At 67.3% G+C, this 56,966-nt stretch carries 52 protein-coding genes, 3 tRNA genes and 1 pseudogene; 18 read left to right on the forward strand and 38 right to left on the reverse strand.

Going from position 1 to position 56,966, the window contains the following annotated elements; genetic code table 11:
• Window positions 1-451: 451 nt before the first annotated feature.
• The 25 genes and pseudogenes from rlmH to J2Z79_RS14435 all read right to left on the reverse strand — a co-directional run bounded on the left by rlmH (window position 452) and on the right by J2Z79_RS14435 (window position 20,702).
• Complete coding sequence (gene rlmH / locus J2Z79_RS14315; RefSeq protein WP_209467576.1) at window positions 452-937, reverse strand: 23S rRNA (pseudouridine(1915)-N(3))-methyltransferase RlmH; 486 nt, start codon at window positions 935-937, stop codon at window positions 452-454.
• 59 nt (window positions 938-996) lie between these two features.
• Window positions 997-2,271, reverse strand: coding sequence for a UDP-N-acetylglucosamine 1-carboxyvinyltransferase (murA, locus tag J2Z79_RS14320; RefSeq protein WP_245302793.1), 1,275 nt, complete (start codon window positions 2,269-2,271; stop codon window positions 997-999).
• A gap of 47 nt (window positions 2,272-2,318) precedes the next feature.
• On the reverse strand, window positions 2,319-3,179 hold the full coding sequence (yycI, locus tag J2Z79_RS19200; RefSeq protein ID WP_209467578.1) for a two-component system regulatory protein YycI: 861 nt from the start codon (window positions 3,177-3,179) through the stop codon (window positions 2,319-2,321).
• A 52-nt stretch (window positions 3,180-3,231) separates the two neighbouring features.
• A complete protein-coding gene (locus tag J2Z79_RS14330; protein WP_209467579.1) occupies window positions 3,232-4,596 on the reverse strand; it encodes a hypothetical protein in 1,365 nt (454 codons plus the stop codon).
• Entirely contained in the window at window positions 4,593-6,371 is a 1,779-nt protein-coding gene (pnpS, locus tag J2Z79_RS14335; protein ID WP_209467580.1) for a two-component system histidine kinase PnpS, read from the reverse strand. Before pnpS ends, J2Z79_RS14330 begins: the two co-directional genes overlap by 4 nt.
• A gap of 16 nt (window positions 6,372-6,387) precedes the next feature.
• On the reverse strand, window positions 6,388-7,095 hold the full coding sequence (locus J2Z79_RS14340) for a winged helix-turn-helix domain-containing protein (protein ID WP_209467581.1): 708 nt from the start codon (window positions 7,093-7,095) through the stop codon (window positions 6,388-6,390).
• Window positions 7,096-7,171: 76 nt separating this feature from the next.
• Window positions 7,172-8,026, reverse strand: coding sequence for a peptidase MA family metallohydrolase (locus J2Z79_RS14345; RefSeq protein WP_209467582.1), 855 nt, complete (start codon window positions 8,024-8,026; stop codon window positions 7,172-7,174).
• Window positions 8,027-8,233: 207 nt separating this feature from the next.
• The gene (locus J2Z79_RS14350; protein ID WP_209467583.1) at window positions 8,234-8,737 is read right to left on the reverse strand and encodes a YpiB family protein; all 504 of its coding nucleotides are present in this window, start codon (window positions 8,735-8,737) and stop codon (window positions 8,234-8,236) included.
• A gap of 207 nt (window positions 8,738-8,944) precedes the next feature.
• Window positions 8,945-10,255 carry a M23 family metallopeptidase gene (locus J2Z79_RS14355; protein ID WP_209467584.1) on the reverse strand — a complete coding sequence of 437 codons (1,311 nt, stop codon included), beginning with the start codon at window positions 10,253-10,255 and terminating at the stop codon, window positions 8,945-8,947.
• Between the two features lie 135 nt (window positions 10,256-10,390).
• Window positions 10,391-11,107 carry a lytic transglycosylase domain-containing protein gene (locus J2Z79_RS14360; RefSeq protein WP_209467585.1) on the reverse strand — a complete coding sequence of 239 codons (717 nt, stop codon included), beginning with the start codon at window positions 11,105-11,107 and terminating at the stop codon, window positions 10,391-10,393.
• A gap of 130 nt (window positions 11,108-11,237) precedes the next feature.
• Window positions 11,238-11,313, reverse strand: a tRNA-Thr gene (locus tag J2Z79_RS14365).
• Window positions 11,314-11,349: 36 nt separating this feature from the next.
• Window positions 11,350-11,423: transfer RNA gene (locus J2Z79_RS14370), tRNA-Gly, on the reverse strand.
• Window positions 11,424-11,525: 102 nt separating this feature from the next.
• Window positions 11,526-12,824 (reverse strand): adenylosuccinate synthase, encoded by a 1,299-nt coding sequence (locus J2Z79_RS14375; protein WP_209467586.1) that lies wholly within the window; start codon window positions 12,822-12,824, stop codon window positions 11,526-11,528.
• Between the two features lie 212 nt (window positions 12,825-13,036).
• Window positions 13,037-14,377, reverse strand: a complete 1,341-nt coding sequence (dnaB, locus tag J2Z79_RS14380) for a replicative DNA helicase (RefSeq protein ID WP_209467587.1) — start codon at window positions 14,375-14,377, stop codon at window positions 13,037-13,039.
• Between the two features lie 114 nt (window positions 14,378-14,491).
• Window positions 14,492-16,429 carry a Lon family ATP-dependent protease gene (gene lonC, locus J2Z79_RS14385; RefSeq protein WP_209467623.1) on the reverse strand — a complete coding sequence of 646 codons (1,938 nt, stop codon included), beginning with the start codon at window positions 16,427-16,429 and terminating at the stop codon, window positions 14,492-14,494.
• A 75-nt stretch (window positions 16,430-16,504) separates the two neighbouring features.
• Complete coding sequence (gene rplI, locus J2Z79_RS14390; RefSeq protein WP_209467588.1) at window positions 16,505-16,951, reverse strand: 50S ribosomal protein L9; 447 nt, start codon at window positions 16,949-16,951, stop codon at window positions 16,505-16,507.
• Window positions 16,952-16,965: 14 nt separating this feature from the next.
• The gene (locus J2Z79_RS18970; protein WP_342589502.1) at window positions 16,966-17,442 is read right to left on the reverse strand and encodes a DUF2232 domain-containing protein; all 477 of its coding nucleotides are present in this window, start codon (window positions 17,440-17,442) and stop codon (window positions 16,966-16,968) included.
• Between the two features lie 64 nt (window positions 17,443-17,506).
• Window positions 17,507-17,812, reverse strand: a pseudogene (locus J2Z79_RS19305) (hypothetical protein); the annotation flags it as partial.
• A gap of 26 nt (window positions 17,813-17,838) precedes the next feature.
• Window positions 17,839-17,994, reverse strand: a complete 156-nt coding sequence (locus J2Z79_RS14405) for a hypothetical protein (RefSeq protein ID WP_209467590.1) — start codon at window positions 17,992-17,994, stop codon at window positions 17,839-17,841.
• Window positions 17,995-18,076: 82 nt separating this feature from the next.
• On the reverse strand, window positions 18,077-18,307 hold the full coding sequence (rpsR, locus tag J2Z79_RS14410; RefSeq protein ID WP_209467591.1) for a 30S ribosomal protein S18: 231 nt from the start codon (window positions 18,305-18,307) through the stop codon (window positions 18,077-18,079).
• 21 nt (window positions 18,308-18,328) lie between these two features.
• The gene (locus tag J2Z79_RS14415; protein ID WP_209467592.1) at window positions 18,329-18,754 is read right to left on the reverse strand and encodes a single-stranded DNA-binding protein; all 426 of its coding nucleotides are present in this window, start codon (window positions 18,752-18,754) and stop codon (window positions 18,329-18,331) included.
• A gap of 21 nt (window positions 18,755-18,775) precedes the next feature.
• On the reverse strand, window positions 18,776-19,063 hold the full coding sequence (gene rpsF / locus J2Z79_RS14420; protein WP_209467593.1) for a 30S ribosomal protein S6: 288 nt from the start codon (window positions 19,061-19,063) through the stop codon (window positions 18,776-18,778).
• A 152-nt stretch (window positions 19,064-19,215) separates the two neighbouring features.
• Complete coding sequence (locus tag J2Z79_RS14425; RefSeq protein ID WP_209467594.1) at window positions 19,216-19,416, reverse strand: DUF951 domain-containing protein; 201 nt, start codon at window positions 19,414-19,416, stop codon at window positions 19,216-19,218.
• A complete protein-coding gene (locus J2Z79_RS14430; RefSeq protein WP_209467595.1) occupies window positions 19,404-20,108 on the reverse strand; it encodes a CvpA family protein in 705 nt (234 codons plus the stop codon). Before J2Z79_RS14430 ends, J2Z79_RS14425 begins: the two co-directional genes overlap by 13 nt.
• Window positions 20,109-20,153: 45 nt before the next feature.
• Entirely contained in the window at window positions 20,154-20,702 is a 549-nt protein-coding gene (locus J2Z79_RS14435; RefSeq protein WP_209467596.1) for a tetratricopeptide repeat protein, read from the reverse strand.
• Window positions 20,703-20,868: 166 nt separating this feature from the next.
• On the opposite strand from J2Z79_RS14435, the gene yyaC reads away from it, so the two are divergent.
• On the forward strand, window positions 20,869-21,420 hold the full coding sequence (gene yyaC / locus J2Z79_RS14440; RefSeq protein WP_209467597.1) for a spore protease YyaC: 552 nt from the start codon (window positions 20,869-20,871) through the stop codon (window positions 21,418-21,420).
• A gap of 47 nt (window positions 21,421-21,467) precedes the next feature.
• Here yyaC and J2Z79_RS14445 read toward each other — a convergent pair whose 3' ends face one another.
• From J2Z79_RS14445 to rpmH, 13 genes are all read right to left on the reverse strand, one after another.
• The gene (locus J2Z79_RS14445; protein ID WP_209467598.1) at window positions 21,468-21,872 is read right to left on the reverse strand and encodes a bactofilin family protein; all 405 of its coding nucleotides are present in this window, start codon (window positions 21,870-21,872) and stop codon (window positions 21,468-21,470) included.
• A gap of 21 nt (window positions 21,873-21,893) precedes the next feature.
• Entirely contained in the window at window positions 21,894-22,949 is a 1,056-nt protein-coding gene (locus tag J2Z79_RS14450) for a M23 family metallopeptidase (RefSeq protein ID WP_245302796.1), read from the reverse strand.
• 120 nt (window positions 22,950-23,069) lie between these two features.
• Window positions 23,070-23,573, reverse strand: coding sequence for a DUF4446 family protein (locus J2Z79_RS14455; RefSeq protein WP_342589501.1), 504 nt, complete (start codon window positions 23,571-23,573; stop codon window positions 23,070-23,072).
• A 3,571-nt stretch (window positions 23,574-27,144) separates the two neighbouring features.
• Window positions 27,145-28,044 (reverse strand): ParB/RepB/Spo0J family partition protein, encoded by a 900-nt coding sequence (locus tag J2Z79_RS14460; RefSeq protein ID WP_209467599.1) that lies wholly within the window; start codon window positions 28,042-28,044, stop codon window positions 27,145-27,147.
• A complete protein-coding gene (locus J2Z79_RS14465) occupies window positions 28,022-28,798 on the reverse strand; it encodes a ParA family protein (protein ID WP_209467600.1) in 777 nt (258 codons plus the stop codon). Before J2Z79_RS14465 ends, J2Z79_RS14460 begins: the two co-directional genes overlap by 23 nt.
• Before the next feature lie 313 nt (window positions 28,799-29,111).
• Window positions 29,112-29,852: a 16S rRNA (guanine(527)-N(7))-methyltransferase RsmG gene (rsmG, locus tag J2Z79_RS14470; RefSeq protein WP_209467601.1), complete on the reverse strand. Its 741-nt coding sequence runs from the start codon at window positions 29,850-29,852 to the stop codon at window positions 29,112-29,114.
• 3 nt (window positions 29,853-29,855) lie between these two features.
• Window positions 29,856-31,760 carry a tRNA uridine-5-carboxymethylaminomethyl(34) synthesis enzyme MnmG gene (gene mnmG, locus J2Z79_RS14475; protein ID WP_209467602.1) on the reverse strand — a complete coding sequence of 635 codons (1,905 nt, stop codon included), beginning with the start codon at window positions 31,758-31,760 and terminating at the stop codon, window positions 29,856-29,858.
• Window positions 31,761-31,765: 5 nt separating this feature from the next.
• Window positions 31,766-33,139, reverse strand: a complete 1,374-nt coding sequence (gene mnmE / locus J2Z79_RS14480) for a tRNA uridine-5-carboxymethylaminomethyl(34) synthesis GTPase MnmE (RefSeq protein WP_209467603.1) — start codon at window positions 33,137-33,139, stop codon at window positions 31,766-31,768.
• Between the two features lie 61 nt (window positions 33,140-33,200).
• Window positions 33,201-33,818, reverse strand: a complete 618-nt coding sequence (jag, locus tag J2Z79_RS14485) for an RNA-binding cell elongation regulator Jag/EloR (protein ID WP_209467604.1) — start codon at window positions 33,816-33,818, stop codon at window positions 33,201-33,203.
• 5 nt (window positions 33,819-33,823) lie between these two features.
• Window positions 33,824-34,489 carry a YidC/Oxa1 family membrane protein insertase gene (locus J2Z79_RS14490; protein WP_209467605.1) on the reverse strand — a complete coding sequence of 222 codons (666 nt, stop codon included), beginning with the start codon at window positions 34,487-34,489 and terminating at the stop codon, window positions 33,824-33,826.
• 42 nt (window positions 34,490-34,531) lie between these two features.
• Window positions 34,532-34,744: a membrane protein insertion efficiency factor YidD gene (gene yidD / locus J2Z79_RS14495; protein ID WP_209467606.1), complete on the reverse strand. Its 213-nt coding sequence runs from the start codon at window positions 34,742-34,744 to the stop codon at window positions 34,532-34,534.
• A 6-nt stretch (window positions 34,745-34,750) separates the two neighbouring features.
• Window positions 34,751-35,104, reverse strand: coding sequence for a ribonuclease P protein component (rnpA, locus tag J2Z79_RS14500; RefSeq protein WP_245302797.1), 354 nt, complete (start codon window positions 35,102-35,104; stop codon window positions 34,751-34,753).
• 103 nt (window positions 35,105-35,207) lie between these two features.
• The gene (gene rpmH, locus J2Z79_RS14505) at window positions 35,208-35,342 is read right to left on the reverse strand and encodes a 50S ribosomal protein L34 (protein WP_209467607.1); all 135 of its coding nucleotides are present in this window, start codon (window positions 35,340-35,342) and stop codon (window positions 35,208-35,210) included.
• A gap of 516 nt (window positions 35,343-35,858) precedes the next feature.
• Here rpmH and dnaA point away from each other — a divergent pair.
• From dnaA to gltX, 17 genes are all read left to right on the forward strand, one after another.
• Window positions 35,859-37,235 carry a chromosomal replication initiator protein DnaA gene (gene dnaA, locus J2Z79_RS14510; protein WP_209467608.1) on the forward strand — a complete coding sequence of 459 codons (1,377 nt, stop codon included), beginning with the start codon at window positions 35,859-35,861 and terminating at the stop codon, window positions 37,233-37,235.
• A gap of 215 nt (window positions 37,236-37,450) precedes the next feature.
• On the forward strand, window positions 37,451-38,557 hold the full coding sequence (dnaN, locus tag J2Z79_RS14515) for a DNA polymerase III subunit beta (RefSeq protein WP_209467609.1): 1,107 nt from the start codon (window positions 37,451-37,453) through the stop codon (window positions 38,555-38,557).
• A gap of 10 nt (window positions 38,558-38,567) precedes the next feature.
• Window positions 38,568-38,795 (forward strand): S4 domain-containing protein YaaA, encoded by a 228-nt coding sequence (yaaA, locus tag J2Z79_RS14520; RefSeq protein WP_209467610.1) that lies wholly within the window; start codon window positions 38,568-38,570, stop codon window positions 38,793-38,795.
• The gene (recF, locus tag J2Z79_RS14525; protein WP_209467611.1) at window positions 38,792-39,925 is read left to right on the forward strand and encodes a DNA replication/repair protein RecF; all 1,134 of its coding nucleotides are present in this window, start codon (window positions 38,792-38,794) and stop codon (window positions 39,923-39,925) included. The genes yaaA and recF overlap by 4 nt, the downstream gene beginning before the upstream one ends.
• Window positions 39,925-40,182, forward strand: a complete 258-nt coding sequence (gene remB, locus J2Z79_RS14530) for an extracellular matrix regulator RemB (protein WP_209467612.1) — start codon at window positions 39,925-39,927, stop codon at window positions 40,180-40,182. Before recF ends, remB begins: the two co-directional genes overlap by 1 nt.
• A 109-nt stretch (window positions 40,183-40,291) precedes the next feature.
• Window positions 40,292-42,208, forward strand: coding sequence for a DNA topoisomerase (ATP-hydrolyzing) subunit B (gene gyrB, locus J2Z79_RS14535; RefSeq protein ID WP_209467627.1), 1,917 nt, complete (start codon window positions 40,292-40,294; stop codon window positions 42,206-42,208).
• Window positions 42,209-42,244: 36 nt separating this feature from the next.
• Window positions 42,245-44,692, forward strand: coding sequence for a DNA gyrase subunit A (gene gyrA / locus J2Z79_RS14540; RefSeq protein ID WP_209467613.1), 2,448 nt, complete (start codon window positions 42,245-42,247; stop codon window positions 44,690-44,692).
• Between the two features lie 480 nt (window positions 44,693-45,172).
• Window positions 45,173-46,333 carry a pyridoxal-phosphate-dependent aminotransferase family protein gene (locus tag J2Z79_RS14545; RefSeq protein WP_209467614.1) on the forward strand — a complete coding sequence of 387 codons (1,161 nt, stop codon included), beginning with the start codon at window positions 45,173-45,175 and terminating at the stop codon, window positions 46,331-46,333.
• A gap of 120 nt (window positions 46,334-46,453) precedes the next feature.
• Complete coding sequence (gene serA, locus J2Z79_RS14550) at window positions 46,454-48,106, forward strand: phosphoglycerate dehydrogenase (protein ID WP_209467615.1); 1,653 nt, start codon at window positions 46,454-46,456, stop codon at window positions 48,104-48,106.
• Window positions 48,107-48,239: 133 nt separating this feature from the next.
• Window positions 48,240-49,505 carry a serine--tRNA ligase gene (serS, locus tag J2Z79_RS14555; protein ID WP_209467616.1) on the forward strand — a complete coding sequence of 422 codons (1,266 nt, stop codon included), beginning with the start codon at window positions 48,240-48,242 and terminating at the stop codon, window positions 49,503-49,505.
• A gap of 95 nt (window positions 49,506-49,600) precedes the next feature.
• Window positions 49,601-49,690, forward strand: a tRNA-Ser gene (locus J2Z79_RS14560).
• Between the two features lie 75 nt (window positions 49,691-49,765).
• On the forward strand, window positions 49,766-50,236 hold the full coding sequence (gene tadA / locus J2Z79_RS14565; RefSeq protein WP_209467617.1) for a tRNA adenosine(34) deaminase TadA: 471 nt from the start codon (window positions 49,766-49,768) through the stop codon (window positions 50,234-50,236).
• 67 nt (window positions 50,237-50,303) lie between these two features.
• Complete coding sequence (locus J2Z79_RS14570; protein WP_209467618.1) at window positions 50,304-52,016, forward strand: peptide ABC transporter substrate-binding protein; 1,713 nt, start codon at window positions 50,304-50,306, stop codon at window positions 52,014-52,016.
• Between the two features lie 41 nt (window positions 52,017-52,057).
• The gene (dnaX, locus tag J2Z79_RS14575; RefSeq protein ID WP_209467619.1) at window positions 52,058-53,845 is read left to right on the forward strand and encodes a DNA polymerase III subunit gamma/tau; all 1,788 of its coding nucleotides are present in this window, start codon (window positions 52,058-52,060) and stop codon (window positions 53,843-53,845) included.
• A complete protein-coding gene (locus tag J2Z79_RS14580) occupies window positions 53,845-54,174 on the forward strand; it encodes a YbaB/EbfC family nucleoid-associated protein (RefSeq protein ID WP_209467620.1) in 330 nt (109 codons plus the stop codon). Before dnaX ends, J2Z79_RS14580 begins: the two co-directional genes overlap by 1 nt.
• Before the next feature lie 6 nt (window positions 54,175-54,180).
• Window positions 54,181-54,777 carry a recombination mediator RecR gene (gene recR, locus J2Z79_RS14585; RefSeq protein WP_209467621.1) on the forward strand — a complete coding sequence of 199 codons (597 nt, stop codon included), beginning with the start codon at window positions 54,181-54,183 and terminating at the stop codon, window positions 54,775-54,777.
• Between the two features lie 333 nt (window positions 54,778-55,110).
• Window positions 55,111-56,559: a glutamate--tRNA ligase gene (gltX, locus tag J2Z79_RS14590; RefSeq protein ID WP_209467622.1), complete on the forward strand. Its 1,449-nt coding sequence runs from the start codon at window positions 55,111-55,113 to the stop codon at window positions 56,557-56,559.
• Window positions 56,560-56,966: the final 407 nt, after the last annotated feature.

A 56,966-nucleotide genomic window follows, 5' to 3' on the forward strand; every position in this document is an offset into this window, starting at 1 on the left:
GACAGCGCATGAAGAAGTAGGCACGATCGTTGATATCCAATCATTGGGAGTCTGCCCCTATCTCACGTGCGGTTACCCGGACAGGCTCCTAGAGGATATACCAAACGTACGTTATCCATCTACGGAGTGTCGCAAGTTTTCAGCAAGGGCGCCGTATCCGCCAGAGCAGCACCACTTGCGTCAGGTTGCGTGCGCCGATCGCGCGGCGGTCCAGCCCATGGAAAAGTGGTGGGAGCTAAGTCAACACAGATCAGCCAAACGCCTCGCGGGGCCCTGGACCACACCCCTGTTGGTTGAACGTAGACTCGTTCTGCGACGAGAACTACGCCCGCTCATAACGTCAACGCCACCTCACAAGCTGCCAGCCTGCTCAAGTGAGCACCTGCCCAGCGCACACGAAAACCCGACCTTTCGCGGTCGGGCCGGGGGACGTGCGCGGGGCAGAGCAAGACTACTTATGGTACTTCTCCCCCCGGTTGATCTTGAACCCCCGATAGATCTGCTCCAGCAAGATTAGCGGTACCATCTGGTGCAGGAACGTCATCCGCCCGAGAGACAGCAGCGTGTCGGCCCGCTGCAGCACCGCCGGGGCGAGCCCCAGCGAGCCGCCCACGACGAAGGCCAGGTTCGGCTCACCGTGCAGGGCGCGCTCCGAAAGGAAGGCCGCCAGCTCCTCCGACGAGAGGTTCTTCCCCCGGCCGTCCAGCACCACGACGTGCTCCTGCCCACCCTGGCCCAGGGCGCGCAGGATCCGTTCGCCCTCCCGCTGCTTCACCTGCTCCTCCTGGGCAGGCGCAGCGCCCTCCGGGATCGGCTCGTCCGGCACCGAGACCACCTCGACCCGGGCATACGGGCCCAGCCGCTTCAGGTACTCCCGGATGCCCTCCTGCAGGTAGCGCTCTCTCACCCTGCCCACCGTAATCAGGCGAATACGCAAGGCCAGCCCCCCAAGAACCAGATGAGGCGGTGCCGCTTGGCACCGCCTATATTCTTCCGCTAACCCACCGCAACTCCCTGTCGCTCCATCTTCACCTGTGCGCCGAGGGCCTGCAGCTTCTGCTCCAACTTCTCGTAGCCACGCTGCACATGCTCCATGCCGTAGATCGTCGTCTCGCCCTCCGCCGCCAGGCCGGCCAGCACCAGGGCTGCGCCCGCCCGGATGTCGGTCGCCTCCACCGGCGCGCCGTAGAGCCGGTCGACGCCCTTCACGATGGCCGTCCGGCCCTCGACGCGGATCTGGGCGCCCATGCGCACCAGCTCCGGCACGAAGCGGAACCGGTCCTCGTACAGCGTTTCGGTGACATAGCTCGTCCCACTGGCGAGCGTGAGCAAAGCGGTCATCTGGCTCTGGGCGTCGGTGGGGAAGCCGGGGTAGGGCAGCGTCTTCAGGTTGATGGCCTGCGGCCGGTCCGGACCGATCACCCGCACCGCATCGCCCAGTTCGTGGATCTCCGCGCCGGCCTCGCGCAGCTTGGCCATGATGGGCGTGATGTGCGTGGGAATCACATTCTGCAGCGTCACGTCACCCCGGGTCATGACGGCGGCCATCATCCAGGTGCCGGCCTCAATGTCGTCGGGGATGACCGTATGCGCAGCGCCCGTCAGCCGCTGCACGCCCCGTACCCGGATCGTGTCGGTGCCCGCGCCCGAGACCTTCCCGCCGCAGGCGTTGATGAAGTTGGCCACCGCGACCACGTGGGGCTCCCGGGCACAGTTCTGGATGACCGTCGTGCCCTCCGCCAGGGCGGCGGCCAGCATCACCTGAATGGTCGCGCCCACGCTGACGATGTCCAGGTAGACGGTCCCGCCGCGCAGGCGACGGGCCCTGGCGCGCATGATGCCCCGGTCCATCCAGACCTCCGCACCCAAGGCCTGCAGCCCCTTGAAGTGCTGGTCCACCGGCCGGTGGCCGATCTTGTCCCCGCCGGGCAGGGGCACGCTGGCCTCGCCGTACCGGGCCAGCATGACGCCCAGCAGGTAGTAGGACGCGCGGATCGAGGTCGCCAGGTGGTAGTCCGGCTCCCCCGGACGCACGCCGTTGGTGTGTACGGTGAGGACGCCGCGCACCGGGTCCCAGTCCACGCGGGCGCCCAGTCCGATCAGCAGATCCCGGTATACCAGCACGTCGTGAATCTGCGGAACGTTCTCCAGCCGGCTGGTCCCGTCCGCAAGCAGTGTCGCGGCGATCAGTGGCAGGGTCGCATTCTTGCGCCCGCTGACCCGGATGGTTCCCGTCAGGGGGCGGCCGCCGCGAATCGTCAACGTGGTCAAGAGCCTTTCCTCCTTGCCGGTCTGGCAGTCATACTGGAATACCAGGGTCATGACTCGAGTTCACCATTGAATGCGTTCACGTAGTAGACCAGCCCGTTGTCCAGCGTGATGCGCCAGACCGGCACCGTCTCCCACGCGCTGATCTCGCCGGCCGCAGAGACCGTCACCGACGGCCCGGAGTAGTACCCGAGCCGCACGTCGACGATCGTCCGGACGTGCTTGCTCTCCTGCTCCAGGTGGCCGGCCAGCCGCAGCAGCGCCTCCGCTGCCGGACGCACCGCCTTCGGCGCGCCCTCCTTGAAACCGACAGGCTCCACCCAGTGCTGAACCACCCGCACGACGCCCCGCTCGCTGAAGTAGACGCGGACGTAGCCGGAGTAGACCGGCAGCCCGTCGTACACAGGGACGTACTCCACCATTGCCCCGCCGGACTCCCGCCGGAAGACGCCCGACAACTGGGCACCGGCCGGCAGGAGGCCATGCGACCGCAGGTACTGCTCGGCGGCGGCGCGGAGGGCCAGGCGGTCGGCCAGGTCCGGCGCGGGCGTGCTGCGCGGGTCCACCGGCTCGAACACCGTCTCCCGGGTACTGGGGTCATGCCGGTAGCGAACGTCGGAGGCAGACACGATCCCTTCAGAGGGTTCGCTGGCGTGCACCCGTTTTCCGGGGTGTGGGCGGAACTCGACGCGCAGGAAATACATGGGGCCCGGCGTCGCCGGCAGGGCGATGCCGCTGGGGAGCAGCAGCCCCCGCTCGTCCAGCCTGTCCTGCAGCTGCACCAGCTGCCACCGGGCCGTGGGTTCGGCGGTGGCCAGATCGCCTTTGGGACCCCACAGGGAGAAGGCCAGGAGCAGGTTGACCACGGTGAAGGCAACCAGGAGGATCGCCCGGGCCCTTGTCCAGTCCACTCCCCCACCTCCTAAACGAACGGAGTGCCCGAAAGGTTACGGTCTGTCCGCCCTAATGCACCACTTTCGGCGGACGCGGGTGCTCGTCCGCCACCGCGTGGATGTAGACCAGGGTGTCGCCCGCCTGGATGACCCAGGTAGGATCGGCCACCCACTGGCCCGACCCGTCCGCACCCGGTTTGAGCAGGTAGGTCAGGTACATCGACCGCACCGGCTCCGTTTTCAGGACCGGCGCCGCCGGCAGGGCATGGGCGAGGGCGGCCTCCGGCGTGATGATGGCCAGCGGCTCGCCGTCGAAGGTGACGTTCTGGACGGTCGGTGCCCGCTCGAAGTAGACCACCCGCTGTGCAGCCGATACGTGCACCTGCACGGCGCCGGGCAGGGACTCCACGGGGTACGTCCAGCCGGTGTTCACCCCGAACTCCAGCCGGCCGCGCTGCTCCTCCCGCACGTAGCGGCGCAGGACCAGGTCCTGCGGCCAGCCCCCCAGCGAGCCCACCCACTGCCGCGCGATCTCCAGCGCACGGGCCAGCCTCGGCACCTCCTCGTCGGCGGACGCATCCGCCGTGCGGAACTGCAGCAGTCCCGTTCCCGTGATGCGCAGCAGGCGCTGGCCGTCAGTCAGGCTGCGGGCGTCGCGCTCGTCGATCCGCCGCACGACCGTGAGGTCGGGGAAGTAGCGCAGCTCCTCTTCCCGCTCGTCCGGCAGTGAGACGGTGATCCGCGCCGCCGGCATCTGCTTCACCTCCGGCACGACCACGTCGGGCAGCGCCGTCAGCCCCAGGTCCTCCAGCTCCAGTGAGCGGTAGGGCCTGAACAGCGAAGGGTCGATTTGCTCGATGCGATCTGCCAGCGCCTTCCGCTGTTCGCCCGGCAGGTCCGCCAGGTGGAGGGCGAAGCCCGGTGGGCCGGAAAGGTAGACGGAGGCCGGTTCGCCCAACACGATGGTCAGGCGGTCCACCCAGATGGCGCCATTGCGCAATGCGGTCACATTCCACTGCCAGAGATCCGCCCACTCGCTGACCATCAGGGCGACGGGCAGGTGGAGCTGCAGCGACGGCCCCGCCTGCGAGAGGTCCGGCACGCGGCCGATGAGCGTCGGTCCGCCGCCGACGTCCAGCCCGGTGATGGCCTGCCGGATCGGCCGCCAGAGCGTTCTGTACGTGGGGGAGCCGGCGTGCACCTCGGCCCAGCCCCCCTCGCCGTCACGGATGCTGACGCGCGTCGGCCGGAAGACCTCGGGCATCTCGCGGACGATCGGCGGTGGCTGCAGCTTCACGTTGGGCTCCGTGGTCCCGGGATCGCCGAACAGGGGGGCGGGGGTCCAGATGCGCGCCGACAGCAGCAGGCTCGTCGCCACGAGCACCAGCAGCAGGAGGTTCAGCAGCGCCTCGCGGCGTCCGGAGGCCAGCCTCATACGGGGTTCACCTCCGCTGCAGCCACGGCGGGGAGGGTGAAGGTAACCGCCGTGCCGCGGCCGACCTCAGACTCGATGCCGATGCGCCCGCCCGACAGCTCGACGATCTGCTTCGCGATCGAGAGCCCGAGCCCGGTGCCGCCCATGGTGCGGGAGCGGGCCTTATCGACGCGGTAGAACCGCTCGAAGATCCGGGGCAGGTCCTCGGGGGGAATGCCGATGCCGGTGTCCCGAATCGTCACACGCACCTCACCGGGCGCCGGTTCCACTGTGATGCGGATCTGGCCGCCGTTGGGCGTGAACTCGATGGCGTTGGCCAGCAGGTTGACCACCACCTGCTGGATCTTGTCGTAGTCGCAGACCGCCTCCGGGGTTCCCGGTGCGACCTCGCACTCCACGGTCAACTGCTTCTGCTCCGCCTGCACCCGCAGCCGGGCAGTGACCTCGGCCACCAGGGCGCCCAGGTCATGCGGCCTGAGCGTCCAGCGGCTCGTGCCCTCGTCCATGTGCGTCAGCCGGAGCAGGTCGCGCACCAGCCGGGCCATGCGCTCGGTCTCGGCGTCGACGACCCGCAGGAACCGGGTGCGCACCTCGGGATCCTCGGCCGCACCGTCCAGCAGGGTCTCCACGTAGCTCTTCACCGTGGTCAGCGGCGTCTTCAGCTCGTGGGAGACGTTGGCGACGAACTCGCGGCGCATCGCCTCCACCTTCTCCAGCTCGGTGATGTCGTGGAACACGATCACCGTGCCGGCCGTCTGCTGGCTCTCCCCCTTCAGCGGGGTGATGTAGGCCTGAAGCACGCGGTCCGTCAGGCGGACCTGCCGGCTGAGGGCGCTGCTGTGGCCCCAGGCCTCCAGCAGCGCCTCCTCAAGGCCGGAGCCTTCCGCCAGCTCCTCCGGACGGCACCCGATGGCCTGCGCCTCCTGCACCTGGAACATCCGCTCCGCAGCCGGGTTCAACCGGATGATCCGCCCGCTGCCGTTCAGGGCCATCAGGCCGTCCGCCATGTGGGTCAGGATGGCCTCGGCCTGGCTCTTCTCGTCCTGAATCTCGCTCATGGTCTCCTTCAGGCGGCGGCTCATCCGGTTGAACATCTCGCCCAGCTTGCCGATCTCGTCGTCGGAGTGGACGGCGATCGTCTGGTCGAAGTTGCCGCCTGCGATCTCGGCCGCCGTGCGGGTCAGCTCCCGGATCGGCCCGGTGATCGTGCGCGCCAGGGCAAAGCTCAGCACCACCGTCGAGGCCATGGCGAGCAGCGTCGCCACCAGCAGGATGTCGCGCAGGTCGCTCAGCCGGGCGTACGCTTCCTCCAGGCTGTCCTTCAGGTAGATGACCCCGACCACGTTGCCCGCCACCGTAATCGGTACCGCCTCGTAGGCCATGCGCCGCGCGCCTTCCTGGCCGATCCGCCGGTTGGTGTTGCCGAAGAAGGCCGGGGAGACGTCGTCATGGCTGAACTTGAGGCCCAGCAGCTGGTCCCGGTTGGCCAGTCGGGCAGTGGCCCCGATGACCACGCCGTTGGCGTCCAGCACCAGCACCTCGCCCGGCCAGCGCTCCATGTACTGGTCGACAACGGCGGCATCCAGGCGGTCGTCCACGACGAAGTTGGAGAGCTGACCGGCCAGGAGCTGTGCGCTCTGATGCAGGTCGTCCTGTACCTTGCCGATATAGCTGCGCTCCAGCTCGCGCATGAGGTAGAGGCTCGCGAGCTCCATCGCGACCACGATCAGTAGGAGGTAGACCACCACCAACTTGCCCTGAATGCTGCGGAGCACGCGCTCCCCTCCTCCGCTAGGCGAAGCGCTGGAAGTAGTAGCCGACGCCGCGGCGGGTCTTGATGTACTCGGGCCGCGCCGAGTTCTCCTCCAGCTTCTCCCGCAGCCGCCGCACCGTCACGTCCACGGTGCGCACGTCGCCGTAGTAGTCGTAGCCCCATACTTCCTCCAGCAGGGCCTCGCGGGAGAAGACCTGCCCGGCGTGGCTGACGAGGAAGCGAAGCAGCTCGAACTCCCGGGGCGTCAGCTCCAGCGGCCGGTCGCCCTTGTGTACCTCGTAGCTGGTCAGGTTGATGGTGATGTCGCCCTCCCGCAGGATCTCGTCGGACGAGCCCCTGTGGATGCCCTGGGACTCGGCGCTCCGGGTGCGCCGCAGGATCGCCCGCACCCGGGCGATCAGCTCCCTGGGACTGAAGGGCTTGGTCACGTAGTCGTCCGCCCCCAGTTCCAGCCCCAGCACCTTGTCGATCTCGGCCTCCTTGGCCGTCAGCATCAGAATCGGCACCGACGAGAAGCTCCGGATCTCCCGGCAGACGGAGAACCCGTCCAGCTTGGGCAGCATGATGTCCAGGATCACCAGGTGAAACTGGGAGGCTCTGGCCTTGGCCACGGCCTCCTCGCCGTCGAAGGCCATCTCCACTTCGAAGCCCTCGCGCTCGAAGCTGAACTTCAGAATCTCCGCGATCGGCCGCTCGTCGTCGACCACCAGAATGCGATCTGCCATCGTGTCCTCTCCTCACATTCCTTACAGACCGCCTTTTCGCTGAGTTCGCCACCCGTTCCTTCCGGACGGGGCAACTTCAGCGCAGGACCGACGCCAGCCAGTCGCGGTAGACCTCCGTCATCGCCCTGTCCAGGCTCTGCTCCACCGCCCGGTCAAACGGCACGCCCTGCCCCAGGCGGGCGACCAGCCCGGCCAGCGCACCCTCTCCCCAGCGCTCGGCGATGTACGAGACGAGGAGGTAGCTCTGGCGGTAGGCCAGAGCCTGGTTGGGCAGGGCGTCGAAGCGTGCGGTGAGCTCCTCCAGCGTGTAGAGCGCCTGGTCGAGCGAGGCCCCGGGTTCCAGCCAGAGGTAGCCTGTGGCCTGCTCCTCGACGCGCTGGGCCAGCCCTTCGGTGAACCAGCGCGGGTAGTTGCCGTCGGTCAGCTCGTCCAGGACGTAGTGCGTCAGCTCGTGGGCGAGGGGGTTGCGCCGCAGGAAGGACTCCCTGAGCTCGGACTCGTCAGAAGCCGCGAGCCAGACCCGCGGCGAGAGCAGCCGCACCGTTCCCCGCCAGTAGACCCCCACCGCGCTCTGGTCGCTGCCCCAGCCGAAGGCGGCCCGCAGTTCCGCCCGGTCCGCGTACACAATCAGCGGCACACGCCCCTCGGGCCGGTGCCCCACCTGCGCCACCACGTGGCTGTACGCGGCCTCGGCCACCTCCAGGATCAGGGCAGCCAGGTCTGCGTCCTCCGGCCGGTAGTAGAGCACGAACCGCTCGGAGCCCTGGCTGTCGAAGCCGGGCAGCCCCGCCAGGGCGCGCGCCCTGCCGTGCTCACGATAGTAGCGGTAGACGGCCGCACGCGCCGGCGCCCAGCCGATCAGCACACAGAGGACCAGCGCGGCGGCCACCAGCGAGGCAAGGAGGCCTCGGTTCACCCTCTGCCCGCGCACACCGCCGCACCTCCCAGGCTAGTAAAGTAGCGTATGCATGGCTTGAGTATAGAATATCGGGGCATGAACAGCCATGTGCGGCGGCTGGGAGCAGTGCCAGATTGCGGTCGCTGCACGATGCGACCTGATTGCATGATGAGTGGTCCATGCAATAAGAAGGGGTCCATCGTCCCGATGAACCCTGCTGTGCAGCGCTATGGACTTCGCTCAGTCGAGCCGGCGCAGCTCGGCGGCCAGTTGCTGGAATGCACCCCGGTCGCCGCGCTCCAGGGCCTCGTCGATCTGCCGCAGCAGCTCCTGGCGGCGTGTCACGCGGTCCAGGTCCTCACGGAAGACTTCGTCGTGCCACCTGGCCAGCATCTCGAGGAACTCCTGCCTCTCCTCGCTCCACTCGGGAGGTTCGGTCGAGAGGCACAGGGCGATGCGCTCGGGCACCGACTTCATCAGTTCGACGACCGCCTGCGAGGTTTTCGTGTACACCTTGTCCCCCCGCCGGAAAAGGAACGGCCACGTTCCGGAACCCTTGGCCGAGACGAGGATGGCGCATTCGGCGCCGGTGAGGTCCGTCACGAGTTCGGTGCGGCGGAGGATCTCCTCCTTGGACAGCATGAACTGCAGAAATCCCCTCGCCTCCGACAGCTTCGGCTGGTACCTGGCGAGAAACGCCTTGATCTGATCAGCCTTGCTCTTGGTCCCCCTGGGCCTCTCCATTCCGTACCCTCCCTGGAGATCAACTCGAGACGGGCTGAAGCTAAGGTCGTTATTGAAGCAAGATTCGCCCAATATCTGCGCATCTCCTCCTGGGGAGATGCTCCTCGCTGTGTGGGATTTACCTGTCCCGGGATAGCCTGCGCATCCCCCTCCAGAGGCATGCAAAAAGGCCGCCGGGCGTTGGCCCGGCGGCCCTGGAGTCACTTGTCAGGGGTAGTAGTTGAGCGGGTTGACAGGCGTTCCATCGATGCGGATCTCGAAGTGCAGGTGCGGCCCCGTGGAGTACCCGGTGCTCCCGACGTATCCGATCACATCGCCCTTGTTGACCGTCTGGCCGACGCTCACGTTGAAGGCGGACAGGTGGGCGTACCAGGTGACCATCTTCCCGCCGCCGTGGTCGATCTGCACCAGGTTGCCGTAGCTGCCGCTCCAACCCCTGAAGATCACCATGCCGCTGTCTGCAGCCAGCACGGGCGTTCCCGACGGCGCCGCGATGTCAATGGCGTTGTGCCAGGATCCCCAGCGCGGCCCAAAATGGGAGGTAATCTCACCGACCACCGGCAGAACCAGCGACCCGGTGCCCATGTCCGGCACCTGCTTGATGCCCACCTTGCGCACCTGCACCTGCGGCTCGGCGATCACCTGGCTGTCCAGGACCTCGGCGGAGACCACCACGCCGTCCTCCCGGTGCTCGCGGAGCGTCTTCAGCCGGGTGCCCCACCGTCCCGCGGTGATGATCTCGGACTGCCACGGCCAGAGGCTGCTGTCCTGAATCGTCTGCTCGGCGAAGGGGATGCCCTCCTCCACGACCCGCTGTGCGACGGAGCGGAGGTGCACGTAGGGTTCCTTGTAGGTGATGGTCAGCTGCTGACCGGGATGGAGGAGCTCCAGGTCGACGCCGGGGTTGGCCTTGGCCAGCTGGTCGGTGGTCAGGTCGTAGTCCATGGCGATGCCCCAGGCCGTGTCGCCCGACTCCACCGTGTACGTGGCCACCGCGTCCGTGCCCAGCAGGAGGACGTTGACGGCCTCCTCGACAGTCTTGATCTCGTCCTCCGGAACCTCCGTCGCCCTCCAGGCCACCGACTCGGCAAAGGTCAGCTCCTCGACCACCGAGGCGTCGCCCAGGTAGGTCTCTTCGTAGGCGCCGAGGATGGCGTCCAGCACCGCCTGTGCAGCCGCCTCGTCGGCCACCGCCACCACTTCCGTGCCGTTGACGGTGATCGCGACGGCCTTCTTCAGCACCGGCACCTGGGAGATCTGCCCGGCGATGAGCGGCTCACGCGCGGCCCGGGGGCCGGTGGCCGTCCGCGAGGCCACCTCCTGCCGCAGGCGCGAGTCAGCGTCGCTCAGGGCTGCAAGCTGGGCGTCCTCCGGGTCCGCAGCTTCGGAACCCGCCTGCTCTCTCGCTGCCACCGCCGGATCCCTTTGATGCTGCAGATGCCGCCAGCCGAGGTCGGCGGCGATTCCCAGGCACATGACCGTCGCGAGGACCACGAGCAATAGGGGGCGGCGAGGCAAGCGGGTCCACCTCCTCCTGAACCATAACAAGGTATATTGTTTCGCTAAGTATCGAGCGTTTCCTCCCTGCGCGCTGGAGATTGAGACCCCGGGCCCTGACTATCGTTCTATGATTTGGATAGGCTCAGAATACCGTCAGAGTATCGGGTCTTGCACCACCGGCCCGCCGTAGACACGCATCACCCGCCCCACGTATGGGTGCGCCGCACCCAGGTGGGCGTGACGCGGACCGCCGTTGTACGCCGCCAACGCCTTCTCCCAGGAGCCGTACTCCCGGTGCAGCACCTTCAGGTACCAGATGCCCATGGTCAGGTTCGTCCACGGGTCGAAAAGGTCGTACTCCGACCAGCCCAGGCGCCCGGCGATCCAGGCCGCAGTGCTGGGCAGGATCTGCATGAGGCCCGTGTCGTTGTGGCTGCCCACCGTGTTCGGGTTCCACCGGCTCTCCACGGCGCCCACGGCCGCGACCAGGCGCGGGTCCACGCCGTGTTCGGCGGAGAGGTCCAGCACCATCTGCTGGAACTCCGGCGGAACCAGGTCAGCGATGCGGTCCAACTGATGCCGTCGCAGCGCCTCGCTCCGCCTGACCTGCTGCAGCTGCTCCCCGGCCAGGTCGTGCACCGCGGCCGAGGCGGTCCAGGCCGCGGCCTGCTGCGCTCTGGCCACGGCGATCTGCCGTCGGTTCGCCACGAGCAGCTCCTGCTCCGGGAGCTGCGGCTCCACCGCATATACAGGCAGGGGCTCCGGCACCGCCGCGGCCTCCAGCCTGCCGAAGAACCCGTGCCAGGAGAAGAGCACCAGAAAAGCCAGCAAGGCCACCAGGTCCCGCCTGGGGCGGCGTGTCTTCCGCATCGATCAACCCTCCGATTACACGCGTTGCCATCCGAGGTATATCTTACCATCCCGGCAACGCGATTTTTGTCGCGTGTTGTCGATGCAGACAATAGGAAAAGCCCCAAGGTCCACATGACCTCGGGGCGTCTGGAGCCGATGAGGGGGCTCGAACCCCTGACCTGCTGATTACGAATCAGCTGCTCTACCGGCTGAGCTACATCGGCAGAGAAAACGGAGACGCCGATCGTCTCCGTCGCTGTTGGAGCGGGTGATGGGAATCGAACCCACGTTCTCAGCTTGGGAAGCTGATGTTCTACCATTGAACTACACCCGCAAGCTCCTCGACACAGCCTATTATAGCTAGGCCCCGGAGCGAATGCAAGGCGGAATCCCAGTGAAAATAGCGGGGCGGCTGCCAGCCGCCCCGGTCTGCTGCTTAGAAGATGGACGAGCGGTAGATGGCCTGCGTCCGCTCGCTGCCCACACCGAGGATGGAGACCGGAACCCCGGTCTGTTCCTCGATCAGGCTGATGTACCGCTGCGCCCCCTCGGGCAGGTCCTCGACCCGGCGAGCCGAACTGAGGTCGTCGGACCACTCCCAGTTGGGCAGCTCCTCGTAGACAGGCGTCACCTGGCTGAGCGCCTTCAGGCCCACCGGGAACTCCCGGGTGACCGTGCCGTCGGGCAGGCGGTAGCCCACGCAGACTTTCAGCACCGGCAGGCCTGTCTTGGCCAGGGTGTCCAGGTGCGGAACGGCGAGGTCGGTGATGCCGCTGACCCGGCAGGCGTAGCGGACCATCACCAGGTCGAGCCAGCCGATGCGGCGGGGACGGCCGGTGGTGGTGCCGTACTCGTGCCCCACCTCACGGATCCGGTCGCCCTGCTCGTCGAGCAGCTCGGTGGGGAAGGGGCCCTCGCCGACCCGGGACGTATACGCCTTCACGACGCCGACGACGCGCGTGACCTTGGTCGGCCCGACGCCCGCGCCGATGATGGCGCCCGCGGCGATGGGGTGGGAGGCGGTCACGAACGGGTAGGTGCCGAAGTCGATGTCCAGCAGGTGGCCCTGCGCACCCTCGAAGAGCACGTTGCGGCCGGCGTCGATGGCGTCGTTGACCAGTTCGACCGTGTTGGCGACATACGGGCGCAGCCGCTCCGCGTACTCGAGGTAGGGCTCCGCAATCTCCTCGACGGTGAAGCCTGGCAGGCCGTAGACCCTCTCCAGGAGCTGGTTCTTGACCTCCACCTGCGCCCGGAGCTTCGGCAGGAACTCCTCCGGGTCCATCAGGTCCACAAGCCGGATGCCCGAACGGGCGAACTTGTCCATGTACGCCGGTCCGATGCCGCGGCGGGTGGTGCCGATCTTCTGGTCCCCCTTGCGGTCCTCCTCGGCGTTGTCCAGGCGAATATGGTACGGGAAGACGATGTGGGCTCCGCCGCTGATGCGCAGGGCCGAGAGGTCGACCCCCTGACCGGCCAGGCGGTCCATCTCCTCCAGCAGCTTCTGCGGGTCAAGCACCACCCCGTGGCCGATCACGCAGAGCGTTCCCGGGTAGAGGATGCCCGACGGCACCTGGTGGAGCTTATACTGCTGCCCGTTCACCCACACCGTGTGACCTGCGTTGGATCCGCCCGTGGCGCGCACCACCACGTCCGCCTTCTCGGCGAGCAGGTCCACGAACTTGCCCTTCCCCTCGTCGCCCCACTGTGCGCCCATCACGACTACTACCGGCATCCGGGCCACCTCCGTACGAAAGCCGCAGGGGCTCCGCATCGGAAGCCCCGGCGTCGCACTCAGCGAATTCCACGCACAGTGTACCATTCGGAAACTCGGAGTGTCAACGCGCACCGCGAACATTATCCACAGCTGTGGATATGAATGTTCGCATCTCGCGATTCACGCGACTTCGCGGCATCGTTCAGCGACGCGGAATTTCCTTAGCTGCGCTACGACCGCCGGTGCTCCCGCCCGTACATCCGCTGGATGTCCTTCATGAAGAGCAGCTCCACGGTGCCGACAGGCCCGTTGCGGTGCTTGGCGAGGATGACCTCCACGACGTCCTTCTTGTCGGTGTTCTGGTCGTAGTAGTCCTCCCGGTAGAGGAAGGCGACCAGGTCGGCGTCCTGCTCGATGGCGCCGGACTCGCGCAGGTCCGACAGCATCGGCTTCTTGTCCTGCCGCTGCTCCACGGAGCGGGAGAGCTGCGACAGGGCGATCACCGGCACCTTGAGCTCGCGCGCCAGCGCCTTCAGCGAGCGGGAGATCTCCGAGATCTCCTGCTGCCGGTTGACCTGTGCGCCGGGGCGTTGGGGCAGCGTCATGAGCTGCAGGTAGTCGACGATGATCAGGTCGAGCCCGCGCTCCTGAGACAGGCGGCGCGCCTTCGCACGCAGCTCCTGCAGCGGGATGTTGGGGGTGTCGTCGATGTAGATCTCGCTCTCGCCCAGAACGGAAAGGGCGGTGCCCAGCCGCTGCCAGTCCTCGTCCTGCAGCTGGCCGGTGCGCAGCTTGTGCCCGTCCACGATCGCCTCGGAGGCGAGCAGGCGCAGGGCCAGCTGCTCCGCCGACATCTCCAGCGAGAAGAACATGACCCGGGCCCTGGACTGGACCGCGGCGTTGCGGGCGATGTTCAGGGTGAAGGCCGTCTTGCCCACCGAGGGCCGGGCGGCGACGATGATCAGGTCCGAGGGCTGGAAGCCCGAGGTCATGGCATCCAGATCCCGGTAGCCGGAGGGCACGCCGGTGGTCTTGCCCTTCGACGTATAGAGGTGCTCCAGGTGGCCGTAGGCGGTCACCAGGGCGTCGCGGATGTGCAGGTAGCCCCTGCTCGACCGGCGCTGCGTCACCGCGAAGATCGATTTCTCCGCCTCCTGGAGCGTCGCTTCCACGTCCTCGGCGGTGTAGCACTCGTCCACGATGCGGCGGGCCGCGGTCTGCAGGCGGCGCAGCGTGGCCTTGGCCTCCACGATCTCCGCGTACTGGAGGACGTTGGCGGTCGTGGGCACGAGGTTGATCAAGCTGGTCAGGTAGGTGAGGCCTCCCACCTCCTCCAGCTTGCCGGTCTTGGTCAGCTCGTCCTGGACCGTGATGGGGTCCACCGGCTCGCCGCGGTTGTAGATGGAGACCATGGCGGCGAAGAGATGCTGGTGCCTGTCGGAGTAGAAGTCCTCGGGGACCAGCTTGTGCGAGACGGCGATGACCGCCTCGCGGTCGATGAGCATCGCGCCCAGGACCGACTGCTCTGCCTCTAGGTTCTGTGGCGGGACGCGTTCGCTGAAGGCATTCATCGCGTCAGACCCCCTCATGCAGAGGCGCGGGCCGGCGCCCAGCCGACCCGCGCCCGAGCGCGGTGCATGTTTGTTCGACAAGCTGCCGATCGAACCCTGCTAGCGCCGGGGGCATCACTCGGCCAGCACCAGCGCCATGGCCTCCTCGATGGTCGACGCGAAGCAGATCTCGATGCCGGACACACCCCGCGGCACGTCCTTGCGGTTCTCCTCCGGCAGCACCACGCGGGCCATGCCGGCCTGGCGGGCGCCGTAGATCTTCTCGTACACCCCGCCGATGGCGCGGACGGCACCGCGGATGGAGACCTCGCCGGTGATGGCGACGTCCTGCCGGATCGGCCGCCCCTGGATGGCGGAGATCATCGCCAGGTAGATGGCCGTCCCGGCGCTGGGCCCGTCGATCCGGCCGCCGCCGACCACGTTGACGTGCACGTCCCAGTTGGACAGCTCCTCGCCCGTCACCAACCGCACGACCGCCGCGGCGTTGAACAGCGAGTCCTTGGTCATGGAGCCGGCGGTGTCGTTGATGCGCAGCACGCCCTTGCCCTTCTCCCGGGCGGGGAAGGCCACCGCCTCGATCTCCAGCACCGAGCCGACGTAGCCCAGCACGCCGAGCCCGAAGATCCGGCCGACCTCCGCGGTCGGAGACGCCTTCTTGACGACGTTGGGCGAGAGGCGGCTGGCCTGGATGACCTCGTACACGTGCTCCTGCGAGATGGTGACCGGCCGGTCCGGCTCCCCGGCCTCCCCGGCCTGGTAGAGGGCCAGGCCGTACGCGTCGGCCAGGATCCCCACCGCCTTCCGGCCCTCGATCGTGTAGTCGGCCAGGATCTCGGCCACCCCGGGGGCCAGGCTGACGCCGATGCGCGCCGCGGCCTGCTCGACGATGAGGACGATGTCGGAGGGAGTCAGCGGCTCGAAGAAGACCTCGGCGCAGCGGGAGCGCAGGGCCGGGTTGATCTCGCTGGGATCGCGGGTGGTCGCGCCGATCAGGATGAAGTCCGCCGGGGCGCCCTCCTCGAACAGCTTCTTCACGTACTTGGGCACGTTCGGGTCGTGGGCGTCGTAGTAGCTGGACTCAAACGTGACCCGCCGGTCCTCCAGCACCTTGAGCAGCTTGGTCTGGAGCATGGGGTCCATCTCGCCGATCTCATCGATGAAGAGCACGCCTCCGTGGGCATCGGTCACCAGGCCGGTGCGCGGCTCCGGCACCCCGCTCTCCGCCAGATCCCTGCGCGCACCCTGGTAGATGGGGTCATGCACTGAGCCCAGGAGCGGGTTCGTCACCTCGCGGGGGTCCCAGCGGAGGGTAGTCCCGTCGACCTCGATGAACGGCGCGTCCGGGCCGAAGGGCGTGTGCGCCATCTGCTTGGCCTTCTCCAGCACGAGCCGGGCGACGGTGGTCTTGCCGACGCCGGGCGGGCCGTACATGATCACGTGCTGGGGGAAAGGTGAGGCGACCTTGGCCAGCAGCGCGGCGATCGCCCGCTCCTGGCCGACGACCTCGCTCAGGCTGCGCGGCCTGAGCAGTTCCGCCGCCGAGCGGTGCAGCGAGATCTTATCCAGGGCCTCCAGGCGCTCCAGCCGCTGCAGCGTCGAGGTGGTCTCGGGCCCCGCGTCCTCCTTCAGCACCTGCTGCTTGATCTCGCGGTAGTACTCGTCCTGCCGCTCCTGCATGCGGGCCTGGATCTTCTTCTCGATCTTGTCCTCGACCGTCCGGCGGGCCACCAGGTCGGCGATCTCGTTCTCCAGCTGGTCGATGGCCCGCAGCAGCTCCTCGCCCTGGGGCACCACGTCCAGCGTGGGATCCTCGTAGACCAGGCGCTGCAGCGCGAGGACCTGCTCCTCCACCCGGTCCGACTTCATCAGCCCGAGCGCGTCCAGCTTGCCCGCCTTCACGACCAGGCGCTCCGGCCCCCAGACGTTGGTGAGGAGTCCGAAGAGCGCCCCCACCTGCCGGCCCACCTGCTCCTCCGCAGAGAGCCGGCGATTCAGGCTTTCGGAATCGGACGGCCGGGCGCCGCGTATCAGCTTGTCCAGAATCTCCTTCATCACTCTGGGCGGAACCCCGCACCTCCTCCCCAAAGACGGCGGCCCCAACCGGAATCCGGCCGGGCCGCAGCCTGTCTACTCGGGTACGATTTCGACGTTGACCTTACCGTTGATGTTATGGCCGAACTTCAGCTCCACCGTGTGGACGCCCAGCGTCTTGATCGGCGCGCTGATCTCGATGACCTTGCGGTCGAACTCCTTGCCGATGTGGCGGGAGATGGCCTCCGCCACGTCCTTGTTGGTGACGGAGCCGAAGAGCCGGCCCCCCTCCCCGCACTTGGCCGGCAGGCGAATGGTCTGCCCGTCCAACTGGTCGCGGAGGGCCTTCAGCTCGGCGATGCGCCGCTGCTCCTTCTCGGCCTGCGCCCGGCGCTCGACCTCAATGGACTTCAGCGCCCCCGCCGAGGCCGCCACTGCCAGGCCCCGGGGCAGCAGGTAATTGCGGGCGTAGCCGTCAGACACCTCCACGGTCTCGCCCTTCTTGCCCGTGCCCTTTACGTCGGCCTTCAAAATCACCTTCACGACCATCCCTCCAATCAGCCTTGCTGACGTCGCCAGAGACCGTGCCCGAGCCCGCGCACGTCAAACACCGTATCCCACATGGCCAGCAGCACCAGGAGCTGCGGCCCCAGCGGGCCCAGGAGGAGCGTACCCAGGATCACGATCAGCGCGGCGGAGCCGCCGCTGAGCCCGCGCTTTCGGAGGTAGCCGTACGCCACCGCCACACCTGCCAGCATGAAGATCATCATGAGGGGGCTGAACACGTTCAGCAGCAGCTTCCCCCACCACGGCAGCGAGACCATGTCGCCGCTCAGGAAGAACGGGGCCAGGAGTGCCAGGGAGGCGTAGAGCCAGACGGACCAGGTCGGCAGGCGGAACTCCGCGAACGGCGTCCACGCGGGCACCTCGTGGCCGAAGCGCGGCAGGGTGAAGCGGCAGAGCATGTAGTTGACCGCGCTGCTGGCCACGCCCGAGAAGAAGATCGAGGCCGGCAGCAGCGAGCCCCACCGGATCCCGCTGCAGCATGTCCGCCATCATCCGGTACTGCTCCGCCATCTGCACCTGCGACGCCGAGGGGGCCCCGGACTGCGCCGCGGTCTGCTCGACCTGGGTGGCCACCGTCTGCATGCTGGCGATCATCGCGTCCAGCAGGGCCCGTACCTCGGGCTGCTCGAGCATGGCGATGAACGGGTCACGCCCGCCGAACATCGCCACGCGGGTGACGGCATAGGTGAGCGCGAAGCCGAAGAAGTACGCCAGCACCGCTGCGATGCCGATGGTCAGCGGCCGCCACTTGCGGCGGAACCCGAGCCCGAAGACGAGGCCGGGAAGGATGCCGTAGGGGATGGTCAGGATGCCGGAGACCACGCCGCTGAACGCCATGGTGAAGAGGGTGGCCGCCACGGCGGTCAGCACGGCGGTGCGCCCGAGTACCTGACAAACGCCAGGACCAGGGGGATCGGCATCAGGAACGAGAGCACCGGGACCAGGCTGAACACGACGATGAGCGCCGCCATCAGCCCGCCGAAGACCAGGCCGCGGGTCTGGGTGAATCGGCTTTGCATGCGGGTCGCTCCTTGGCTCGGGCAGGTGTTGCGTGAACAGGGGGACACCGCAGGCAGCGGTGCCCCCCTCATTCGGAACCGCCTATTCGACGGTAAACGGCAGCAGGGCCATGATGCGGGCCCGCTTGATGGCGACGGTCAACTGGCGCTGATGGCGGGCGCAGTTGCCGGAGATGCGGCGAGGCAGAATCTTGCCCCGCTCGGTGATGTACCGCTTCAGGCGAGCGGCATCCTTATAGTCAACGTGTTCAATCTTGTCGACGCAGAAGCTGCACACGCGGCGCTTCGGTCGACGGCCACGCTCACGACGCATGGGTCCCTGTCCTCCTTTCGCTCAGAAGGGGACATCTTCGTCGTCGCCCAGGGTCAGCTCACTGCCCATGCCCGGCTCCCGGCGCGGGACCGGCACACTGCCGCTCCGCTCGCCGCCGGCGTGGTCGCGGGCGCTGTCGAGGAACCGGACCGTGGTGGCGACCACTTCGGCCCGCTCCCGCTTCTGGCCCTCCTGGTTGGTGTACTGCCGGATCTGCAGGCGTCCCTGCACGGCGACCAGGCGGCCCTTCTGCAGGTAGTTCGCGACCGTCTCCGCCTGCTTCTCCCAAACGACGACGTCGATGAAGTCCGTCTCCCTCTCGCCCTGTTGGTTGATGGTACCACGGTCCACAGCCAGCCGCATGCTTGCGACGGCCTTCCCCGAAGGCGTGTACCGCAGCTCAGGATCCTTGGTAAGGCGGCCAATCAAGATAACGGAATTGAGCACATCCTTACCTCCTTCGGCGCATTACTCCTCCGGACGGACGATCAGGAACCGGACAACCTCGTCGGTGATCTTCAGAACGCGGCTCAGCTCGTCCGCGGTCCTGGGCTCACCCTTGAAGTTGATGACCGAGTAATAGCCCTCCCGGAGATCCTTGATCTCGTAAGCCAGACGCTGCTTCTTCCAGGCGTCCGTCGACTCGACCACACCGCCGTTGTCGGTGATGAGGCCGGTGATCTTCTCGGCCAGCGCCTGGAGGGCCGCGTCGTCCAGCTCAGGCCGGGCGATTACCATGATCTCGTAGGCCCTCACGTTAGCACCTCCTCCCCATGGACTGATGGCTCCTCGTTTGGAGCAGGGAGGCAGCAGCCTTTCCGGCTGCGCCCACGATCTGCACGTCTTGCGTGCACATCCAGTTTAATATAGCACGCACGGACAACCCGTGCAAGCTGTGAACGCGCAAATCACTCGGCTTCCTGCTTGGGGAATCGCTCCCGCACGCTCTTTTCGAACTTGGGGCGCGGGATCATCACGCGGTGGCCGCAGCCCAGGCACTTCAGCCCGAAGTCGATGCCGGTTCGGTAGATCTCCCACCGGTTCGCCCCGCACGGATGCGGCTTCTTGAGCCTCACCTGGTCGCCGATCTCATACTTCACTCGCTCCACAGACGCAACCCTCCACCGAGCACCAGCCCGCGGGTCCACTCGAATGCTTGTATGATGTAGGGCGGCGTGACCGAGCGGTTGACGACGGCTCCCAGTTCAGCCGCGCCGTACACGGAGAGCGTCGGGATCACCCAGATCAGGAACAGGCTCAACCCGAGTATTGCTGCGATGCCCATCGCGGCCGCGCCCAGCAGCCGGTCGGCCGTCCCCACCAGGGGGAGCGACTGGATCACGTCGGCGAACAGCCCGCCCACCCAGCGTATGGCGATCGACAGCACCAGGACCAGCACGATGAAGCAGACGCCGGTGCTCACCCCGGCTGCGAGCTGCTCCGCCGCGTGCTGCACCGCCAGGAGGTCGCCGGCCTCCGCCGACCGGGTGATCACGTCCTCGACGAGCGGACGCCTGTAGATGTCCGGGATGGCGAAGGAGGACAGCGCCTCCGCCGCCGACTCAGGGGAGATCGCCGAGCGCCGCAGCAAGCCCTCGGTGATCTTGTCCTGCACGCCGAAGGCCTCGTTCAGCCAGCGCATGACGGGGCCCGTGAGCCGGCCTGCGAGCATCACCGCAATGAAGAAGGAGACAAAGCCCAGGAGGGTGCGCACGATCCCGCGCAGCCACCCGCCGGCCAACGCCGTCAGGAGCAGGCCCGCGACCACCCAGTCGAAGCTGGTGAATGCGTTGAAATCCACGTTGATCCCTGCCTTTGCAGGATGAGGGGTCCGGGGGACCGGCCCTCAGCTGAGGGCCATTAGCAGCAGCGCGAGGAGCAGAGCCGTGAGCACGCCGGCAGGCAGGCACCCGGCCCGGCGCTTGACGCGGCTCCCCAGGTCGGCCATGTCCTGCCGGATCTCGTTGTTCACCTGCTGCCGCTTCAGGCGCTGCGCTCGCTTGATCGCGTCGACGGCCTCGGAGATCCGGCCGAGCTTCTTGTAAGCGGCGTGAAGGTTCTCGTGGAAGGTGGGGTTGTTGGGATCCAGCTTGACCGCCAGCTGGTACTTCTCCAGGGCTGCGGCGTAATCCCCCCGGGCGTAGTCGAGGTTGCCGAGGTTGCTGTGGGCCTGGGGCAAGTTCGGGTCCAGCTCGATCGCACGCCGCAGGTGCGCCTCGGCGCCCGCCAGGTCGTCCTTCTGCGCCAGGATGGCGCCCGTGCGGCTGTGCGCCCAGGCGACGGTCTCATCCTCAGCCAGCACCTGGCGGTACAGCTCCAGCGCCTCGTCCAGACTACCCCGGGCATAGGCGGCGTCTGCCCGGCTCAGAACCTCCGACAGCTCCTCCTTGTTCATAAACGCCTCCTGTGGGCCCATAAGTGCACATAGGTTTCCAGTGGTCGCCGTATACTTCCCTGTACCACGGTCGCCCAGACCGCTCTGGGAGGGAAGGCCATTGGGTGAAGGTGGGAACCTGCCTGCTCGACGCACAGCCTCCCACGGGGGGGAGACACGCATTCATATGGACGACGCCCGGGCGCCGGCCGTGATTGCAGCGGCGCTCGAAGGCTGTGCCGCCGGGCTGGCGGAGCGGTGTGACGGGCTCGTGGCGCTCTGTATCGGGACGGACCGCTCCATCGGGGACGCCCTGGGCCCGCTCGTCGGCAGCCGGCTCCAGGCGGCGTTCCGCGAGGGGATCACCGTGCTCGGCACGCTGGACAAGCCCGTTCACGCGGGCAACCTGGAGGAGGCGCTCGCCTGGGTGGGGCGCGCCTTCCGGCGGCCGCTGGTCGTGGCCGTGGACGCGTGCCTGGGGCGGGCCGAATCGGTTGGCATGCTCACCGTTGGCCCCGGCAGCCTGCGTCCGGGCGCCGGGGTGAGCAAGAGCCTCCCCGCGGCGGGCGATATCTACCTGACCGGAGTGGTGAACGTGGGCGGCTTCATGGAGTACTTCGTCCTGCAGAACACCCGGCTGAGCCTCGTCATGCGCATGGCGCAGGTGGCCGCCAGCGGGTTGGAACAGGGGCTTCGGGCCGTGCTGGCGCGGCGAGCGGCGGCACTGCACGGGGACTGATGCGCATCGCCCGTCCTGGCCTGCCAGGGCGGGCGATGATGTGCGGATCAGTCTCCGGCGGTTCGTGTGCTCGACTGGGAATCGGCCTGATCGGGCGACGACATCACGCTCCGGCCGTGGAAGCGGGCCCCCTCATGGATGACGAGGTGACCGCAGCGGACATCGCCCTGCAGGTGTGCCCCGGGGAGCAGTTCCAGCTTCCCCTCCACCTCCACGTCGCCGCGAATCTCACCGGCCATGGCGAGACCCTTGGCCTTGACCGTGGCCTGCAGCCGGCCCTTGGGGCCGATGATCAGATCCCCGTTGTGGTCAATGGACCCCTCGAGGAAGCCGTCTACCCGGACGACGCCGGTAGACTGAATGGAGCCCTTGATCTGCGTGCCTTCCCCGATGAGGGTCTCGACCTTCCCGTAGGCAAGGCCGTCTGCCGTAGGCTTTCTGCTGCGGAACACGTCCATTCCTCCGGTTGGGTTCTAGTTTAGGTACGGTGCAGGGTCGACCGCCACACCGTTCAACTGCACCTCGTAGTGCAGGTGCGGGCCTGTGCTGAGCCCCGTGCTCCCCACCCAGCCGATCAGGTCGCCGCGGACAACCTCCTGGCCGACGGTGACGTTCCAATCCTGCATGTGCCCGTAGAGCGTCCTGTATCCGTAACCGTGATCAATGATGACGCACTTGCCGTAGCCGCCCGCCAGCCAGTCGGCGTACACCACAGTTCCCGCCCCGGTCGCGTAGATGGGGGTTCCGTAGTCCTGACCGAGGTCCATTCCGTCGTGGAACTGGTACCCACCGCCGAACGGGCTCCACCGCGGGCCGTACTCGTCGGTGATCTCAGCGCCGTACACCGGCCAGCCCGTGGGCCGGTGCGCCAGATACTCCAACCGGGCGGCCAGTTGCTCGCGCCCGTCGATCAGCGACTGCGTCGAACGCTGCAGCGCCTCGAGCTGGAGCTGCATGGTCGTGCTGGTCTGGCGGGCCGTTGCCAGGGTGCGGTCTGCGGCCTGGGGAAGCCGTGCCAGCTTCAGGTCCAGCGCCAGCGTGTCGCGCCGGCCGATTATGTAAGGGGCGACATCTCCCGGAAGGACCGCTCCCAGCGTGAGACCCAGCCGGGACTGCGTCTCGCTGAAGTCTGGTCCGCCCCTGGCGGTTGACGGTGTTACGGCGGTTCTGCCCTGTGAGGAACGCGAGGGCGGAGTCGGGCCGCCCTCGGTCATGGCGTCGAGATCCCGCTCGAGCTGCCGGATCTGCATCAGCTCGAGCTCAACCCGCTCAGCGGCCTGCTTCATCTGTTCGATTTCGGCCTGCTGGAGCCGCGCCTGCTGGCGCAGCTGCTCCATCTCGCCAACCTCTGCCTGCAGCCGCTTCACCTCGCCTTGGAAGTACCAGACTCCCAGGGAAAGGGCCGCGATGACCAGTGCCACGAGCAGGGCTCCCGCCCCGAGCAGGGCGGGGTAGAGGTTAAGGCTGTAGCTCCGCCTGCCGGTCGGCGGGACGACGATGATGGTGAGCCTGCTGGCCCTCTGCGACAACGCGCCCTGTCCCCCCTCCCTGACTGGTCGTGCTTCTCAGGCATAAATGGACAAACAGGCAATGTGGGATTTCAACCCCACTTTGCCTGTTTCCTTCCTGCGCATGCAAAAGTATGCCTTTCAGGACTGCGCGGGTACGTTCTCCCTGGCCCGCGAGAGCGCCTGCTTCTCCTCCTCGGTGAGGGTGTAGGAGGACTGCCCGCCGCGGATCGGCTTGGCGTAGGTCCGGCACTCGCTCCGCCCATAGAGCGAGGTGAGGACGATCCCGTTGTCGCGGCCGTCCAGCAGCGCGATGGAGAAGCTGAGGTCAGCGCCCACGTCAGGGAAGGCGTTGAAGCGGACGATGCCGACGCGCTGCACGTGGTCGAGCGCCGCGCGCTCGAGGTCGGCCATCCGGCGGCGCAGGGCTTCCTGGCCGGCCTTCAGGTCGGCCAGCCCCTCCTGGTGCTGGATCAGGAGGTCGTCGATGCTCAGGTCAGGGTTGCGGTCTAGCAACACCCGGTATCTCCTCAGCAACCGGCTCTGGCGGATCAGGACAATCAGCATGATGAACAGCGCGAGCAGACATAATCCGAGCGCTGAGAACGCCAGTACAACGGGATCAATCTGCGTAAGGAACGGCACCAGAGGGCCTCCTTCGTCTGCTGGGAGTTGAACTGCGGCTGGCGGGATGAGCCTGGCATCCCCATGGGGCGGATGCCCGGGCCACGGCCGCAACTGCGCCACTTACTTAGATGTAGAAACGGGGTACAGTGTTCCGTGCTGTGTGCGGGCCGCGTGCACTGTTTTGCTGGCAGCCGCACATCCCTGTTGTTCCACGTGGAACACTGCTGGCTCCCCTGCGGAGGGGACTCTCAACTGTTCTACGGTGACATGCGACCTCCTGCAAGCCTGCCCCCTTCTTGTGCCATGCGCTCTTGTTGGGGCCGATCCCAGGGGTGGGTTTCCCGCTGGAAACTGAATGCCCGCTCACCGACCGTCAGGTCAAGAGTCGTCTTGCTGTAAGGATGTGCGCACGCCAGAGGCCGGTCGCCGCGCGCCTCAGGTATTTTGGCATTGCAAAACTGTTGATTGTGACGTTGCAGGGAGTGTGGGCACCGTCAAGGCCCGTTCTGCTGGTCGCCGACTGACGGCGCCGTGGTTGCCCGTCACAGGCGATGAGCCGCCCGGCGTCCTTGTTCCGCTCCCGGTTGCCCCGCGGGTCGCCGGCCGTGGTGTCGGGGGAATCGTGTCTGCTTGCGCGGGATCCCGTCCTTGGGGTGTTCCACGTGGAACATCGGTGCGATGGCCCAACCCGCGCCTGTCATCACAGCCCCGGAGGAGGCGCGCGCCGCCGATCCTTGCGACCGCTGCTGCGGTACGGATTCGCGAACTCGTGCCAGGGGCGCTGCCTTTCATGGCCCCGTCTTCGTCTTCCACGTGGAACACTTTGCCCGCCTCCCTCGCTCTGGTCGGGCGCTGGCTTGTCTCTGTTCCACGTGGAACAGCGCAACCCCACTGCTTCTTTTCCAAGCCACTCCGGTTCTGGCCATGGTCTTGCCCCTCTCAGGGTCCGTTGCGCGGAAGGCACCCCGGGGGGCGAAGGGACAGCGCTCCGGTCCCCGCCGATCCCACCGTTACACACGGAAGGTGTGCCTTTGCCTCTGCGTGGGATGGGCACCACTTCGCGCCGGCGGACACCACGTGGAACACCGAACACCACGGCTGGCAGTGTCCGGCTCAGCGTTGTGAGGCACCGCTAGAGGGAGGCTCCAGACCTCGAGGTCGCTACGGCTACCTGAGGACCTGCGATCCACTGTTCCACGTGGAACACGCCGATGGCAGACCTCTGTCTACCCTCGGACGCTGGCCTGGCGGCGCGCGGGGCCTGGCGAGTGCTGTAGTGACTTCTGTGGTGGACCTACCCTTTCCCCGGTTATTCCTTGTGGACTGTTCCACGTGGAACACGAGAGAACTGTTCGGTTGGCAGGGGATAACGCGTGTCAGCCAGCCGAGCCGGGCAGACGTGGCTCCGTCGCCAACCCGGGTTGCCGACGGGTTCCCGTGGGGTTCTTGAAGCTTTCCCCAGGCGCAATGTTCCACGTGGAACGCCGACGACAGAACCGCATGGCACCTCGCAATCCTCTTGGGGGTCGGTTGGACCAGGTTGAGCACTCGTTCGGCCGCGCCGGCCAGACAGCTAAGGCTCCGTCACCCGCTGTTCCACGTGGAACATCCCCCTGACAACGGCAGCCTTATTCTGCACTGCCACGCGGCTTCGGGCGCTGCCGGATCTTGCGGTGTCGTCGCTTCCGTAGGCCGGTAGATCTCTGCGCAGTCCGCTCGTGATGAATACCATGTGTTGCACGTGGAGTCGCGTCCGCACGCGTCCTTGTCACGGGTTCGCCACAGTGACCCGATTCGAGGGGCAGATGGATCGCCAGCCTTTGTTGTCGCAGCCTGTGCACGGTCTCCTCCGAGACGGCATACTGCTCCACGCAGAATCCCAGGGCTGCGTGGGGCGCCTGCCTTCGTGACTCAGCTCCTTAGCGCGTCGCCCATGGGGCTTTCGGGTACTTAGACCGGACGGGCGTTCCCCACAGCGACCAGACCATCGGGTGTTCCACGTGGAACACCGGTGCCGAGTCTCTCCTCCCCTGCGTTCTGACCGCCTTCTGCACGGGGACACCAGTCCACTGTTCCACGTGGAACACCAGGACGCCAGCCGCGGCCACCCTAGGCATCACGCGTCGAGAATGCATCACGATCGGTCACCGACCGGACCCCTGCCACGCGCCACGGCACTCTTTCACTGTGTGAGTCATCCCTCCCCTGCCTCCAGGCGCACAGTTCCACGTGGAACTCAGAGAGCCCCGCACACCCGTCCCTCGGAAAGCACCAGCGCCGGGCTTCGCGCGCGGTCCGTTACTGCCTCGCAACCGGGGGCGCCACCAGCCATGACATCCGTGCGGGCTACTGTTCCACGTGGAACACACCTAGATCGCCGAGGGACGCTCTCCCCCTTTCGCAACTCGCTTCCATGGGCCAAGGATTGACCGCGCACCTGTTCGTCTTCCCCAGCCCGGGCGCACCGGTTTCCGCCCCCACCGGCCAACTACCGTTCCACGTGGAACAACGCAGGCACGCTCGCGCAGTCATCAGCGATCACACATGCGGCGCCGTCCAGGCATCCGGAAGTGCGGGCTCTCTGCATGCCTCCGGTGGCGCAGTGTGCTTGGAAGCGGCTGCGCTCGTGAAGTCGAGACGCTAGTCGGGCCTACCCGGGGATGCGGGTGGGCGAGGCGACTGGGGGCGGGTCCTGAACGACGGGGTGGTACGACCTGAAGGTTCCTGACGCGCTTTGGTAAGCACGGAGCCAGGCCTCAAGCAGGCGTATGTTGGGGCAGTTTCGGAGTACTTCGGCAGGTCGAATGGGGTTGCGAGCCCGTGCCATCCCGCAGCCCAGTGTTCCACGTGGAACATCAGCCAGCCGCCTACACCGCTGTCTATTCCTCGCGGGCCCCTCCGCCCTCGTCGCCAACCGCACCCTCCGTATTGTTCCACGGGGAACACTCGACGGTGAACTGCCAACCTCGCCGTTTCGCGTACGAGCGCAACCGATCCCCTCACCCCCTCCCCGGTAGCAACAGTTCCACGTGGAACATCAGCCCACGGCGTACCGCTGGACCATCTCTGTGAGCGCCTCCCCCGCTCGGCACCTCCTCGACCCCACGAACTGTTCCACGTGGAACACGCACCTCTCAGCCGCCAAGCCCCCCACTCCACAGGAAACGCCGGCCACAAGGACCGGCGGCTCATCGTCCGAAGCCGCGCAACTGTTCCACTGGGAACACCAGTCCACTGGACACACCAAGGCCCCGCCCGGCAAGCGCCTCGGACCCCGCACCACGCTCAGCGCCGTTCCACGTGGAACACTCTCCTCGATCCGCCCACCCCGCGTGCTCCTACACACAGTGCACGCCACAGCCCCGGGCGTTTCCCCTCTCCATGCACGCCACCGTTCCAACCCGAACATCGACCGGCACGGCACGCACTCCTGTGGCGTAGGAACCCTCGCCGCCCATCGCTCCACCCCACCGTTCTACGTGGAACACCCGACGCCGGACCGCCCACCCCGACACCCGCGACAAGGCGCCGGCCACAACGACCGGCGCCTCTTCTGCTATGACCCACCCACTGTTCCACGTGGAACAGCCTATACACGGAACGGCTCCCGCGGCGGCCGGGGCAACACAGGCTGCTGCCCACTCATCCCCAAGGCATCCAGCAGACGGCCGAGCCCTTCCTCGCCGAAGAAGGTGATCTCCACCCGTCCCCGGTCGCCAGACCAGCGCAGCTTCACAGGCGTTCCGAACTGCTCCCTCAGCCGGCGCTCGATCGCGGCCAGGTCCGGCGGCAGCTTCTGCCGCACCGGGGTGCGCCGCTTCTCTGCCGAGCCCCTTCGCTGCACCAGCTCCTCCAGCTGCCGGACCGACAACTGCTCCCGCACGGCACGCTCGGCCAGCGCAATCCGATCGGCGGCGTCCTCCACACCGAGCAGCACCTTCGCGTGACCCATGGAGAGGCGCCCGCTCCGCACCTCCTCCTGCACCGGTTGCGGCAGGTGCAGAAGGCGGAGGGTATTGGCCACCTGGGGCCGGCTGCGGCCGAGGCGCTTCGCCAGGGCCTCCTGGGTGAGTCCGAACGTCTCCATCAACGTCCGGTAGGCTTCTGCCTCTTCCAGAGGGTTCAGATCCTCCCGCTGCAGGTTCTCGATCAGGGCGATCTCCATCCGCTCGGCATCGGTGAACTCCCGAACCAGAGCGGGGACCTTGCTGAGCCCGGCCTGCTTTGCGGCTCGCCAGCGCCGCTCGCCCGCGATGATCTCATACCCCTGGCCCACCTGCCGCACGACGATCGGCTGCACGATCCCGTGCTCGCGGATGGATGCCGCAAGCTCCTCAAGGCGGTCCGGGTCGAAGTCCCGCCGGGGCTGCGCCGGGTTCGGCACGATCTGGCCGATCTCCAGCTCGACCACGCCCTGCCGCTCCCGCTCGCTCAGGTCGACCTCCGGGATCAGGGCACCCAGCCCCCTACCCAGCCCTTTCTTCGACACGCTCGATCACCTCTCTGGCCAATTCCATATACGCCTCGGCACCCTTCGACCGCGCATCGTACATCGTAATGGGAAGCCCGTGACTCGGCGCCTCACTCAGCCGAACGTTCCGAGTGATGATCGAACGATACACCTGGCCCTTGAAGTACCGCTTCACATCCTCCACGACCTGGATGCTCAGGTTCGTACGGCCGTCGAACATCGTCAGCACCACGCCCTCCACTTCGAGGGCCGGGTTCAGCGCCTCCCGCACCAGCCGGAACGTGTCCATCAGCTGCGTCAACCCCTCCAGCGCGTAGTACTCGCACTGGATCGGGATCAGGATCGAGTCGGCCGCCGTCAGGGCGTTGATCGTGAGCAAACCCAGTGAGGGCGGGCAGTCCATCAGCACGAAGTCGAACTGGTCCCGAACGGGATCCAGCGCCGACTTCAGGCGGGTCTCCCGGGAAATGCGGGGCACGAGTTCAATCTCGGCCCCGGCCAGATCGATGGTGGCAGGCAGCAGGTGCAGGCCCCGCACGCGGGTCTCCACCACGGCGTCGAGCAGCGGCATCTCATCGAGAAGCACGTCGTACACCGAGGCCTTCAACCGCTTCCGGTCGACGCCGATCCCGGAGGTCGCATTCCCCTGCGGGTCAATGTCAATCAGCAGGACCCGCTTGCCGAGTTCGGCCAGGCAGGCGCTCAGGTTGACCGCCGTGGTCGTCTTCCCGACGCCACCCTTCTGGTTGGCTATTGCGATGACACGACTCACTGCCGACACTCCTCCCCTGACCGCAGCCTGCGCCGGTACCGAAGGGCAAACAGCCCTTCAACTCGTAACTGATTCGTCACCACCACACCCGTTCCTGCCCACGCAAAGCCATCCCACATGCAGGGATTCGTTGCACACAAAAGGCGCCCCCCGGCACAACAAGGGGCGCCAAATGCCCAAAACCTTTTCGCGGAATATTACAAACCTCTCACAGCCGTTCTGACGTCGTTTTTTGCACCCCAGGGTACCCTATGCTATCTCAGGCGCCGTATGCCCACAAAGGCCCCTGAAAGGCCCGCTGATCCGTTCGCTGTCAGAGCGGGTTCTTGGCCGGCACGCCGGCCTTCCGCGGGTAGGGTTTGGGCGTGGGCGCCGCCTTCCGGATGAGCACCAGCGAACGCCGCAGCCCGCCTTCTGGCAGCTCCAGCTCCCGCACCTCGGCCACCTCGCCGCCCAGCCTCGCGACGGCGTTCTGCGCCGCGCCCAGCTCCGCGCTGAGCCCTGGGCCCTTCATTGCCAGGAAGACCCCGCCGACCCGCACAAAGGGGAGGCAGTACTCGGCGAGCACGCGCAGTTCCGCCACCGCCCGGGCGGTGACCACGTCGTACCGCTCCCGGTGCTCGGGCACCCGACCCTGGTCCTCGGCCCTTCCCCACACGACCCGGTACGATCCGGCTCCGCCGAGGAGACGTACCACTTCCTCCCCTACCTCTTCCAAAAACCGGCACCGCTTCTGCAGGCTCTCCAGGAGCACCAGGTCGATCTCCGGAACGAGGCACTTCCACACCACACCCGGGAACCCGGCCCCGGTGCCCACGTCCAGCACCCGCTGACCCGGGCCCAGCTTCACCACAGTGAGTCCCGCGGCCGAGTCTAGCGCGTGCTTGACGATCATCTCGCGCTCTTCCGTGATCGCCGTGAGGTTCATCCGCTCGTTCCACGTCCGCACCAGGTCCAGATGGCGCAGAACCGCCTCCGCAGCGGTCGGGGTCGCCGACACGCCCAGCGCGGCCAGCCCCCGAATCAGGAGCTCCCGGCTCTCCACAGCCTCCATGCGCTACCCCTCCTCCGCTGCCCGCTCGGCGCCTCTCCCGGACCGGCTCTGCCGTTCCAGGTAGACCATCAGGACCGCGATATCCGCCGGCGAGACGCCGGAGATCCGGCTCGCCTGGCCCAGCGTCGCAGGCCGGATCTGGTTGAGCTTCTCCCGCGCCTCCATCGAGAGACCCTTCAACTCTGCATAGTCCAGGTCTGAAGGCAACTGCCTGGCCTCCATGCGGCGCATGCGCTCCACCTGCTGCAGCTCCTTGCCGATGTACCCCTCGTACTTGATCTGCGTCTCGACCTCCTGGCGCACCGACTCGGGCAGTTCGGGGCGCCCCTCGCCCATTGCCACCAGGTCCGCATACCGCAGTTCCGGCCGCCGCAGCAGCTGGGCCAGCGTTGTGCCGCTCCGCAGCGGCGTGGAGCCCTTCCGTTCCAGCACCGCCTGCACCGCGGGGCCGGGTGCCACCACCGTGCGCTCCAGCCGCTCCCGTTCCCGCGCGATGCTCTCCCGCAGGGCCTGGAACGTCTCCCAGCGGGCGTCGTCCACCAGTCCCACCTGCCTGCCCTTCTCCGTCAGGCGCAGGTGGGCGTTGTCCTGCCGCAGCATCATGCGAAACTCGGCCCGGGAGGTCATCATGCGGTAGGGCTCCGGCGTTCCCTTGGTCACCAGGTCGTCGATGAGCACGCCAATGTAGCCCTCCGACCGGTCGATGATGAGCGGGCTCCTCCCCTGCACGAAGAGCGCCGCGTTGATGCCGGCGATCAGCCCCTGCGCGGCGGCTTCCTCGTAGCCGGACGTGCCGTTGATCTGGCCCCCACAGAACAACCCGCGCACTCGCTTCGTCTCCAGCGACGGCTTCAGCTGGGTGGGGACGATGTAGTCGTACTCGATCGCATAACCCGCCCGCATCAGCTCCGCCTCTTCCAGCCCCGGCACCGTGCGGACCAGCTCGATCTGCACCTCCTCCGGGAGGCTGGTGGAAAGGCCCAGCACGTACATCTCGTGCGACTGCCGGGACTCGGGCTCCAGGAAGACCTGGTGGCCCTCCTTGTCCGCGAAACGCACCACCTTGTCCTCTACCGAGGGGCAGTAGCGCGGGCCCAGGCCCTGGATGGCCCCGGTGAACAGCGGCGCCCTGTGCAGGTTCTGCCGGATGAGCTCGTGCCCGCGAGGCGTCGTCGTGGTCTGCCAGCAGGGCAGCTGCTCCCGCGGCTCCACCGGCGACATGTAGCTGAACCGCAGGGGCTCGGGGTCGCCGTCCTGCCGCACCATCCGGCTGAAGTCCACCGTCCGTCCGTCGACCCGGGGCGGGGTTCCGGTCTTGAACCGTCCCACCTCGAACCCCAGCGCAACCAGGCTGGCCGTCAGCCCCACCGCAGGCGCCAGGCCCCCCGGCCCGGACGCGCGCTGGACCTCGCCGATGATCGTCTTCCCGTGCAGGTAGGTCCCCGTGCTCAGCACCACGGCGGACGCGGCGAAGAAGAGGCCGGTGGCGGTGACGACGCCCCGCACCCGCCCGTCCTCCACCACGATCTCCTGCACCATCCCCTGCTTCAGGTCCAGGTTAGCCGTCCGCTCCAGCGTGAGCCGCATCTGCCACGCGTACTCCCGCTTGTCGACCTGCGCCCGGATCGCCTGCACGGCCGGCCCCTTGCCGCTGTTCAGCAGCCGCATCTGCAGGAAAGTGGCGTCGGCCGTGAGCCCCATCTGGCCGCCCAGCGCGTCGATCTCCCGCACCAGGTGGCCCTTGGCCGGCCCGCCGATGGACGGGTTGCAGTTCATCGCCCCGATATTGTCCAGGTTGGTGGTGAAGCAGGCCGTGCGCATGCCCATCCGGGCGGCGGCCAGCGCAGCCTCGATCCCGGCGTGCCCCGCCCCCACCACGATCACGTCGTACGCCTTCGTGATGCCCATTGCGTTCACTTCCCAATGCAGAACCGGCTGAAGATCTGATCCAGCAGGTCGTCGTCAGCCGTCTCACCCGTCACCTCGCCAAGGGCCATCCAGGCCGCCCGGAGGTCGATGCTCACCAACTCCACACCGACCCCCTGCGCCAGGGCCTCCCGGGCTTCGCGGAGATGCGCGGCCGCCCGCCCGATGGCCTCGGCCTGGCGGGCGTTGACGAGGAGCTCCTCGCCGGCGTCGAGGGCGCCCGCGTGGCGGGCGATCTCAGCCTCCAGCGCGGGGATGCCGGTGCCCTGCTCGGCCGACACCGCCACCACCGGCGCTCCCCCAAGGGACTCGGCCAGCTCGGACAGGGGAAAGGCCGGGTTCAGGTCGATCTTGTTCGCCACCCCGATCCGGGACGCAGTCGCCGGAAGCTCGCGGATCCACTCCCGGTCCTCCGGCACCAGGCCCGCGGCGCAGTCGACCACCACCAGCACCAGGTGCGCCTGGCGCAGGGCCTCCCGCGTCCGCTCCACGCCGATCTGCTCCACCGGGTCGTCGGTGTCCCGGATGCCGGCCGTGTCCGAGAGCTGCACCGGAACCCCGCCCAGCTCCACCCACTCGGCGATCACGTCGCGGGTCGTGCCAGGAACCGCCGTCACGATCGCCCGGTTCTCCCGCACCAGCCGGTTGAGCAGGCTGGACTTGCCCACGTTGGGCCTGCCGGCCAGGACCACCCGCAGCCCCTCCCGCAGGATCCTGCCCGCCCGGGCCCCGCCCAGCAGCCGGTCGACAGCGGCCAGCGCCTCATCGCACCCGGCGGCGATCTCCTCCCGGGTCTGCACCTCCAGTTCCAGCTCCGGGAAGTCGATGTCGGCCTCCACGTGGGCCATCATCTCGAGGAGCCTGGCGCGTATCGCACCAATGGCCTCCCGCAGGCTGCCGCCCAGGTGTGCGACGGCTGCGGCCATGGCCCGGTCAGTCTTGGCCCGGATCAGGTCGACCACCGCCTCCGCCTGGGAGAGGTCCAACCGTCCGTTGAGGAATGCGCGGCGGGTGAACTCGCCTGGCTCCGCCAGGCGCGCGCCGGCCTGCAGCGTCTGCTCCAGCACCCGCCGCACGGCCAGCTGGCCGCCGTGACACTGCAGCTCCACTACGTCCTCGCCCGTGTAGGAGTGGGGTGCGCGCATCACCAGGGCCAGCGCTTCGTCCACCCGCTCCCCGGCGGGCGTCTGCACCCAGCCGTAGGTCACCGTGTGCGAGCGCCGCCGCCCCAGCGGAAGGCCGCGCCGTGGCCGGAAGACCCGTTCCGCCACCGCCAGGGCACCGGCGCCGCTGAGCCGAACGATCCCGATCCCGCCTTCACCCGCGCCCGTGGCGATCGCGGCGATGGTATCCTCCCCCACCACGCACCACCTCCAAGAAAAATGGCCGGGTAGCTGTGCTACCTGGCCACCGGTGTCAGAACTAGCCCTTCTTTTGTATGACCACACGCCGGAAGGGGTCCTGCCCCTCGCTGGTCGTCGTTACACCCGGGTAATCCTGCAAGGCCAGGTGGATCACCCTGCGCTCCTGGGCGCTCATCGGCTCCAGCACGGCGGGTTCGCCGCTGCGGACCACCCGCTCCGCAAGCCGCGTGGCCAGGGTGGTGAGCGTCTCGGTCCGGCGGCGGCGGTAGCCCTCCACATCCAGCACGATGCGGGATCCCTGCTGCCCGCTCCGGCCGGCGACCAGGTTGCACAGGTACTGAAGCGCATCCAGCGTCTGCCCGTGGTGGCCGATGAGGATGCCGGCTTCCTGGCCGGTCACGTCGACGTAGATATACTCCCCGTCCTCGCGGGTCTCAATCCGCACGCCGATCCCCATCGCCTCGCAGACGTCGGCCAGGAAGGCCTCCACCCGCTCCGCACGGTTCTCCTTCACCGTCACGCGAACGACAGCCGGCCGGGCCCCGATGCCGAGGAAGCCCCCTTTCCCCTCGTCCAGCACCTCAATGGTGACCCGGTCCGACGGAACGCCCAGTTCCTCCAGCGCCGCAAGCACCGCCTCGTCGACGGTCCGGCCGCTCCGTTCAACGCTTCTCATCCTGGTCACGCTTCCCCTTTCGAGCCGAGGCCGCCCTTAAGCCGCGGGAACCCCGGGTAGATCGCTTGCTGAATCAACCCGAAGAAGGTGCTGACCACCCAGTAGAGCACGATACTCGACGTGGGCATGGTAAATGCGATCCAGCCGAACATGATCGGCATGATCCAGGTCATCATCCGCTGATTGGGGTCGGTGGCCATACCAGTCAGGTACTGCTGCAGGATCATCGACACCACGGTCAGGATCGCCAACGGAATGTCCCGCTGGCTCAGGTCGGCCCAGAGGAACTGGTAGGTATAGCCGTGGGCCACGGGATCGAACGCCTGGAAGACCGCGAACAGCGCGTACAGGATGGGCAGCTGTACCAGCAGCGGCAGGCAGCCCGAAAACGGGTTCACCTTCTCCTTCTGGTAGAGCGCCATCATCTCCTGGTTCATCTTCTCGGGATTGTCCTTGTACTTCTCCTGGATCGCCTTCATCAGCGGCTGGACTTCCTGCATCCGCTTCATCGACTTCATCTGGTAGATGGTCAGCGGCAGGATCACGATGCGCACGACCAGCGTGAGCAGGATGATGGCGACGCCGTAGTTGCCCGTAGCCTCCAGCAGCCAGCCCAGCAGGCTCGTCATGGGCTTGACCAGCCACTCAGGAACCAAGAACGAGGTGATCAATATCGGGAAACCCCCCAAGCGTTCAGCGTGAACCCCCATGGATTAAGGGACCGGATCGTACCCTCCCGGGTGGAAGGGATGGCAGCGCAGCACCCGCCGTACGGCCAGCCACGACCCCTTGATGGCTCCGTACTTGGCAAGCGCCTCATATGCGTATTGGGAACAGGAAGGGTAGAACCGACACGTCGGCGCGCCCTTGAGCGGTGACAGGTACCGCTGGTAGAAACGCACCGCGCCCATCAACAACCGCTTCATGGCAGCCTATCCTTCCCGCTGCAGCAGTCCCGCTCGTTCAAACAGCTCCTCAATCTTCGCGCGGAGTTCGGGAAACGGCATGTCCACCGCGGCCTGGCGCCCGACGACCACCACGTGATGCCCGGGGCGGATGCGCGGCCAAAACGAGCGGACGGCCTCCCGGAGGCGCCGCTTCACGCGGTTGCGCACCACCGCCTTGCCCAGACGCCGCCCGGCCGCGAACCCGACGCGGGTAGCGGTCCCCGCCTCCTGCTTCAGGGCGTGGATCACCGCAGCGCGGTTGGCCGCAGAGCGACCCTGCGTGTATACCGACTGGAAAGCAACCCGTGACTTCAGCCGATACGCCTTCTTCATCCGCATCGGGAGGGATTCGCCCCCTGGCCGGCGCTTCCCTCCCCTTCCTCCATCTTCATGGGGCACCAGGGGAATATGGAAAAAGAGCCACGACGGATGCCGTCGCGGCCTAGACAGTCAGGCGCTTCCGCCCCTTCAGGCGCCGGGCCTTCAGAACTCTGCGACCACCCCGGGTGCTCATGCGGCTCAGGAAGCCATGAACCCGCTTGTACTGGCGGTTATGTGGCTGGAATGTACGCTTCAACCGGAACACCCCCCAACCGATCGCGGAAAAGACACACGCGGATTATACCGGAGCGATAGGCCCGCGTCAAGCCAAATTGCACCGGCCGTTCCTCCGGATAACAGGAAGGGTGGATAACCAGGGGAGGCCGCGGCCGTGGAAGATGTGGACAGCGGGGATCGACGGCGCGCGGATGGCAGGCTCGTCCCCAACTTCCACACACAGGTTGTCCCCACGCGCGCAGATCTGGGGATTCCCACTAACAGATTATCCACGCGCGAGGAGGAGGTTATCCGCCGCGCGCCGTACCCTTTTCCCCAGAGAAATCGATGCGTGGGGATAGCCCCGCCGGAGTTTGTTGATAACTCCCACACAGTCTGGTATCATTGCCCTACAGCCCGTCCGCTCCCGCGTCAGCGGGAGTTGGAACAGGCTCGCATCTTTTTATGCACAAGTTGTGGACAAGGCTGTGTACAACTTGTTGATACGCCCCGGTCAGGCAGGCGATTTTCACCGCGCCGAGGAGGCCATCGCATTATGAAAACCGAGCTATCAGAGGTATGGCAGCAGTGCCTCGATCTCCTGGAACGGCAGACGTCCAAGACGGCCGTTGAAAACTGGTTGCGTAACACCCGACCGGTTGCAGTAGTTGAGGACACCATCATCATCGGCGTGCAAGGAGAGTTCGCCAAGGACCGCATGGAGTCACGCTATGGCGCCCTGCTGCGCCAGGCGCTGCGCGACCTGACCAAGCGCAACATGCAGCTCAAGTTCGTGGCTAACCCCAACGTCATCGAGGAACTGCCGATCGGCCCTGCTGACGGGCTCACGGAAGCGGAGCAGCCGCCCCCGGCGGCCGACGACTATTCGAACGGATCCGGCCGTCTGCTGGGCTACATTAACCCGAAGTACACCTTCGAGACGTTCGTCGTCGGCAACAGCAACCGGTTTGCCCACGCGGCCGCCCTCGCGGTGGCCGAGGCCCCGGCGCGCACGTACAACCCGCTCTTCATCTATGGTGGCGTCGGTCTCGGAAAGACCCACCTCATGCACGCAATCGGTCACTATGTGATGAAGCACAACCCCACCGCGCGCGTCGCCTACGTTTCCACCGAAACGTTCACGAATGAGTTTATCTCAGCAATTCAAAAGGGCTCGACCACGGCTTTCCAAAACCGCTATCGCAAGGTCGATGTGCTGCTCATCGACGACATTCAGTTCCTGGCGGGCAAGGAGGCCACGCAGGAGGAGTTCTACCATACCTTCAACGCCATCCGCGAGGCGAACAAGCAGATCGTGATCTCCTCTGACCGACCGCCCAAGGAGATCCCCACGCTGGAAGACCGGCTCCGCTCCCGGTTCGAGTGGGGCCTGATCTGTGACATTCAGCCGCCGGACCTGGAGACGCGCACCGCAATCCTGCGGAAAAAGGCGCTGAATGAGGAACTGCATGTGCCCGACGAGGTCACGAACTACATCGCCACCAACATCGAGACCAACATCCGCGAGCTGGAGGGCGCCCTGACGCGCGTGGTGGCTTACGCCAACATGCTCAACAGCCCCCTGACCTACGAGCTCGCGGTCCACGCCCTCAAGGACATCCTGCCGCCCCACCGGCCCAAGCAAATCACGATCCAGACCATCAAGCAGGTGGTGGCGGATCACTATAACATCCGGATGCAGGACTTCGAGGTGCGCAACCGCTCGCGCAGTGTAGCCTACCCGCGCCAGATCGCCATGTACCTCTCGCGCGAGCTGACCGACGCCTCGCTGCCCAAGATCGGCGAGGAGTTCGGCGGGCGCGACCACACCACGGTCATCCACGCCTGCGACAAGATCGCGGAGGACATCAAGAACGACGCGGCCTTCGCGCAGACCATCGAGGAGTTGATCGCGCGCATCCGCGCAGAATAGCCGCGCGTCTCCCCAGGCGAAGCCGGCCAATGTGGATAGAACGCGCGCCGATACCCACAAGCTATCGCGCCGCGCGACGGTTGCGACGCAACATATCCACGGGGTTTTCCACATATCCACAGGGCTTACAATGACCATTGCCCCAATGACAATGCTTCAACCGCGTGAGAAGCGCGCCGTTACGAACTGCGGCCGCCCAAGAAGGAGGGCTACGAGTGAAGATCCTGATCAGCCAGGAGGGCCTGAACGCCACGCTGGCCACGGTGGCCAGGGCAGTCTCCACCAAGAACACGATCCCCGTCCTGTCCGGCGTCTATCTTTCCGCCCGTGACGGAGCGCTCACCATCCGCGCCACCGACCTCGAGCTGGCCATCGAGGCTTTCACGCCCTGCGAGGTGATCAGCGAGGGCGAGATCGTCCTCCCGGCCCGCTACTTCGCCGACCTTATCCGCCGGATCCCCTACGGCAACATTGAACTGTCGGTCGACTACCAGAACTACGTAGCTTCCCTCCGCTGGGGCCGGTCGCAGTACGTCATCCACGGCTTCTCCGCCGAGCAGTTCCCCAGCGTCCCGGACATCGCCGGCGCCTCGGTCTTTACCGTCAGCCAATCTCTACTCCGCGATCTCCTCCGGCAGACCACCTTCGCGGCCGGTCACGACGAATCCAAGCCCTGGCTCACCGGCGTCCTCTTCAAGCTCCGGGAGAACAAGATCACCGGCACGGCCACCGACAGCGTCCGCATCGCCCATGCCGAGTCCGCCGTCGAGAACCCGAGCGATCACGCCTTCTCCATCATCATCCCGAGCCGGTCGCTCAACGAGGTCACCCGCCTGCTCACCGGCGACGAGGAGAGCCAGGTGCGCGTCTCGGTCACCGCCAACCAGGTCTTCTTTGACCTGGGCAACATGCGCGTCATCTCGCGCCTCCTGGAGGGGCAGTATCCCGACGTGATGCGGCTGGTGCCGCAGACCTACCCCACCGATGCGGTACTGCCGCGCGCCGAATTCATGGAGGCCTTGGAGCGCGCCACCCTGATCGCCCGGGACGGCGCCGTCAAGATCAGCATCCAGCCCGAGAAGGTGACCATCACCTCGAATACACCCGAAGTCGGCCACGTGTACGAGGAGCTGGCGGTCGCCAGCATGACCGGCGACCCTATTGACATCGGGTTCAACGCCAAGTACCTCCTCGACTTCCTGAAGGTGCTGGAGACGAGCGAGTTCCGCTTCCAGTGCTCGGGAAGCCGCAACCCCGCCCGGCTCCAGCCGGCGGGCAGCAGCCAGTTCCTCTACGTCGTCCTGCCCCTGATCACGCTCTAGGAAGCGCGCCATGGCCGAACAGATCATCACCATCCGCACCGAGTACATCACCCTAGACGCCTTCCTCAAGTGGGCCGGTGTCGCCGCCACAGGCGGTCAGGCCAAGAGCATGATCGCCGCCGGCGAAGTCCGGGTGAACGGCGAGCCCGAGCGCCGGCGCGGCCGGAAGCTCTATCCGGGCGACCGGGTGAGCCTCTCCTCCGGCGGTGCGTGGGTGCTCCAGCGCGAGGGGGAATGAGGTTGTATCTCGCCGCGCTCCAACTTGAGTCCTTTCGCAACTACGACTCCCTCTCCATCCGCTTCTCCCCGGGCCTCAATGTCCTGCACGGCGACAACGCCCAGGGGAAGACCAACCTCCTCGAGGCCATCCACTTCCTGGCCACCGGCAAGAGCCACCGCACCTCCCGGGATCAGGACCTGATCCAGGAGGGCAAGGACGCGCTGCGGGCCCGTGCGGAAGTGGTGCGCAAGACCGGTTCGATCGACCTCGAGCTGCAGTACGGCCACGAAACCCGCAAGCAGCTGAAGATCAACGGGATCCCGGAGCGCAAGATCGCCCGCCTTGTGGGCAGCCTCGCCGCCGTCCTCTTCTCCCCCGACGACCTGCAGCTGCTCAAGGGCCCGCCCTCGGGACGCCGGCGCTTCCTGGACCTGGAGCTGTCGCAGATCTCCCAGAACTACCTGCACCACCTGATGACGTACAACCGCCTGCTCGCCCAGCGCAACACGCTGCTCAAGCAGCCGGTCGTCGACGAGGGGCTCATGGCGGTCTATGACGAGCAGCTGGTGGAGTCCGGCGCGCAGCTCATCGTCCGGCGGGCCGAGGCGGTCCGCCGGCTCTCGCCTATTGCTGCCCGCTACCACGAGATGCTCTCCGACGGGCGCGAGGGGCTGCGCCTCGCCTATCAGAGCCAGGGCGCGGACGAGGGCGGCCAGCCCGACCTGCTGGAGACGGCCGACCGCCTCCGGCGGGCGCTGACGAGGGTGCGCCACGAGGAGCGGCGCCGGCAGGTGACGCTCGTCGGTCCCCACCGCGACGACCTCGCCATCTGGGTGGCCGGCCGGGATGCGCGCCTGTACGCCTCACAGGGCCAGCAGCGCACCGCCGTTCTGGCGCTGAAGCTGGCCGAACTGCAGTTCATGACGGAGGAGATCGGCGAAGCTCCTCTGCTGCTGCTGGACGACGTGGCCTCCGAACTGGATCCGCACCGGCGTCACTACCTGCTGGCGGCCGTGCAGGAAGGGGTCCAGAGCTTCATCACCTGCACCGACCTGGATGACCTGATGGTGCGGCAGTGGCCCGCCGAACACCGCCTCTTCCGCGTGCGGAGCGGGACGGTGAACCTAGACGAAAAGGGGTTGGCGTGATGTACCTCCACGTGGGCACAGACGTGGTGGTGAACCTGCGACAGGTCATCGCCATTCTCGATCTGCGCAGCGCCGGTCGGGGACAGGCCACGGTCGAGCTGCTCGAGCGGCTCAGGCGGGAAGGCCGCCTCACCGACATCAGCGGCGGCGGGGCCAAGAGCCTTGTCCTGACCCGCTCCGGCGGCATCCTGTCTCCCATCTCCTCGACCACGCTGAAGAGGCGTTCAGTTTCCAGCACCGAGGTCTGTCACTTGTGATAACTCTTTCGTTGTGATAGCATTGCTCTGATATTGAAAGCGTTACCTAAATGAGGGAGGAACCTCCGTGGCTGACGAAAGGAACGGGACCCAGCTCGAGGCGCATCACCTGAACACCCAGGGTTCGCAAGAATACACCGGGGAACAGATTCAGGTGCTCGAAGGCCTTGAGGCCGTGCGCCGTCGGCCGGGCATGTATATCGGCGGAACCTCGCAGCGCGGCCTCCACCACCTGATCTGGGAGATCATCGACAACGCGGTGGACGAGCGGCTGGCCGGGTACTGCGACACCATCGTGGTCACGCTGCACGCCGATGGTTCCTGTTCGGTTGAGGACAACGGCCGCGGCATCCCCGTTGATATCCACCCCAAGACGGGCAAGTCCACCGTTGAGACCGTCTACACCGTGCTGCACGCTGGCGGCAAGTTCGGCGGCGGCGCCTACAAGGTCTCCGGCGGCCTCCACGGGGTGGGCGCTTCGGTCGTCAACGCGCTCTCCACCAGGCTCTACGTGCGCGTCCAGCACGACGGCGGCATCTACGAGGTGGAGTTCGAGGGCGGCGGACACACCCTCTATCCCCTCCGCCGCATCGGAGACACCCGCGGCCACGGCACCTACGTCCGCTTCTGGCCGGACCCGGCGATCTTCGAGACCGTCGAGTTCGACGCAGAGGCGGTTGTGGCGCGCCTGCGTGACACCGCCTTCCTGAACCAGGGGCTCTACATCCGCTTCCTCAACGAGAAGACCAACGAGGAGTACCGCTTCAAGTACAACGAGGGCCTCCAGACCTTCGTGCAGTACTTGAACCGCTCGCGCGAGCCGCTGCACGCCAAGCCCATCTACATCTACCGGTCCACTGACACCCAGGAGATGGAGCTGGCGATCCAGTACACGGACGCGTACAGCGAGAACATCTTCAGCTATGCCAACAACATCCGGACGGTCGAGGGCGGCACCCACGAGACGGGTCTGAAGACCGCCCTGACGCGCGTGATCAACAACTACGCCCGCAAGAACAAGCTCCTCAAGGACAATGAGGACAACCTCTCTGGTGAGGACATCCGCGAGGGCCTCACCGCCATCCTGTCGGTGAAGATGCAGGACCCGCAGTTCGAAGGGCAGACCAAGACGAAGCTGGGCTCCTCCGAGATGGAGACCTTCGTGGCGAGCGCGGTCACCGAGGGGCTGGCCGAGTTCCTGGAGGAGAACCCCACCGTGGCCCGGCGCATCGTCGAAAAGGCCATCAGCGCCTCCAGGGCGCGCGAGGCCGCGCGCAAGGCCCGGGAGCTGGTGCGGCGCAAGAGCGCGCTGGAGGTCACGGCGCTGCCCGGCAAGCTGACCGACTGCTCCTCCCGGGATCCCGAGGAGTCGGAACTCTTCCTCGTCGAGGGCGACTCGGCAGGCGGCTCCGCCAAGATGGGCCGCGACCGGCGCATCCAGGCGATCCTGCCCCTGCGCGGCAAGATCCTCAACGTGGAGAAATCCCGGCTCGACAAGATCCTCGCCAACGAGGAAATCCGCACCCTGATCACGGCCATCGGCGCCGGCATCGGCGACGACTTCGACATCTCCAAGTGCCGGTACCACAAGGTGGTCATCATGACCGACGCCGACGTGGACGGAAGCCACATCCGCACCCTGCTGCTCACCTTCTTCTACCGCTTCATGCGGCCGCTCATCGAGGCGGGGTACCTCTACATCGCCAACCCGCCGCTCTACATGATCAAGAAGGGCAAGCAGACCTACTACGCCTACTCCGAGGAGGAGAAGGACCAGATCATCACCCGGATCGGCGGCGTCACCGAGAAGCCGCAGCGGTACAAGGGCCTTGGCGAGATGAACCCGGAGCAGCTCTGGGAGACCACCATGGACCCCGCCAAGCGCACCCTGTTCCGGGTATCGATGGAGGATGCAGCCGAGGCCAACACGGTCTTTGAGACCCTCATGGGAGAGAAGGTAGAGCCCCGCCGGGAGTTCATCCAGCGGAACGCCCACCTGGTCCAGAATCTGGACACCATCGGCTAGGCGCTGGTACGACTCCCAGCTTAGGAGGAGAAGCTTGTGGCCGGAGACTTCGCACAGCGGATCCTGACAAAAGAGATCAAACACGAGATGGAGACGTCGTACCTGACGTATTCCATGTCTGTCATCGTCGGCCGGGCGCTCCCCGACGTGCGCGACGGGCTCAAGCCGGTGCAGCGCCGCATCCTGTACTCCATGTACGAGAGCGGGAACACGGCGGACAAGCCTTACCGCAAGTCGGCCAAGACCGTGGGCGACGTGCTCGGCAAATACCACCCCCACGGCGACTCGGCCGTGTACGACACGATGGTGCGGCTGGCGCAGGACTTCGTGGTGCGCTACCCGCTGATCGACGGCCAGGGCAACTACGGCTCGATCGACGGCGACCCGCCCGCGGCCATGCGCTACACCGAGGCCCGCCTCTCCAGGCTGGCCGGCGAGATGCTGGCCGACATCGAGAAGGACACGGTCGACTTCGAGGACAACTTCGACAACAGCGAGAAGGAGCCGACGGTGCTGCCGTCGCGCTTCCCGAACCTGCTGGTCAACGGCTCCACGGGAATCGCGGTCGGCATGGCCACCAACATCCCGCCCCACAACCTGGGCGAGGTGATCGACGGCCTCTGCCTCATGATCGATAAGCCCGACGTCACGGTTGAAGAACTGAACGCCGTCATCAAGGGCCCAGACTTCCCCACCGGCGGCCTGATCCTGGGCCGCGACGGCATCCGCAAGGCCTACCAGACCGGCAAGGGCTCCATCACGATGCGGGCCAAGACGCAGATCGAGACCATGAACAACGGCAAGAACCGCATCGTGGTGACGGAGCTGCCCTACGGCGTCAACAAGGCCCGGCTGATCGAGCGCATCGCCGAGCTGCACCGGGACAAGAAGATCGACGGCATCACCGACCTCAGGGATGAGTCTGACCGCACGGGCCTGCGCATCGCCATCGAGCTGCGGCGCGACGCGAACGCGCACGTCGTTCTGAACCAGCTGCTCAAGTACACGGCGCTGCAGCAGAACTTCGGCATCAACATGCTGGCCCTGGTGGAGAACCGGCCGCGTCTGCTCAACCTGAAGCAGATGCTGCACTACTACCTGCAGCACCAGCTGGACGTCATCGTCCGGCGCACCAAGTTCGACCTGGAGAAGGCCCTCGCTCGGGCCCACATCCTGGAAGGCCTGCTGAAGGCGCTGGACATCATCGACGAGGTCATCAACACCATCCGCTCCTCCCCCACCACGGACGAGGCCCGCACCCGGCTGATGAACGAGTTCGGCTTCACCGAGGTGCAGGCGCAGCACATCCTCGACATGCAGCTGCGCCGCCTGACCGCCCTGGAGCGGGAGAAGCTGCAGGACGAGTACGACGAGCTCCAGGACCGCATCGCCTACTTCCGCGCGGTGCTCGATTCCCAGAAGATGCAGTACGACATCATCAAGCAGGAGCTCGGCGAGATCAAGAAGAAGTACGCCGACCCCCGGCGCACCCGCATCACGGCCGACGCCGGCGAGATCGACGTCGAGGACCTGATCGCCGAGGAGGACGTGGTCATCACCATCTCCCACACCGGCTACATCAAGCGGGTGCCGCTTTCCACCTTCAGGGCGCAGCGCCGCGGCGGCCGGGGCATTCAGGGCGCGGGCACCAAGGAAGAGGACTTCATCGAGCACCTCTTCATCACCACGACGCACCACTTCATGATGTTCTTCACCGACCAGGGGCGCGTCTTCCGCATCAAGTGTCACGAGATCCCCGAGGCCTCGCGGCAGGCCCGCGGCACGGCGATCGTCAACCTGTTGCCGCTCAACCCGGGCGAGAAGGTGAACACGGTCATCCCCGTCAGGGAGGTCGAGGACGAGGGCACGTTCATCTTCTTCGCCACCCGGCAGGGATACGTGAAGAAGACCGCGCTGTCGGAGTACAGCAACGTGCGGTCCACCGGCATCATCGCCATCCGGCTCGAGGAGGGCGACAAGCTGGTGGGCGCCCGCCTCACCCGCGGCAACGAGGAGATCATCCTGGTCTCCAGCGCCGGCAACGCTCTGCGCTTCCACGAGGACGACGTGCGCCCGATGGGCCGCGACGCCCGCGGCGTGAAAGGCATCGACCTCGGCCGGGACGAGTACGTGGTGGGCATGGACAACGTGCAGCCCAACGCGGACCTTCTCGTGGTCACCGAGACCGGCATCGGCAAGCGGACGCCGCTCTCCGAGTACCCGACCTACCGGCGCGGCGCCAAGGGCGTGATCACGATCCGGCACGTCGAGGAGCGGCACGGGCGGCTGGTGGCCATCAAGGTGGTCACGGAGGGCAACGACGTCATCCTCGTCTCCGAGCAGGGCGTGCTGATCCGCATCCCCGTCCAGGAGGTGCGGCAGAGCGGCCGGGCTACCCAGGGCGTGCAGCTGATGAACCTCGACGCCGACGACAAGCTCTCGGCCATCGCCCAGGTGGTCACGCGGGAGGACGAGGAGGATTGACCTCCGGCGGAGCGCCTCCTCCTCCGAAAGTAGGATTTTTGCAAAAGCGGTTGCATCTTGTGAAATCGGGTGCTATACTCCACCCAAACACGCCCCATGACGGGGGAAAAAGGCTCCCCTCCGGTCAGCAGAGAGCCGGCGGCTGGTGCAAGCCGGCGACCGCGGGATCCGTTCCGCCCCCCGAGGGTCCGGGGATGACCCGGTCGGGTTCGGCCCGTTAGCGCCGAGTCGAGTGGGTGGCCGGCCGTGCCGGCGCCAACGTCGGGTGGCACCGCGGGAGCAGACTCCCGTCCCTGACTGCAGCAGGGACGGGAGTGTCGTTTTCCGGGGGACCCGTCGCGGCGGTATGGCAGGCGGCGCCAAGCAGGGTGGCACCGCGGGGAGTGAGGCCCCGTCCCTGGCAGTTCCGGTACCGCGCAAGCGGCAACCGGCCTGCCGTGGGCGGGGCCCAATTGCATTTCAGGGGGAGGCAGAGCGGCGATGTTGAGAGAGAAGTCCTTGTTGATGATTCCCGGACCCACGCCGATTCCGCCCCAGGTGGCGGCGGCCATGACCCAGCCGATGATCAACCATCGCGGCGAGGCCTTCAGCGATCTGTTCGACGAGGTCGCGGTGGGGCTCAAGCAGGTCTTCCGCACCGAGCAGCCGGTCTACGTCTTCCCCGGCGCAGGTTCGGGCGGTTGGGAGGCGGCCCTGGTGAACACCCTGAACCCGGGTGACACGGTGCTCAGCGTCTCGGTCGGTGACTTTGGCGAGCGCTGGTTCAAGGTGGCCACCAAGCTGGGCCTCGCCGTGGAGCGGCTGCGCTTCGAGCCCGGCCAGGCCGCGGACCCGGCCCGCATCGCCGAGCGGCTGGCGGACGACCGCGAGAAGCGGATCAAGGCCGTGCTGATCCAGCACAACGAGACCTCCACCGGCGTCACCAACGACGTGGAGGCCATCGCCCGGGTGGTCCGGGAGCACGGCGCCCTGATCATGGTCGACGCCGTATCCGGCCTCGGCGCCCTGCCGCTGGAGATGGACAGGTGGGACCTGGACGTGGTGCTGACCGGCGCCCACAAGGCGCTGATGTGCCCGCCCGGCCTCTCCATCGTCGCCTTCTCCGAGCGGGCACGGGCGGCCAGCGAGCAGAACACCATGCCCCGCTTCTACTGGGACCTGAAGGCGGTGCACAGCAGCTACCTGAAGCGGCAGACGCCGTACACCCCGGCCATCTCGCTCTTCTACGCCCTTCAGGCCGCGCTGCGGCTCATCCAGGCCGAGACCCTGGAGGGCGCCTGGGCCCGCCATCGCGTGATGGGCGCCATGTGCCGGGCCGGCGTAAGGGCGATGGGCCTTCAGCTCCTGGCGCAGGACGAGGCCAGGGCCTCCAACGCCGTCACGGCCGTGGTCTCCCCCGTGGACCCGAAGCAGCTGCGCAAGGTGGCCCGGGAGCGGCTCGGCGTGCAGCTGGCCGGCGGCCAGGCGGAGCTTGCCGACAAGATCTTCCGCATCGGCCACCTGGGCTACGTGGTGCCGGGCGACGTGCTGCAGGCCCTCGCGGCCACCGAGATGGCGCTGGCGGTGCTCGGGCAGGACGTGCAGATCGGCAGGGCCGTGGCGGCGGCGCAGGAGGTGTGGATGCGGGAGCTTCGTGGATGACCGGTACCGGCCGGCGCTGCAGGCCGCGATGGCCGATCTGACCGCCGCCACCGTATGCGGGCGGCTGGTCGAGTGGGAGAGCGAGAAGGTCCGATACCCTGACAAAGGAGGCGATTCCCGATGAAGATCTTGGTGACGGAAGCGATTTCGGAGACGGGCATCAGCCTCCTGAAGGCTGAGCATGAGGTGGAGGTGCGCAAGGTGTCCCCGGCCGAACTGCTGGAGATCATCCCCGAGTACGACGCGCTGATCACCCGGTCGGAGACGAAGGTCACCGCTGAGGTGCTGGCGCGGGGCACCCGGCTGAAGGTCGTCGGACGGGCCGGCGTCGGCGTGGACAACATCGACGTGGCGGCCGCCACTGAGCGGGGCGTCGTCGTGGTCAACGTCCCCGGCGCCAACACCTACTCCACCGCCGAGCAGGCCTTCGGCCTCCTCATCGCCGTAGCCCGCAACATCCCACAGGCGCACCACGCCCTGGCCCGCGAGGGCCGCTGGGACCGGAAGACCTTCGTGGGCACTGAGCTGCACGGCAAGACGCTGGGCATCATCGGTCTGGGCCGCATCGGCTCCGAGGTGGCCGTGCGGGCGAGGGCCTTCGGCATGAAGGTGCTGGCCTACGACCCCTACGTGCCCGCCTCCCGTGCGGAGCACCTGGGCGTCACCCTCGTGCCGACCATTCCGGAGCTGCTTCCGCAGGTAGACTTCCTCTCCATCCACGCCGCCAAGACCCCGGAGTCGGCCCGGCTCATCGGCGCGGCCGAGCTGGCCCTGATGAAGCCCACCGCCCGCATCGTCAACTGCGCCCGGGGCGGGATGGTGGACGAGGAGGCGCTCTACGAGGCCCTGAAGGAGGGCCGGCTGGCCGGCGCCGCGCTGGACGTCTTCGCCAGCGAGCCCTGCACCGACAGCCCGCTGTTTGCACTGCCCAACGTGGTCGTCACCCCCCACCTCTCCGCCTCCACCGCTGAGGCGCAGGACGCCAACGGCCGCTACATCGCCCAGTACGTGCTCCGGGTGCTGCGCGGCGAACTGGTGCCCGAGGCGGTCAACCTGCCGCAGGTTCCCCGGGACGGCGCCCAGGTGGTCACCGATCACCTGCCGCTGGCCGAGACCCTGGGCTCCTTCCTGGCCCAGGCGTTCCCGGGGCAGGCGGAGGCCATCACCGTCACCTACTCCGGCGAGCTGGCCAAGCACCCCACCGCCCTGCTCACCAACACCGTGCTGAAGGGCTACCTGGCCACGCAGCTGGGCGACCACGTGAACTATATCAACTCGCCGTCCCTGGCCCGCCGGCGGGGGCTGGCCGTCCACGAGTCCCGGTCGCTTGCACACGCCCCGCTGGGCGAGAACGGCAACGGAGACAGGCTCGCGGCGGCAGCCGGTACCCTCTCCCCCGAGGCCAGCCTGATCACCGTCCGCTCCGAGGGGCCGCAGGGGGCGCACCAGGTGACCGGCATGCTGCGCCGGGACGGCGGAATGCGGTTCGTGGCCGTGGACGGCCTGCACATCGACATGGCCCCTTCCCGGCACATGCTGGTCAGCCAGCACCGGGACCAGCCGGGCATGGTGGGCCGCTTCGGCATGGCGCTGGCGGCCCGCGACATCAACATCGCCGGACTGCACCTGGCGCGGCACGAGCCCCGGGGCGAGGCCCTGATGCTGCTCCAGATCGACGAGCCGGCCCCGCCCGACCTGGTGGCCGAGCTGCGCACGGCCATGGCCGTTCCCACCGTCCAGGCGGTCACGCTGCCCATCGCCGACCGGGCCTGACCGGTCCAGGAAGGGATTGCCGTACGGGGCGCCGAACCCTCACCCTCGGCCTTCTGGCTGCTGGATGCCCCTTCCGGTGGCGGGAGAGGATAACATCAGCCTCCGTCGACTCTTGCAAGGAGGGTAATCACCCATGTTGGACTTGAAGTTCGTCCGCAACAATCCCGACGTCGTTCGCCAGGCGCTGATCAACAAGGGTGTCTCCGTCGATCTCGACCGCATCCTCGCCTTGGACGTGGAGCGCCGCCAGGGGCTCGCCGAGGTTGAGCAGCTCAAGGCGCGGCGCAACCAGGCGTCCAAGCAGGTAGGCCTGCTGAAGCAGCAGGGACAGGACGCCAGTGCGATCATCGCCGAGATGGGCGCCATCGGCGACCGCATCAAGGAGCTGGACGAGCGGGGGCGGCAGGTTGAGGCCGAACTGCAGGACCTGCTCCTGCAGCTGCCCAACATCCCCGCGCCGGACGTTCCGGTGGGCGAGGACGAGAGCGGCAACGTCGAGGTGAAGCGCTGGGGTGAGCCGCGCCGGTTTGACTTCCCCGTGAAGCCCCACTGGGACCTGGGCATCGGGCTCGATGTCCTCGACTTCGAACGGGCGGCCAAGGTGACCGGCAGCCGCTTCACGATCATCAAGGGCGGGCTGGCCCGGCTCAACCGGGCGCTGGTCAACTTCTTCCTCGACCACCACGTCGAGCGCGGCTACCGCGAGGTGCTGCCGCCCGTGATCATCAACACCGCCTCCTACTACGGCAGCGGCCAGTTCCCCAAGTTCAAGGAAGACGTGTTCAGCCTGGCCGGCACCGACTACCACCTCTCCTCCACCGCCGAGGTGCCGCTCATCAACATGCACCGGGACGAGATCCTCGACGAGTCGGCGCTGCCGATCAAGTACGTCGGCTACAGCGGCTGCTTCCGCAGCGAGGCGGGCGCTGCCGGGCGCGACACCCGCGGACTCATCCGGCAGCACTACTTCGAGAAGGTCGAGATGATCCAGTTCACCAAGCCCGAGGACAGCGACAGGGCGCTCATGGAGATCACCGAGAGCGCCGAGGCGATTCTCGAGAAGCTGGGCCTGCCGTACCGGCGCATGCTGATGTGCACCGGCGACATGGGCTTCGGCCAGTACAAGAAGTACGACATCGAGGTCTGGATGCCGAGCTACGAGCGGTACGTGGAGATCTCGTCCTGCTCGAACATGAGCGACTTCCAGGCCCGTCGCGCGAACATCCGCTACCGTCCCGCCGGCGGCAAGCCGGAGTTCGTGCACACGCTCAACGGTTCGGGCCTCGCCGTCGGCCGCACCCTCGCAGCCATCATGGAAAACTATCAGAACGCCGACGGCAGCATCACGGTTCCCGAGGTCCTGCGGCCGTACTTCGGCGGCGACCGGATCACACAGTAAGGCGTGCGGCGGCCCCGCGGCGCGGGGCCGCCACTTCCTGTTGCGCGCTTGCAAGGGCGCTGCCGCTTGTGTAAACTTATACCCTGACGTGATGGGGAGAGGTGGCCGAGCGGTTTAAGGCTCTCGTCTTGAAAACGAGCGTGGTGTAAAAGCCACCGTGGGTTCGAATCCCACCCTCTCCGCCAGGGTGCAAGGCGAGAAGAGCAGGCCACCGCCGGGTGGCCTGCTCTTTGTACCAATCTGCCGGGAGGTCGATCGGCGTGACCGACGAGGCCTATATGCGAGAGGCGCTCGCCGAGGCCCGGAAGGCGGCGGCGCTGGGCGAGGTGCCCATCGGCGCCGTGCTGGTGCGCGCCGGCGAGATCCTGGTGCGGGCGCACAACCTGCGGGAGACCACCCACGACGCCACGGCGCACGCGGAGGTGCTGGCCATCCGCGAGGCCGGCCGCCTGCTGGGCGGATGGCGGCTCACCGGCTGCACCCTCTACGTCACCCTCGAGCCCTGCCCGATGTGCGCCGGCGCCCTGCTGCAGAGCCGCCTCGACCGCGTGGTCTTCGGCGCCCGCGACCCCAAGGCCTGGGCCGACCGCTCCCTGCTGGAGATCCTGCAGAACCCCGGCCTCAACCATCAGGTCGAGGTGCGCGAGGGCGTGCTGGCCAGCGAGTGCGGCGAGGTGGTGCGCGACTTCTTCCGGGCGCGCCGGCGTCCGGCACAACAGGACTGGAGATAGCAGGAAGAAGGACTATTTGTTTCCAGTGGCGAATCCCCCCCTATCTGCGGATATGGGGGGACTGTTTATGTTGCGACGCCATCGGCACTGGCTGGCCTGGCTGGCGCTCCTGCTGGGCGGCTGTGTGGCTGCCGCGCAGCCCGAGCCTCCGTCCCCGACGGCGGTGGCCACAGCCCCTGCTGCAGCGGAACCTGCCGAGGTGCGGCTGCACCTGCCGGTGGAGCCCGCTACGCTCGACCCTGCGGAGACGGCAGATGCCGCTCTCCTGGACGTAATCGGCAACCTGACGGAGGGCTTGGCGGCGCCGGTCGCCGCCGCACCGGGCGAGATCGCCGGGGCGGCGGCCGAGCGGTGGGAATCCGCCGACGGGCGGCAGTTCATCTTCCACCTCCGCCCCGAGGCGCGGTGGAGCGACGGCAGGCCGGTCACGGCCCACGATTTCGTGCGCGGCTGGCTTCACCTGCTGGATCCCGCGGTGGGGGCGGCCAACGCTTACCTGCTCTACGACATCGTCGGGGCGGAGGCCTGGAATGCCCTGGACCCGACTCTGCCAGACTTCGCCGAGCAGTCGGCCCGCCTGCGGGCGGAAGTCCAGGTGGTGGCCCTCGATGACCGGCGGCTGCAGGTGACGCTGCAGGCGCCCAATCCGGAATGGCCGGGCTACACGGTGCATCCGGCCCTGGCCCCCCGCCGGGCCGACGTGCCCTTCGGCACGGTGAGCAACGGGCCCTTCCGCCTGGCCGGTTCATCCGGTCCGGGCGAGATCCGGCTTGAACGGAACCCGCACTACTGGGACCGGGAGGCCGTGTGCCTCGACGCCGTCACCTACCACGTGGAGCCTGACGCCCAGGCTGCGCTGCGCCTCTTCGAGATGGGCTACCTGCACCTGGTAATGCTGCCGCCGGAGCTGGCCGAGCAGGTGCCCGCGGCCCGGAGCATGGCGCAGCCCTCCACGATGGGCCTGGTCTTCAACACGGCCCAGCCCCGGCTCGCCAACCCCGACCTCCGCCGCGCGCTCAGCCTGGCGCTGAACCGCACCCGGGTGGCCGCTGAGGCCGGTGGAGCCGGCGCCTCGGCCGCACTGGGGCTCGTCCCCCCCTCGCTGGCCGGCGGCTGGTCGGCGGGGGAGGGCGGGCAGGCTCACCCGCAGTCCGGCGGTGCGGCGCCCCTGGGCGGGCTGTGGACGGAGGGGTCGCTGCTGAGCGACCTGCTGTCGGACGACCCCGCGGGCGGAGACCTGGACGAGGCCCGGCGGCTCTGGGCGAGGGCGCGGGCGGCGCTGGGGGTGGACCGGGTCACCCTCCGCCTCCTCCACGCCTCCGAGGCCGCCACCGTCGCCCGGGCGGTGCAGCGGGAGCTGGAATCCGCGCTGGACGGGCTGACGATCGAGCTGCACGCCGTGCCCTTTGCACAGCGGCTGGAGCGGGTGCGCTTCGGCCAGTTCGACCTGGTGCTGCAGGGCTGGCTGGCCGACCACGACGATCCGCTCGCCATGCTCACCCAGTTCACCACGGCGCATCCGGCCAACGGTGCGCGCTGGGTGAGCGGCGAATACGATGCGCTGATCCGGCAGGCGGCCGGCGCGACGGGCGATGCCCGCCGGTCGGCGCTGGCCGCGGCGGAGCGGCTGCTCCTGGATGAGGCGCCGGTGGTCCCCCTCTACCACCCCGTCCGCCACTGGGCGGTAAGCCCCGACCTGGAGGGGCTTGTCTACCGCCCGCTGGGCGGCCGGTTTGACCTGAAGCACGCCTGGCGAAAGGGAATCGCCCCCGCCGGGTAGAATGGGGTAGGGCCAGTCCGATTCCGGCAGGAGAGATCAGCGTGGCCCACATCGCTCTCTACCGCGAGTTCCGGCCCCAGCGGTTCAGCGACGTCGTCGGACAGGAGCATATCACCCGCACGCTGCGCAACGCCCTGGTGCAGGGCAGGCTTCACCATGCCTACCTGCTCTCGGGTCCGCGCGGCACGGGGAAGACCACCGTGGCCCGCATCCTGGCGAAGGCGGTCAATTGCCTGAGCCCGCGCGACGGCGAGCCCTGCAACGAGTGCGAGCCCTGCCGCAGTATCACGTCGGGCCAGACGATGGACGTCATCGAGATCGACGCCGCCTCCAACCGGGGCATTGACGAGATTCGCGACCTGCGCGAAAAGGTAAAGTACGCGCCGGTTGACCTCAAATATAAGGTTTATATTATTGACGAAGTTCACATGCTGTCCGAGCCGGCCTTCAACGCCCTGCTCAAGACGCTGGAGGAGCCGCCGCCGCATGTGCTCTTCGTGCTGGCCACCACCGAGAAGCAGAAGCTGCCCATCACCATCCTCTCCCGCTGCCAGGCGTTCGACTACCATCGCCTCTCCACCGAGGAGATCGTCGGGCGGCTGCAGGAGGTCTGCGCCGCGCAGGGGATGAAGGCCAGTTCCGAGGCCCTGGCGGCCATGGCCCGCCAGGCCGACGGCGGGATGCGGGACGCGCTCTCGCTTCTCGATCAGGTGATGGCCTACGCCGCCGACGGCGAGATTACCCTCGAGATGACGCTGGCCGTGCTGGGCTCGGCCCCACTCGATCAGTTCCTGCGCCTCGACGGTCAGCTGGCCGCGGGCGACGTGGGCGGCGCCCTGCTCTGGCTCGACGAGATGGTGCGGACGGGCAAAGACCTGCGCCAGCTCGTGCGCGACTACCTGGCCCACCTGCGCGATCTGCTCCTGGTGAAGGTGGACACCGGCGGCCAGGTGCTGGGACTGCCGCCGCAGGCGCTGGCCCAGGTGCGGGAGCAGGCGGACCGATTCACCCAGGAACGGCTGATCAGCGCCATCCGCCTGCTGGGCCAGGCGGAGACGGAGCTTCGGCTCTCGGCCTCGCCCCGCCTGCTGGTGGAGGTCGCGCTGATCCGGCTGGCGGCGCTCTTCACCGGCCGGGACGAGGAGCCCCGGGGCGACCCGGCCGACTCTCGACCGCCGGCGCCTTCCGTTCCAACGGCCCAGTGGCGCCCGCCCGTCAGCTCTGGTGGTGCTGCGGCCGCGGGGGCGTCTGCTCCGGCAGCGCGGACGGCCGAACGGGGCGAGCCCGAGCGGCTCGATTCCGGCCCGCAGCCTGCGGCCCGGGTAGCAGCCGCCCCGGCGGACCGGGGCGCACCGGGTCCCGGGCTGGTCTCCGGCGGGGCGGCGGCCGGTCAGCCGCCGCTGGGGCCGGAGTCTGACCGGGTGATGCAGGCCTGGGAGCGCGTGCTCGAGCTGGTGCGCAAGGCGCGGCCCAGCACGTACAACCTGCTCTCCACCTCGGCCCGGATCGGCGGGCTGCGCGGCTCGCTGCTCTACATCGTGGCCAACTCGCCCGTCTTCGCCCAGCTGCTCCGGCGGCCGCAGGATACCGCGATCCTGGAGAAGGCGCTGGAGCGGGCGGGACTGGCCGGCCTGAGGGTGGAGATCCTGGCGCCGGACGAGGCCCAGGCGAAGCTGGCGGGACTCGGTCAGGCGACTCCCGCGGCGCCCGCGCAGGGGGCGGGATGCGCTCCGGGAGAGGCGCAGGGGGGCGACAACCCACTCATGGAGCGGCTGCGCAGCCTGTTCCCCCCTGACGTGATTCACGAAATCGAAGAGGAGGACTCCTGATGATTCCGGGTGGCGGCAACATGCAGCAGATCATGAAGCAGGTCCAGAAGATGCAGAAGAACGTGGCCAAGGCGCAGGAGGAGATCGCCAAGATGACCGTTGAGGGCACCGCCGGCGGCGGCACCGTCAAGGTGGTCGTCACCGGCGACCGACGGGTCACGGCGGTCACCCTGGCGCCGGAGGTCGTGGATCCCGAGGACATCGAGATGCTCCAGGACCTGATCGTGGCGGCGATCAGCGACGGGATGAAGAAGGCCGAGGAGCTGGCCGAGGCCGAGATGAAGAAGGTCCTTCCGGGCGGACTGCCCAGCTTCCCCGGCCTCTTCTAGCCGCCCATGTACTACGCAGAACCGATCGCACGCCTGATCGAGGAGCTGACCAAGCTGCCGGGCATCGGCCCGAAGACCGCCCAGCGGCTCGCGTTCCACATCCTGCATATGGACCGGGCGGCGGTGGAGGCCATCGCCCGCACCATGGTGGACGCCCGCGAGAAGGTCACGTACTGCTCGATCTGCTGCAACCTCACCGATCAAGATCCGTGCCGGATCTGCGCCGACGACGGCCGCGATCACAGCACCATCTGCGTCGTGCAGGAGCCGCGCGACGTGGTGGCGATGGAGAAGACGCGGGAGTACCACGGTCTCTACCACGTGCTCCACGGGGCGCTGAACCCGATGGAGGGCGTCGGCATCGACGACATCCGGGTGAAGGAGCTCATCGCCCGCCTGGGCGACGGAAAGGTGCAGGAGGTCATCCTCTGCACCAACCCCAACACCGAGGGCGAGACCACCGCGATGTACATCGCCCGCTACATCAAGCCCCTGGGCGTCAAGGTCACCCGGATCGCCCGCGGCCTGCCGATGGGCGGAGACCTGGAGTACGCCGACGAGGTCACGCTGGCCAAGGCACTGGAGGGGCGCCGCGAGATCTGACGGGTCTGAGACTGGGTTGATTTTGTGCACCATGCAGGGTAGAATACTGCCCAGAATCTGCAAGGCGATGAGAGGGCAGAGTAGGCGACCACGTGGAGCCCAAGCGAGCCGGGTCTGGTGCGAGCCGGTGCACACGTCCGCTGAAGAGGCCCTCGAGCTTCCGGGCTGAACCCCGCGCCCGATGTGCGCGGTGCAGTAGGCTGCGGACGGCCCCCTCCGTTATCGGGAACCGAGTGAGGCCGGAAGGCCTAACTAGGGTGGTACCGCGGGCCTGGCCCCGTCCCTAAGCGGACGGGGCTTCATCAATTTTCACGGAAAAGGGGACAGCTCAAGATGACCATTCGCGTACGCATCGCGCCGAGCCCCACCGGTCCCATCCACGTGGGCAACGTGCACACCGCCCTGTTCAACTGGCTCTGGGCCCGGAAGAACGGCGGTCAGTTCATCCTGCGGTTTGAGGATACGGACAGGGAGCGGTCCCGGCCCGAGTGGGAGCAGGTGATCTTCGAGGACCTGGCCTGGCTGGGCATCGACTGGGATGAGGGCCCCGACAAGGGCGGCCCCTACGGGCCCTACCGGCAGACGGAGCGGCTGGAGCTCTACCAGAAGTACGCCCAGCAGCTGCTCGAGAGCGGCCACGCCTACAAGTGCTACTGCACGAAGGAGGAGGAGGACGCCGACCGCAAGGAGGCGCAGGAGCAGGGTCGGCCCTATCAGTACAAGGGGCGCTGCCGCAACCTGACGCCTGAGCAGCAGGCGGCGTTCGAGGCCGAGGGGCGGAAGCCGGTGCTCCGCTTCCGGGTGCCGCGGGGTGAGGTGATCCGGTACAACGACCTGGTGCGCGGCCCGATCGAGTTCCCCACTGACTCCATCGGTGACTTCATCATCATGCGCGCCAACGGCATCCCGCTTTACAACTTCGCGGTGGTCATCGACGACGCAACGATGAAGATCACCCACATCATCCGCGGTGAGGGGCACATCCCCAACACCCCGGTGCAGATCCTCATCTACAATGCCCTGGGCCTGCCGGTTCCCGAGATCGGCCACCTCGGCCACATGACCAACGCCGAGCGCGGCAAGCTCTCCAAGCGCAAGGGCGAGGCGGCCATCCGCGACTATCGGGAGCAGGGCTACCTGCCCGAGGCCCTGATGAACTTCATGAGCCTTCTGGGCTGGACCCCGCCCGGCGCCGAGTCCGGCCGCGAGTTCCTGACCAGGGAAGAGCTGATCCGCGACTTCGACCTCAGCCGGGTGACGAAGGCGCCCTCGGTCTTCGACCGCAACAAGCTCAACTGGATGAACGGCGTGTACATCCGGAAGAAGAGCCTGGAGGAGTTCGCCGAGCTGGCGCTTCCCTTCGTTGTGCGGGCCGGGCTCTGCACGGAGGAGAAGGCCCGGGCCAACTGGGACTGGTTCAAGGAGGTTATGGCCCAGGTGCACGAGCGGGTGGAGACGCTCGCCGAGGTGCCCGAGCACGTGGACATCTTCCTCAAGGACGAGATCGTCATGGACCAGCAGGCGGCGGCCAAGTTCCTGACGGATGCGGTGAAGCCCTTCTTCCGGCGGGTATCCGAGGGGCTGCGCACGGTGGAGTGGACGCTGCCGGCCATCGAGCAGCTCGTGCGGTCGATCCAGGAGGAGATGGGCCTGAAGCCCAAGGAGAGCTTCCAGCCCATCCGGGTGGCCATCACGGGCCGCACCGCCAGCCCGGGCCTCTTCGAGACGATCTACCTGATCGGCCGGGAGCGGGTGCTGGAGCGGATGGCGCCGTACTGCTAGAGCGAAACAGGCACGCTGAGGCGGAGGGAAACCTCCGCCTCAAACGCGCCCGGGCGAGGCTTGACGCGCTTGCCAGCACCGCACGGGGCATGCTAAAATACGCTCTGCCCGCCCGGCGGGCCGGACGGCGGCCGAACTGGTTCGCTTAACGGATTTTGCAAACTTGCAAAGGCCGACCGGGTGTGGTAAAGTAGTCGACGTCGCCGGTTGCGGACGGACGAATTGGCTGCAGTGCCAGGAGGTCGCAGGTTGACAGCCGGTCGATGTGTCTGCTAGAATATATCCCTGCCAGCCACCGAAAACGGTTGGTGAGGCAGCGGATCTCGAACCTTGAAAACTAGACAGTGCAGAGAGGGAAGCCTGCGAGTCGACGACTCCAAGGGAGCCAAGCAAACTTTTCAACGGAG

The sequence above is a fragment of the Symbiobacterium terraclitae genome, assembly GCF_017874315.1.
GTDB classification, from domain to species: domain Bacteria; phylum Bacillota; class Sulfobacillia; order Symbiobacteriales; family Symbiobacteriaceae; genus Symbiobacterium; species Symbiobacterium terraclitae.

Coding starts and splice junctions, on each gene's coding strand:
- J2Z79_RS14330 (WP_209467579.1), bottom strand. CDS start 4,596: ATGAGGCTGGCCTCCGGACGCCGCGAGGCGCTGCTGAACCTCCTGCTG.
- J2Z79_RS14340 (WP_209467581.1), bottom strand. CDS start 7,095: ATGGCAGATCGCATTCTGGTGGTCGACGACGAGCGGCCGATCGCGGAG.
- J2Z79_RS14350 (WP_209467583.1), bottom strand. CDS start 8,737: ATGGAGAGGCCCAGGGGGACCAAGAGCAAGGCTGATCAGATCAAGGCG.
- J2Z79_RS14360 (WP_209467585.1), bottom strand. CDS start 11,107: ATGCGGAAGACACGCCGCCCCAGGCGGGACCTGGTGGCCTTGCTGGCT.
- J2Z79_RS14375 (WP_209467586.1), bottom strand. CDS start 12,824: ATGCCGGTAGTAGTCGTGATGGGCGCACAGTGGGGCGACGAGGGGAAG.
- dnaB (WP_209467587.1), bottom strand. CDS start 14,377: ATGAATGCCTTCAGCGAACGCGTCCCGCCACAGAACCTAGAGGCAGAG.
- lonC (WP_209467623.1), bottom strand. CDS start 16,429: ATGAAGGAGATTCTGGACAAGCTGATACGCGGCGCCCGGCCGTCCGAT.
- J2Z79_RS14405 (WP_209467590.1), bottom strand. CDS start 17,994: ATGCAAAGCCGATTCACCCAGACCCGCGGCCTGGTCTTCGGCGGGCTG.
- rpsR (WP_209467591.1), bottom strand. CDS start 18,307: ATGCGTCGTGAGCGTGGCCGTCGACCGAAGCGCCGCGTGTGCAGCTTC.
- J2Z79_RS14435 (WP_209467596.1), bottom strand. CDS start 20,702: ATGAACAAGGAGGAGCTGTCGGAGGTTCTGAGCCGGGCAGACGCCGCC.
- yyaC (WP_209467597.1), top strand. CDS start 20,869: ATGGACGACGCCCGGGCGCCGGCCGTGATTGCAGCGGCGCTCGAAGGC.
- rsmG (WP_209467601.1), bottom strand. CDS start 29,852: ATGGAGGCTGTGGAGAGCCGGGAGCTCCTGATTCGGGGGCTGGCCGCG.
- mnmG (WP_209467602.1), bottom strand. CDS start 31,760: ATGGGCATCACGAAGGCGTACGACGTGATCGTGGTGGGGGCGGGGCAC.
- jag (WP_209467604.1), bottom strand. CDS start 33,818: ATGAGAAGCGTTGAACGGAGCGGCCGGACCGTCGACGAGGCGGTGCTT.
- yidD (WP_209467606.1), bottom strand. CDS start 34,744: ATGAAGCGGTTGTTGATGGGCGCGGTGCGTTTCTACCAGCGGTACCTG.
- rnpA (WP_245302797.1), bottom strand. CDS start 35,104: ATGCGGATGAAGAAGGCGTATCGGCTGAAGTCACGGGTTGCTTTCCAG.
- dnaA (WP_209467608.1), top strand. CDS start 35,859: ATGAAAACCGAGCTATCAGAGGTATGGCAGCAGTGCCTCGATCTCCTG.
- yaaA (WP_209467610.1), top strand. CDS start 38,568: ATGGCCGAACAGATCATCACCATCCGCACCGAGTACATCACCCTAGAC.
- recF (WP_209467611.1), top strand. CDS start 38,792: ATGAGGTTGTATCTCGCCGCGCTCCAACTTGAGTCCTTTCGCAACTAC.
- remB (WP_209467612.1), top strand. CDS start 39,925: ATGTACCTCCACGTGGGCACAGACGTGGTGGTGAACCTGCGACAGGTC.
- J2Z79_RS14545 (WP_209467614.1), top strand. CDS start 45,173: ATGTTGAGAGAGAAGTCCTTGTTGATGATTCCCGGACCCACGCCGATT.
- serA (WP_209467615.1), top strand. CDS start 46,454: ATGAAGATCTTGGTGACGGAAGCGATTTCGGAGACGGGCATCAGCCTC.
- serS (WP_209467616.1), top strand. CDS start 48,240: ATGTTGGACTTGAAGTTCGTCCGCAACAATCCCGACGTCGTTCGCCAG.
- J2Z79_RS14570 (WP_209467618.1), top strand. CDS start 50,304: ATGTTGCGACGCCATCGGCACTGGCTGGCCTGGCTGGCGCTCCTGCTG.
- J2Z79_RS14580 (WP_209467620.1), top strand. CDS start 53,845: ATGATTCCGGGTGGCGGCAACATGCAGCAGATCATGAAGCAGGTCCAG.
- recR (WP_209467621.1), top strand. CDS start 54,181: ATGTACTACGCAGAACCGATCGCACGCCTGATCGAGGAGCTGACCAAG.
- gltX (WP_209467622.1), top strand. CDS start 55,111: ATGACCATTCGCGTACGCATCGCGCCGAGCCCCACCGGTCCCATCCAC.